Raw genomic sequence first — 55,954 nt, forward strand, 5'->3', positions numbered from 1 at the left:
CGGCCACCACACCTAGGTCTGTCCCCGGGCTCTAATCGAGGACTGTCGCGAAACCCGCGTCAGAACCTTACGGGGACGGTCCGCACCCCGCAACCTCCGAAGTGTCAAAATCTGTTTACAGCTCTGATCCCTCCCCCGAACGCCCCGACGGCGGAAGCTGGCCGCCCCCGGGCCGTCACTCCACCGCCCGCTTCGCGTGGCACCTCGGCCGGTCCGAAAAAACCGTCCGCGACCTGCTCGAAGCGGCCGGGATTCAGTACGTTCCCTTTGGCTCCCTCCGTCTGTACGACTCGGAATCGGCGTGGGCCGCCCTCTGCGAACGCGGGGGAATCTCCACCGCAAAGGAATGATCGGGCATGGCCGGCAACCGGAGGCGACGCGGGGAAGGCACGCTGCAAACCCGCAAGCGGACCAATCGCAACGGGCGAAAGGTCCCTTGCGCGTGGCGCCCCCGCGTTCCCCTGGGCGGCGGCAAACATCAGTACGGGTCCTGGCACGCGACCGAGGCCGACGCCGAAGCCGAACGCCGGGCGATGCTGGCGGACCGGGATCGCGGCACGCTGGCCGCCCCGTCCGCCGTCACCGTCGGCGACATGCTCGCCGAGCGGCAGGCCGGCAAAGCCCACCTCGCCGTCAACACGCTCCACCAGTACGAACTGGCGATCGCCCACCTCCGGGACCTGCACCCGATCCCGCTGTCCAAGCTCACCACGAGCGCCGTCAAGGCGATGCTCGCCCGGTGGGAGAAGGACGACGTGGGCCAGCGGTTCCGCGAGGTCGGGTTCCGGCTGCTCGCCGAGGCGGTCCGCGTCGGGCAGGCCCGCGGGTTCGTGACCGCCTCCCCGCTGGCGGAGGTCCCCCGGCCGAAGGCGAAGCGCCGGGACGAGGACAAGTACGACCCGTTCACCGCCGACGAGATGCGGGCGATCTGCGAGGCCGCGGTCGGACTGCGGTACGCCGCCCTCTGGCCGGTCCTGTTCGCCACGGGCCTGCGGATCGGCGAAGCCCTCGGCCTGCGGCCGGAGGACGTGGATCTGACCGAACGCACGGCCCGCATCGAACAGGCGTGCAAGATGGAGCGGGGCTCCCCGGTGGTCGGCCGCCTGAAGACGAAGCGGTCCCGTCGCACGGTCCCGCTGACCGAGGCGGCGTGCGCGGCCCTGACGGACCACCTCGCCGAACGGTTGGCCGAAGGCAACGGCGGGGCGGACCTGCTGTTCTGCTCGCCGCGGGGGAGCCTCCCCCAGCACAACAACGTCCGGGCGCGATCGTGGTATCCGGCCTTGGAGCGGGCCGGCGTCCGCCCGCGGAACCCGCACCAGACCCGGCACACCTTCGCCACGCTCGCGCTCAACGCCGGCGCCCCCGTGACCGCGATCGCGGCGTGCATGGGGGACACCGTGGCGACCGTCACGCGGACGTACGCGCACGTCGTCCCCAACACCGCGAAGCTGGCGGTCGCGGCGATGGAGACGGCGATGGGCGAGGGCGGCGAACCTCACGGCAACCGGCGGATAAGTGGCCGATAAGTGGCTGGCGGGGCGGGGCGGTCGCGGGAAACGCTGGAAAAACAGATGGGCGGTACCGGACTCGAACCGGTGACATCCTGCGTGTAAAGCAGACGCTCTAACCAACTGAGCTAACCGCCCGCCGGCAGTTTAGCGACTCCCGCGGCGGCCACACCCGTGCGCCGCGGCGCCGTCCTTTCCGCCGAGGCGCCCGCAGCCGCTCCGCCATCCGACAGGGGCGCCGCGGCGGCGAATCGCAGTCGCAGGGCCAGGGCGCCGCAGCGCTCCTGAAACTGGGCGCCGGTATCGCCGGCGCCGGCTTCGACGACCTCCTGCCAGCGGTCCGGATGCTCCGCGAGGATGCGGCGGGCGAGGTGGAAGCGGCCGTCCTCGTCCAGCGGGGGCAGTTCGACCACGCGGTCGATTCGACCCGGCCGCGTTGCCGTCTGGCGTGGCGAACCGAGGGCCGGGTCGAGGCGTTCGGGATGGTTCGTCGTCACCGCGATCAACAAGCCGTCCGCCCGCTGCACGCCGTCGAGGCAGTTCAGCAGACAGTCGAACGTCAGCCCGCCCTCCTTCACCGCGACGTTCTCCCGACCGTGGAAGACGGCGTCCACGTCCTCCAACAGGGCGAGGCAGGGAGCCTCCGTGAGCATCTCCGCCCAGTTCTCCCGCATCTCGTCGTTCTTGAGGCTGGCCAAGTCGTAGGCGTACACCGGCAGGTCGAGATCTTCGGCGACCGCCCGGATCAGAGCCGTTTTCCCGGTGCCGGGCGGACCGTGGAGCAGCCAGCCGCGGCGCCAGGGCAGGCCGCGGTCGCGATACCAGTGTTCGCTGGCCTTCCAGTCGCGGGCCTCGGCGATCAGACCGCGAGCCTCCGCGTTCAGGGCGAGGGGGGCGTACGGGTTGCCCTCGCCGGCGTCCCCGCCCAGCTCCTCGAAGCCCCGTCCCAGCGGGCGGTGGGCGAGGCAGGGGCGAAGGTCGGTGTGCCCGGCGGCGCCGTGGGTGCGGCGGACCTCCTTCATCACTCCGCCGCGGTCGCCGGCGGTGCCGTGGACGAACCGCACGGTGTGCCGGCGGCCCTCGGCGGCCTGATGGCGAGTCTCGAAGGCGTTGAACCGCTCGGCGGCCCGGGCCATCAGTTCGTCCGGGTCGAGGGCGCCGCGGAGGAACAGCAGGGTGAGCGGCTTTTCCTCCCAGTTGCGGCAGGTCAGGCCGTCGTGCATCTCCTCGTCCTTCGACTCCCCCCGGCAAACCCACACCGCCGTCCGCCGCCAGCCGGAGCCGCGCCACCAAAGGCGGCCGGAGGAGGGAGTGACCTCCATCGGCACGAGCTGCACCCGCCGGACGGGCCGCACGTGCAGCATCCAGCCGAGGTAGCTTCGCGGTCCCCACCGCGAGGTGCGGAAGGAACTGCGGAGCTCCAACAGCACGGCCTCCGCCTGATAGCCCCGCACCGTCACGCTGACGATCGCGACCCGCGTGAGGTGCGTGAGGAACTCCCGCGCCTTGCCGAACGTCGCCGCGACGAGCGTCAGCGCCGCGGCCCCGCCGGCGAACTGCCAGCCGTCAACCGCCGCCAGCGGGGGAGCGGCGAGCGAGGCGACGCAGAAGAGGGAGGGGCCGAGCGACGACATAAACTTGAAGACCCCCGGCGTGCTGTGGAGGTTCGCCCGTTCGCCGTCTGCCCGTTCTCCCGATGAATATAAAAGAGGTCGGGAATGCGCCGTGGGGGCAAGCCCCCCGGCGAGAGTCGGCCTGCGCCCCCGCGGTCGCCGCCGTCTTCCTTTATCTTATGTTCGTCGGCAATGAATGCCGCCGGGGCCATTTATGCAGCCCCGCCGTTTGGATCTTTCTAGGACGACCACATGAACGAATTCACGACGTTCCGCACGCTTGCAACGGGGCTGACCCTCGCCGCGGCCGGCCTGCTCGCGGCGCCCGCCGCCGCCCAGCAGTCGCAGGGCCAAAGCGACTCCGGTTCCTCGGCCAACCAGTCTTCCCAAGCGACCCTGATGTTGCAGGGACCGACTGGCAAGGACGTGCTCTCGCTGACCCGCAATCCGCCCGGCGAGGCCAGGGCGGGTCAGGAGGTCTCGTATACGATCGACGTGAAGAACGTCAGCGACTTTCCGGTTCGCGGCGTGACCGTGACGGAGTCTTTTAAAGGGGGCTTCGAGGTCGTTTCCGCCGAGCAGAAGGGCCAGAAGAAGAATAAATCTCAGAAGAATCAGAAGAAGCAGTCATCGGACAACCAGTCCGGGAAGCAGTCCGGCAATCAAAACTCCGGTCAGCAGTCTTCCCAGAACGGCGACGAGAGCGGGGACGACCGCTTTTCCGTCGACCTCGGCGCCTTGAACGCCGGCCAGACGAAGACGGTCAGCGTCACCGGCTCCGCCCCGAAGGAAGGCACCGTGCGGGCCTGTCTGTCCGCCGACTACCGGCCGACGCTGTGCACCAGCTTCGACGTGGTCGCGCCGAACCTGAAGCTCACCCGGCAGATCCTGATCGACGCCCGTGGCGAACTGTCCGAGATGGGCATGAAGAACGCCGCCTACAACTGCGACTCCGTGGCCGTCCGCTATAGCGTGAAGAACGTCGGTTCCGGCGAGAGCCGCAGCGTGACGTTGAAGGACGACCTGCCGCAGGGGCTCGTGACGAAAGACGGCTCCAAGAACCAGATTTCCGAAGACCTCGGGACGCTGGACGCCAACGAGACCGTGACCCGCGAATATCAGCTGACGCTCGCCGACGATCGCAACAAAGGCGGCGAGTTCACCCTCTCCGCGGCCACCGCGAAGAGCAACACGGACACCGCCCGCAGCGGCGAGGACTCCGCCCCGCTGCGGATCCTCAAGCCGAACCTCACCCTGAACGTCGACGGTCCGCAGGAGCAGTACCTCGACCGTCCGGCCGAGTACACCGTGACCGTAACGAACGACTCCGAGGACCCGGCCGTGGACACGGAGATCAACCTGAATCCGCCGTCCGCCGCCGCGAACTTCAACATTCGGAGCCAGGACGCCGACGGCAACACGGTCGACGTCGGCACGCTGGAGGGCGGCGAGAGCCGTGAGTTCACCGTGACGATGACCGCGACCGATCCGGCGACCGTGAAGCTCGGCGCCGAAGCGACCGCCTACTGCGTGGACGCGGTGAAGAAGACCGCCGAAACGGAGTTCAAGGGCGTCGCCGCGATCCTGATCGAGGTCGTCGATCAGGTCGACCCGGTGCCGGTGGACGAAACCACCACCTACGAAATCTACGTGAAGAACCAGGGCTCCGCCGCGGACTCCGAGGTGCAGCTGAGCGCCACGCTGCCGGACGGCCTGGAATACGTCGAAGGCTCCGGCGACTCCAAGGTGACCGCCGAAGGCAACAAGGTGAAGTTCAAGAAGATTCCGACCGTCGCCCCCGGCGACGTCCTCTCCTGGACGGTGAAGACCAAGGCGACCGACGCCGAGAAGGTGCGGTTCCGCGTGGAACTCACCAGCGAAGCGAACAAGCGGCCCGTGTTCGAACTTGAGCCGACCACGCTCTACTGAACTCCGCTGACGCTCGGTCGAGCAATCGACCGCTGAACGAGAACGGCCCGGACGTCCCCGCGTCCGGGCCGTTTCGCTACGCGCGGCATGTGCGGGAGGCGGTCACTGCACGCCCGGCAGGCCCCAATAGCGGGCGGCCCAGTACGCGTGCAGGAAGTCGATCCCCGCGGCCCACTTGCTCGTCGGCGGACCGGTTTGCACGAACACCTCGTTTGGGTCCGCCTTCCAAACGTAGCAGTCAAACGGCCGCTGCTCGGCAATCCAGACGTCCCCGCGGGTCCCCGCCTTTTCCGCGACGACCGCCCGGCGGGAAACGGGGAACCGCCGCAGGTGTTCGACCCCGGCCTCGATCTCCCGGCGGGCCGCTTCGAACTCCGCGTTCCGCTCCTGCGGATCGGGCAGGATCGCGGCGGCTCGGCGGCCGTCCATCAACAGTCCGCCCCACAGGAAGGCCATCATGGCGTTTCGCTCCCCCCGCACGCCCCGCATGGCGAACAACGGCGTGCGGCCCATCTCGTAGAGGAAGCGACCGTCCGCCGTCGCGTTCGCCCGGCGGGCCAGTTCCCACTCCAACAACAGGGAGGCGTAACCGGCGGTCAGGGAGTGTTGCCGGTCGTTCATCCCCTTCAGCAGGGGGCTGGCGCCGACGCGCTGGGGCCGCACGAGTTGCGCGGGCCCCTCATAATAGACGTGGTGCTTGCTGCGCAGCTCCTCGAAGGCGTCCATCACTCGGTTTACGGCCCCCGGATCGGCGTTCGGGGCGTGCACGCCCAGCCCGGCGCCGCCGGCGACGATCAGGTAGGCGACCTGGGCGTTGAAGGGGATCGACTGCGGTCCGATCCGCGGGGTCAGGTCGCCGTACTCCGTCCGTTTGCCGGTGCGTTCGGTCAGGTGGTAGTCGTGACGGACGAGGTGGTCGGCCATCTCCAGCGACATCCGGGCCGCCCGTCCGCGGTCCTCCGGGCCGAGAGCGTCCCCGCACAGCAGTTGGCAGACGATCAATCCAGCCGCGATGTGGTTGACTGTGCCCTTGGCGGCGTCGGAGCGGGCGAAGATCGTCTTGCCGTTCGGCGGCTCGTACCGCAGCGACAGTTCGCCGCTGGACTTGGCGGATCGCGTGTAGCACCGCGCCGGCAGGCCGGGCTGGCCGGTCACCTTCATGCCGAGTTCCAACCCGCCCAGCAGGGTGCGGACCCACTCCAACGCCTCCGGATCGCGGGTCGCGGCCCAGCGGTAGCTCATCGCGGCCAGCAACGCCCCGTTCCAGGTGAGGGTGTCCGGGCCGGCGAGGAACGCCCCGGACTGCCCCGGCTTGCTCGGCAGCAGCGCGGTCTGATGCACGATCCCCACCGGCGCCCCGGCGGGCGTCGGTTCGAACCGCTCCAGCAGATGACGGCGGATCACGAGTTCGTACACCTCCGCCTTGACGGCGAGGGGCACCTGCCGCGTCCCGCCGTACCGGGCGGTGATGGCGGCTTCGAAGGCGGCCTGAGCCTCCGCGGAGTCGTCCGCCGGGAGCGCCAGACCGTTGAGCGAACGCACGGAGGCCTCCGCGGACAGGGCCGGCGCCGCATGCTCCGGGGAGGGGGCGTCGGCCGGTTGAGCCGGCAACGCGGCGAGCAGCAAACAACTGAGCGAACCGGTCATGCCCCTTTGTAATCCGCCCTCGGCCCCGCGGGGAACCCGCGTCCCGTAGCCGACGTGGGGATCGTCCTTCCGACGGGGAACTCGTCGAACCGCCCCGCAACGCCGCCGATCGGGTGAAGAGACGGCGACCGCCGCCGGTTCATCGGGTAGACTGCGCAGCGCCCGTTTCGCCCCCGCCGCCCGCTTTCGATGCACATTCTTCTCGCCAACCCCCGCGGTTTCTGTGCCGGGGTCAACATGGCGGTGGACGCGCTGGACCTTGCCGTGGAGCGGTTCGGCAACGGCGGTCCCCGCGGCGGGGAGGGGATCTACGTCTATCACGAGATCGTCCACAACAAAGCCGTTGTGGAGCGGTTCACCGCCGTCGGCGTGACTTTTGTGGAGCGGGTTGAGGACGTGCCGGAGGGCAGCGTGCTGATGTACTCCGCCCACGGGGTGAGCCCGGCGATCCGCGAGGCGGCCAAGGCCCGGAAGCTGTTCACCATCGACGCCACCTGTCCACTGGTCACGAAGGTGCACATCGAGGCGATCCGCTTCGCCCGGGCCGGCTACAACATCGTGCTGATCGGCCACGAGGGGCACGACGAAGTCATCGGCACCATGGGCGAGGCCCCGGAGAGCATCACGCTGGTCGATTCGCCGGAGGAGGCGGACCGGCTGGCGTTCCCGCCGCGGGAGGACGGCTCGCCGGCCCCGCTGGCGGTGCTCACCCAGACCACGCTGTCCGTCGACGAGGCCGGCCGGGTGATGAAACGCCTCCGGGAACGGTTCCCGCACCTCGAAACGCCCCGCAAGGAGGACATCTGCTACGCCACCACGAACCGACAGGAAGCGGTCCGCAAACTGGCGGAGCGGAGCGACCTGCTGTTAGTCCTCGGCAGCAAAAACTCCTCGAACAGCCTGCGTCTGGTGGAGATCGGCCAGGAATGCGGCATCCCCGGCCATTTGCTGGACGGGCCGGAGGAGCTGCGGGACGAATGGTTCGTCACGCCGGAGGGGGAGCCGATTGATACGGTGCTCGTCACCGCCGGCGCCAGCGCCCCGGAGCGGGTCGTCAAAGGCGTGGTCGACGCTCTACAGGAGCGTTACGGAGCGACGGCCAGCGAGGAAACGCTGCGGACGGAGCACGTCCGCTTCCCGCTGCCGAAAGAATTGCGGCCCGATACGCCGGGCAAAACGGTCGTCACCCTGCAGGCGTGAGGGCGTCGCGGTCGCCGGGGGGGCGGGTTCGCTTCCGGAACGCCCCCGCGAACTTGCGGCCGCGGCCGGTGTCCGTAGGATGCCGCCCCGGCCGACGTCGCGACAGCGCGTCCGCCGCAGACCGGAGAGTTGCCGGAGTGGTCGATCGGGCAGGATTGCTAATCCTGTGTACCCTTCGGGGTACCGCGGGTTCGAATCCCGCACTCTCCGCTTGAGTTCGACGGGCGGCGTCGGGGGAATCGGCCCCTGACGCCGCCCCGTCATTTGTCGCCCCCGCCCGGCGCCGTGCCGGAGCTTTCTTTCACCGCGGTTTGCATCTTCGAACCGGCCTCCGCTGAAACGCCCCGGCGGGCGACGGGGGCTCCCCCCCGTGCTGCCGCGGCGGCCGCGCTTCTACAACCGTCGGCCCGCCCAGTCCCCCCCACGGGATCGGCCGATGCCCCCGCCCGCCGCCGCGCCGCCGCGTTGTTCCAGCCTTCCGCCCTGCTGCGACGGCGACGGGGCGTTCGTCCCGGAGCCGCCCACCGCCTCGGACGGCGGCGGGGTGAGCCGCCGCACGTTTCTCGGGGCCGGCTCGGCCGGCGTCGCCCTCGCCTCCTCCGGCGGAGCGGCCGCCGGGGGGACCGCGGTCGAAGCCGAAGACGGCGAGCCCGGCGACGCGGTCCCGGTTCGCTTCACCCTCAACGGCGAGCGCCGCTCCGAGACGTTCGATCCGCGGGTGACGCTCGTGGACCTGCTTCGCGAACGCCTGGGTCTGACGGGCACGAAAAAGGGCTGCGATCACGGCTCCTGCGGTTCGTGCACCGTGCACATTCAGCGGCCCGGCGACGCGGCCCCGACGCGGCAGCTCTCCTGCCTCACGTTTGCCGCGACGCTCGACGGGGCGGAGGTGACCACCATCGAAGGGCTGCCGGCCTCCGTGGGGGCCCAGGGCGAAGCGCTGCACCCGCTCCTGGAGGCGTTCCTCCGCTGCGACGCCTACCAGTGCGGCTACTGCACGCCGGGGCAGATCATGAGCGCCGCCGCATTGCTGAAGGAGGACCCGAGCGGCGGCGGGCACGCCGGCAGCCGGGAGCAGGTCCGCGAGTGGATGAGCGGCAACCTCTGCCGTTGCGGGGCCTATCCGAACATCGTCTCCGCCGTCCGCCAAACGGCCGGGGAGGAGCCGGAGGAGGATCCGTCCGCCGCGGTGACGATTCTGCCTCCCGTCGACGCCCAGACGTCCAGGGAGGACTGATCAATGGTGCCCTTCACGCTCTCCGGCGACCCCGTCCCGGCCGACGCCGGATCTTCCGCCGCCTATTTGGCGGGCGGAACTACGATGGCGGACCTGATGAAGTTGAACGTCCTCACCCCGGAGGTGGTGACGTTCGTCCGTCCGGCCCTCTCCGCCGAGGTGACCGAGCAGGCCGACGGCCTGCGGGTCGGCGCCGGCTGCACGATGGCGGCGCTCGCGGATCATCCGGTCGTCCGCGCAAAGCTGCCGGCGGTGCGGCACGCGCTGATCCTCGCGGCCTCCCCGCAAATCCGCAACTTGGCGACCGTCGGCGGGAACCTGCTCCAGCGAACCCGTTGCCCCTACTTCCGGCACACGGAATACCGCTGCAACAAGCGGGAGCCCGGCTCCGGCTGCGACGCGCAGGAGGAGGGGGCGGACCGCTCGCTGATGGCCGTGCTCGGCGTCTCGGACCGCTGCATTGCCAACTACCCGGGCGACTTCGCCGTTGCCTTCGCGGCCCTCGGCGGCTCCGTCGAGACGGAGCATCAGGACGGCCGCCGCACGATCCCGGCAACCGACCTGCATCGGCTCCCGGGCGACGAACCGCACGAGGAAACCGTGCTGCGGCCCGGGGAACTGATCACGCACCTCCGCCTCCCGCTGTCGCCCGCCGCGGCGAACGGGTGGTACTGCAAGGTGCGGGAGCGGAGCAGCTACGCCTTCGCCCTCGCCAGTGCCGCAGTCGGACTGGAACTGGACGGGGATGCGGTCAAGAGCTGCCACGTCGCCCTCGGCGGCGTGGGCGTGAAGCCGTGGCGCTCCCCGGAGGCGGAAGCGGCACTAACCGGCGGGCCGGCGACCGACGAGGCGTTCGCGGTCGCCGCCGAGGCCGCCCTCGCCCCCGCGAGCCCGCCGGAGGGCACGGAATACAAGGTGAAACTGGCGAAGCGGACCCTCGTCTACGCCCTCCAGCGACTCCGCGACGAGGGTCCGCCCGACGACGCCACGCTGTTCGCCCTCCAGCACGGTCGCGAATTCGGCTGAGACCTCCCGCTCTCCTCGCCGCCCGTCCGCGGTTCGCTCCGCCGCCCCTCGCCCGCCCCCCGCCGATGTTCTTCGTCGACAAATCCGACACGGCCTTCGCCCCGCTGCCCCGCCTCGCTGACGAGAAGGGGGCGATCGGCCGTCCGAAGGTCCGCCGCACCGGACGGGCGAAGGTCACCGGCACGGCCGCCTACACCGCGGAGCGCGACGGCCGGCACAGCCCCGATTCGTTTCCCGGCCTGCTGCACGCGGTCGCGGTGCCGGCGACGATCGCCAAGGGGCGCGTGACGGCGATCGACGCGTCGGCCGCCGAGGCGATGGCCGGCGTCCGCCACGTGCTCACCCCCGCGAACAGCCCGAAGATCAAGGTACCGGAGGGCGCGGGCGGGCTGTCGTTCCAAAGCGTCGAACCCGCCGGCCCCGCGGGCGCGGAGTCGCAGGAGATCGTCCACGCCGGCCAGTACGTGGCGGCGGTGATCGCCGACAGCTTCGAGGCGGCCCGCGACGGGGCGATGGCCGTGAAGGTGAGTTACGAGGAGGAGCCGAACCCGCTGATCGCCATCGAGGCCGTCCGCGGCAGCCAGGAACGCCCGGAGAGCCTGATGGGCGACCCTCCGGTAATGGAGGAGGGCGACGCCGAGGCCGCCCTCAGGGAGGCGCCGCTGCGCATCGATCAGCAGTACAAGACGGACACGAATCACCACAACCCGATCGAGCCGCACGCCACGATCGCGGCGTTCCGCCGGGACGACGACGGCTCGGAGACGCTTTCGGTCCGCGACACGACGCAGAACCTTTACGGCACCCGCGGTTCGCTGGCGGAGGCGTTCGGGCTGAAGCCGGAGCAGGTCGAGGTCGTCTGCGACTACGTCGGCGGGGCGTTCGGCTCCAAGGGGGTGATGTGGCCGCAGGCCCTGCTGGCCTGCAAATGCGCGAAGCTGGCCGGGGCGCCGGTCAAGCTGGTCGTCACCCGCCGGCAGCTCTACGGCGGGACGGGCTTTCGCTCCCCCACGCTGCAGCGGGTGGGGCTCGCGGCGAAGGAGGACGGCACGCTCACCGGCATCCTGCACGAGGGGCTCACGATCACCAGCATCCGCGACAATTACAGTGACGCCGTGGTGATGGCGACGAAGGTGATGTACGCCGCCCCCAACCGCCGGCTCGCTCAGCGGCAAGGACGGTTGAACACGCAGTTGCCCACTTTCATGCGGGCTCCGGCAGAGACGCCGGGGATGTTTCCGCTCGAGTGCGCCATGGACGAACTGGCGGAGGCCGCCGGGCTCGATCCGATCGAACTGCGGGTGCGGAACGAACCCGAAAAGGACCCGACGACCGGCAAGCCGTTCTCAGACCGAAGATTCGTGGAGTGCCTGCGGGCCGGGGCGGAGCGCTTCGGCTGGGCCGACCGCCCCCTCAAGCCCCGGCAGCGCCGGGAGGGGCGCTGGCTGATCGGGACCGGCGTCGCCGCGGCGACCTATCCGGCCTTCGGCTTCCCCACGGAGGTCGAACTGACGATCCGGGCGAACGGCAGCGTGCGGGCTGTCTGCGCCACCCACGAACTGGGCACCGGCACCGCGACCGTGCAGGCCCAGACGACGGCGGACCTGCTCGGCGTGCCGGCCGGGCGGGTGACGTTCGACCTCGGCACGACCGCCTACCCTAAGGGCGGCGTCTCCGGCGGCAGCGCCACGACGCTTTCCGTCGGCTCCGCCCTCCGCGACGCCGCCGAAAAGCTGAAGGCCGCGCTGGTCCAACACGCCCCCGCCGAGTCGCCGCTGTCCGGCGCGAAGCCGGACGACGTCTCGTTCGACTCCGGCAAGCTGGTCCTCACGGAATCCGGCGAGGGCGAGGCGCTGGAGGACCTGCTCGAGGAGGCCGATCGGGCGGAACTGTCCGCGAAGGGCCGCTACTCCCCCGGCGAGAGCGATTACTCCAAGCACAGCTTCGGCGCCACGTTCGTCGAGGTGGGCGTCGACGAGGAGTTCGGTTTGGTCCGCGTCCGCCGGATGCTGGGGTGCTACGCCTGCGGCACGATCCTCAACCGCAAGCTCGGCCGCAGCCAGTTTCTCGGGGGGATGGTGATGGGCATCGGCTCCGGCCTGCTGGAGGTCACCCACCACGACACGCGGCTCGCTCGCTGGACAAACGACAACCTCGCCGAGTATCACGTGCCGGTGAACGCGGACGTCCCCGACATCGACGTGATGTGGATCGACGCCCCGGACTTCAACGCCTCCCCCATCGGAGCGAAGGGCATCGGCGAGATCGGCATCACCGGCGTCAACGCGGCGTTCGCCAACGCCGTCTGGCACGCGACGGGCAAGCGTCACCGCAGCTGCCCGATCACCCCCGAGATGGTGATGGCTTGACGAGTCTGCCCATCCTGTCCGGGACGCCCGCTTTCGAAGCGGCGTCCGGCTCGCCGTCGACGACGATCGTCGACCGCCTGACCGATCGATACGCCCGTACCTTCCGCAGCCTGCGGGTGTCGCTGACGCCGGCCTGCAATTTCGCCTGCGTGTACTGCCGGCCGGCGGACCATCGCACCTTCAAGCACGGTTCGGAGCTCCTGAGCCTCGGCGAGATCGCCCGGGTCGTCCAGGTCGCCGCGGGGCTCGGCTTTCGCAAGGTCCGGCTGACCGGCGGCGAGCCGCTGGTCCGGCCGCACGTGCCGGACCTCGTCGCCGATCTGAAGTCGATCCCCGGCGTCCGGCAGGTCGCGCTGACGACGAACGGCTCGCTGCTGCCCCGGCACGCCGCCCGGCTGCGGTCGGCGGGGCTGGACCGGGTGAACGTCTCGCTGGATTCGCTGAACCGGGAAGCGGCCGCCAAACTGGCCGGCCGCGACGTGCTGTCCGATGTGCTGGAGGGCCTCGACGCCGCCGCGGAGGCCGGCCTGCCGGTCAAGCTGAACGTCGTGCCGGTCCGCGGCGTGAACGACCACGAATGCCTCGACCTGGCGCTGTACGGGGCGGAGCGCGGTTGGGAGGTGCGGTTCATCGAATACATGCCGATGGGGCTCGTCGCCCGGTCGCTGCCGGACGCCACCGTGCCCACGGCCGAACTGCGGGAACGGCTGTCGGAACGGTTCGACCTCCGCCCCGACCCCGAGGTGCCCGCCAGCGACCCCGCCCGCGGCTGGGTCTGTCGTCGCACCGGCGCCCGGATCGGGTTCATCTCCAGCCTGACCGAGAACTTCTGCGCCGCCTGCGACCGCATGCGGCTGACCGCTGAGGGACAGCTCCGCCCGTGTCTGCATCAGGACGTCGGCGTCGACCTGCGGGAGCCGTTGCGGGCCAGGGCGACCGACGACGAATTAGCCGCCCTCTTCCAGAGGTCGGCCGACCGGAAGTGGGCGGGCCACGAGATGACCGCCGCCGAACCGCGCTTCTCGGAGCGGGACATGATCTCGCTGGGGGGCTGAGGCGGTGCGGAGCCTGCGGGAGGTGCTGGCGTTCGCGGACCGCCTGGAGCCCGGCGAGACCGCCGCGGTTTGCACCGTCGTCCGCGTGACCGGCAGCGCCTACGGCCGGCCCGGCGCCCGGCTGATCCTCACGCCGGACGGGCGGCGGGCCGGGTACGTCTCCGGCGGGTGCCTGGAGAAGGAACTGGCCCGGCGGGTCTGGGACGCGACGGCTGAGGGGCCCCGAACGCTTGCCTTCGACACCCGCGGCAACCCCCGCGACCCGGGCGGCGCCTACAACGCCGGCTGCGACGGCGTGATCGAGGTGCTCTGCGAACGGCTGGACGGAGTTGAGGCGGGGAACGATCCGGGCGGCCTGCGGGCGGCGCGGCAGGCCGTGGAGACCGGTGAGCCGGTGCATCGCACGGCGGCGGGGTTTGACGAGGTGATCGAACCGCCGCGACCGCTGACGATCTTCGGGGCCGGCGACGACGCCCGTCCGCTGTGCGAACTGGCCGGCGTGATGGGCTGGGCGGTCACGGTCGTCGCCAAGCAGCCGGACCTCGCCGTGCCCGCCCGATTCCCCGACGCGGAGCGGGTACTGTGCGCCGATCCGGCGACGGTTCTCGACCGGCTCGCCCTCCGCCCGCACGCCGCCGCGGTCGGGCTGACGCACGACTACGAGGGCGACGTTCGCCTGCTCCCCGGGCTGCTGAACAGCGAGATCGGCTACGTCGGCCTGCTCGGCCCGAAGCGGCGGGCCGGCCGTCTGATGACCGACCTGCACGCCGCCGGCCGCCTGCCGCCGCCGGACCGGCTAGGGAAACTTCGCACGCCGGTCGGGTTGGACCTGGGGGCGAGAAATCCGGAAGAGATCGCCGCGGCGGTCGTCGCCGAGATCGTCGCCCATTTCCGCGGCCGCGGCGGCGGGTTCCTCTCCGACCGGGACGCTCCAATCCACGACCCCGGCTGACTGGGAGCCGTCCCGCGGCCGCACTTCTCGCCCCGTCGCCGCTGGGCAAACGCCGCGGCAGCCCCACAATGGCCCCGATGCCCCGTCCCGGACTGCCGCAGAAGCTCGCCCCGGTCGACGACTGCGCCGCAATCGTGCTGGCCGCGGGGGCGTCGAGTCGGTTCGGCTCGCCCAAGCCGCTGGCGCCGTGGGGCGAGGGGACGCTGCTCGAGCAGGCCGTCCACGCCGCCGAGGCCGCCGGCTGCTGGCCGATCGTCGTGGTGGTCGGCTGCGACGCCGCCCGGGTGGCGCGGGCCGTTCCGGCCGCGGCGGCCGTGGCGATCAACCCCCGCTGGGCTGAGGGGCAGGGGACGAGTCTCGCCGCCGGCTTCGAGGCCCTCGCCGGCGGTCAGGAGCCGACCCGCACGCTGATCCTGCCCGTCGATCTGCCCCGCGTCGGTCCGGACGAACTGAAACAGGTGATCACGGCGAGCAAAACCGAGGGCGTCGCCGCCGCCGCGGCGAGCTTTCCCGACGGCGCCGGCGGGGAGGCGTTCGGCCCGCCCGTCTGCGTGACGCCGTCGCTCTACCAGGCGTTGCGGGACTGCACGCCGGAGGGCGGGGCGAAGCCGATCCTCGCTGGGCTGGGCGACGGGCTCGCCCGGGCGCCGCTGCCGGCCGCCGCGGAGGACGTGGACACCCCCGCCGACCTCGCCGCCGCGCAAGCCGCCTCCTGATGAGTTCTCCCCCCGATTCGCCCCTCTCCGCCCCGGCGAGGACCGGCCGCACCGTTGAGGTCCGACTGTTCGGCCCGCAGGCCCGCTTGGCGGGGGCGGACCGGGTGGCGGTGCCGGCGCCGCAAACGGCAACGGTCGCCGACCTGAGAGCCGCGCTCTCCGCTGCCTGCGAGCCGCTGCGGCCCTCGTTGAAGAACAGCCGCTTCGCCGTCGATCATGAGTACGTTGCGGACGACGCCCTGATCCCGTCGGGGGCGGAGGTGGCGCTGATCGGCCTGGTGAGCGGCGGATGAGCGTCCCGGTTCCCCCCGTCCGCCTGCACGACGGCCCGCTGCCGACGGACGGCCCCGACGCGTCCCCCGGCTGCGGGGCCGTGCTCACCTTTGAAGGCATCGTGCGGCCGATGGAGCCGGACGGCGCCGAGACCCGGCCGCTGGCTGCGCTCCGATACGAGGCCTACGAGCCGATGACGAGCCGGGAGCTGGACCGCCTGCGGGCAGCCTGCGCCGAGGAGTTCGGGGCGACGCTGGCGGTGGAGCACAGCGTTGGCGAGGTGCCGGTGGGGGCGTGCAGCTTCCGACTGCGGGTGGCGACGCCCCACCGGGCGGCGGCGCTGGCCTGTTGCGGAGCGTTCGTCGACCGGATGAAACGGGACGTGCCGCTCTGGAAGGTCCCGGTGTGGGCGTGACGGCGCCCGATGCGGCGACGGTCGAAGCGGAAGACGGGCGACGACTGCGGTTCGGCCCGGCGGAGTGGTCCGGCGGGCTGGGGGACCTCGGCACGTTCCTACCGGTGACGGTGTCGCTCTGTCTGGTGTGCGAACTGAACCTCGCCGCCGTGATGATTTGGGCGGGCCTGTTGAACGCGGTGACCGGCCTGCTGTTCCGGCAACCGATCCCCGTGCAGCCGATGAAAGCGATCGCGGCCCTGGCGATCGCCGGCGGCCTGACCGCCGGCGCGGTGCGGACCGCGGGGGTGGGGACGGGGCTCGTCGTCCTGTTACTAGGCGTGCTCGGCGTCGCGGACCGGCTGGGCCGCTGGATTCCCGCGGCCGTGGTGCGGGGCCTGCAGTTTGGCGTCGGGGCGGCGCTGGCGATCCGCGGCGGCCGATGGCTGCTGGAGGACGCCGCCTCGTTCTGGCTCGCCGCCCCCGTCTCCGCGGCCGTGCTGCTGGCGCCGCGCTGGCCGCGGGTTCCGCTACTGGTCATCGTCGTGGCCGCCGGGCTGACGGCCGGGGCCCTGGTGGACGGGACCGCGGCGCCGACGCCGCCGTTCATGGCGCTCCCGACGGAGGCGGAATGGCGGACCGGGATGCTCGAACTGGCGCCGGCCCAGCTTCCGCTGACGCTGCTCAACAGCGTGGTGGCCGTCTGCCTGCTGTCGGCCGACTACTTTCCGGGCCGCGGCGTCTCGCCGGGGAAGATGGCAAGCTCCGTGGGGGCGATGAACCTGCTCGCCGTCCCGCTGGGCGGGATGCCCGTCTGCCACGGCGCCGGCGGGCTGGCGGCCCAGTACCACTTCGGCGCCCGCACCGGGGGGGCGGTGGTTCTTCTCGGCGGAATGAAGATCGCCGCGGGGCTCGCCCTGCTGCTCGTCCCGGCGGGGGCGATCACGGCCTTTCCGCGGCCGATCCTCGCCGTGCTGCTGCTCGCCGCCGGCTGGCGACTGGCGAGCGCCGCCGGAGCGATGCGGGGCGGCACGGGCGTCGCCGTAACGGTCGCCACCGGGGCCGGCGTCGCGTTCGCCGGCACGCTCTGGGGCGTGGGCGGGGGACTGCTGCTCTGGCTCGCCCTGCGGACGACGCGACGGTTCGTTAGCCGCCCTCCTGCAGAGAGCGGCTAACGGGGGAGGCTCACCAGCTGGCTTTGGTCATGCCGGGGATCAGGCCGTCGAGGGCCATGTCCCGCAGCATGATCCGGGAGATCTGGAACTTGCGGTAGGTGCCCCGCATCCGCCCGGTCAGCTTGCAGTAGCGGCGGTAACGGGTCGGGCTGCTGTTCCGGGGCAGGGCGGCCAGACCGTCGTAGTCGCCGGCTTCCTTCAGCTTGGCGCGTTTGGCGGCGTAACGCTCGATCAGCCGAGCGTTCCGCTTCATTTTTTCAATCTTGCCCTTGGAAGCCATCGAGCGGGGTCCCGCGGCGCGGGAGTTCTAAACGGGGAAAATGTACGGGGGGACAGCGGACGGACCGGCCGCGGGTCGGGCATCATAGGGACGCCGGGCCGTCTCGCAACCGCGGTCGCCTCATTGCACCTTGCGTTTGCCGGCGCGTCGGCACGCCTCGGAGCAGTAGCGGACGTTTTCCCAGTCGCGTTCCCACTTCTTCCGCCACCGGAAGGGCCGCCCGCAGACCGGGCAGATCTTCGTCGGCAGGTCGCGCGGGGCGGGGGAGCGGGGCACGATATCAACGCGGGCGCGGGCGGCGGGCGTGATTGACCGGACGGGGGCGGGATCTTACCGTCCTCGGTTCGCCCCGGCGGCCGGATCGCCGCCCCAGTCTTTGCATAAAGCGACGGATGAAGTCCGAAGAGCGGCAGGCCCTCCAGCAGAACGAACTGGAGCAGGAATACGTCGGCCACCTGAAGCCGTTCCTGGAAAAGTACGGCCGGCTGGTCGCGCTGGTCGCGGTCGCGGTCGTGCTGCTGTTCGTAGCCTTCAGCGTCTGGCGCGGGGCGAATCGCGCCAACCGCGAAGCCGGCTGGCCGGCGCTGTTCGAGGCGCAGAGCGTCGCCGAACTGGAAGCCGTCGCCGACGAGGAACTCAGCGGCACGACGAACGCCACCGCCTGGGCCCACCTGCGGGCCGGCAACACGTTCCTCGCCACGGCCTCCGGCGCCGCGTTCACCGACCGCAAGGGCGCCGAGGACGATCTCGCCTCGGCGAAGAAGCACTTCGAGGCGGCGCTCGCCTTCGAGGGCGCCCCTTCCGCCGTCCGGGCCCAGGCCCTCTACGGCTTGGCCAGCGTGGAAGAAGCCACCTCCGCCGGCGACGTGAAGGCGGCGACCGACCTCTACAACCGGCTGATCGCCGACTACCCCAGCTCCCCGCTGGTCCCGGCCGCCGAACTGCGGCTGGAAACGCTGAAGCGCTCCTCCACCGGCCCGTTCCTCGCCTGGTTCGACAAGCAGAACCCGCAGCAGGAAGACCTCGCCCGCCCGCTGGATAACGTGCCGGCCGAGGACGGGGACGACGCCCTGCTCCCCGGCGTCGAGGGCGCCGCCCCGGACGCTCCCGCCGCCCCGGAGACGGAGCCAGAGACCGCAGACGCCCCGATGGCGCCGACGGACGCGTCGCCCGAGCCCGTGGCCAGCGAGACGTCGGAGTCGACGCCGGCCCCGGAATCCGACGGCGAGCCGACGCCGGAGACCCCCGAGAGCGGCGACGGCGAGAGCGGCGAAGGCGACGAGACCCCGGCTCCCGGCGGTGAGTGACGCGGAACGCAGGACCCTCTCCGTCGGGGAGGCCGAAGCGGGGGAGCGGGTGGACGTCGCTCTGGCCGGGATGTTCCCGGAGCACAGCCGCTCCGCATTGCAGAAGGCGGTGAAGGCCGGGGCGGTGACGCTCAATGGCGGCCCCGTGAAAAGCGGCTACCGGCTGCGGGAGGGCGACGTGCTCTGCGGCGCCGCCCCGGAGGCGACCGCCCCCACCGTCCCGCCGGAGGACCTGCCGCTGGACGTGCTGTTCGAGGACGAACGGCTGATCGTCGTCAACAAGGCGGCCGGGATGATCGTGCACCCCGGCCGGGGGAATCCGACCGGCACCCTCGCCGCGGCGTTGCAGCACCGGTTCGACACGCTGTCGGACGCCGGCGGGGAGCACCGCCCCGGCATCGTGCACCGACTCGACCGCGACACCAGCGGCGTGCTGGTGGTCGCCAAAGACAACCCGGCCCACGCGGCCCTCAGCGATCAGTTCGCGAAACGGACGGTCAAGAAGGAGTACGCCGCGATCGCTCGGGGCGTGCCGGGGTTCGATTCGGACTGGATCGAAACTCATGTCCGCACCGACCCGCGGGTGCGGGAGCGGATGCAGGTCTGCGATCCCGGCGGCAACGCCCGGTCTGCTCGGACCTTCTACGAGGTCGCCGAACGCTTCCCGCCGAAGGACGGTCGGGGGACCGGCTACACGCTGTTCCGCCTGTTCCCGCACACCGGCCGTACGCATCAGCTACGGGTGCACCTCCGGCACCTCGGGCACCCGATCGTCGCGGACGCCATGTACGGCGGCGGGAAATCCTTCACGGAGGCGGAGGCCCGCGGGGAGACGAAGCCCGGCGGCCGGACGTTCCTCCGTCGGCAGGCGCTGCACGCCCGTCGGCTGGAGTTCGATCACCCGGCGAGCGGCGAGCGTCTCGTCTTCGAGGCGCCACTGCCCGCGGACATGACGGCGGCGCTCGACGCTCTGCGCGACGCCCGCTAGCCTGCCGGGCATGCACCTCGCCCGCTTCTCCCTCGCCGCCGCCGCCGCACCGCTCGTTGGGTTGCTGGAGGAAGAGGGGCGGATCGTGGCCCTCGGCGACGCCGGCGACGGCCTGACGCTGTCGGCGCTGCTGCATGCGGACGACCCCGCCGACCGCGTGCGCCGCTGCGCCCGGGGCGAATCGTTTCGGCTGGACGACGTCCGCCTGCTTCCGCCGGTCGAGCGGCAGGAAGTGTGGGCGGCGGGGGTGACCTACAAGCGGTCGCAAGTTGCCCGGATGAGCGAATCCGAGGCCGCCGCGGACCATTACGACCGCGTCTACACCGCCGACCGGCCGGAGCTGTTCTTCAAATCGACGCCGGAGCGCGTCGTGGCGGACGGCGAACCGATTCGCGTGCGGTCGGACAGCCGCTGGACCGTGCCGGAACCGGAACTGACGCTGCTCGTGGCCCCCGACGGCCGCATCGTCGGCTACGCCGTGGGCGACGACGTCTCCGCCCGGGACATCGAGGGCGAGAACCCGCTCTACCTGCCGCAGGCGAAGACCTACGACGGCTCCTGCGCCCTCGGTTCGAGCGTGCTGCTGGCCGACGGGCCGCTCGATCTGGCCGCAACCACGATCACGCTCACAATCGAACGGGACGGCGCCACGGCCTACGAGGACAGCACCGACCTGTCCCAGATGAAGCGGTCGCTGGAGGAGCTCGTCGGCTGGCTGACGAAGGAGTATTCGATCCCCGACGGCGCCGCCCTGATGACCGGCACCGGACTGGTGCCGCCGGACCAGTTCACCCTGGAGGAGGGGGACGCGGTCACCATCGCGATCGCCGGCGTCGGCACGCTGCGGAACCCGGTCGTGCAGGGGTAGTGTCCGCTGTGCGGACCCCCGGCCCAGTCAGCGATCGCCAAGAATACGGTCCGCGGAGCGGACCCTACGGCCTCACTGCTGGCTCTGCGCGGCTTGGTAGGAGGCCTTGTGGCCCTCGGTCATCACCACGTCGAGGTCGAAGTCGATCGTCGTCTCGGCCTGCCCGGAGAAGCCGCCGGAGATCGGCATGCAGAACTGCGGGTCCGCCGAGGCGGTCACAGTCACGTGCCGATCGGCGACGGCGAGGCCGCGGGTCGGATCGAAGGCCCGCCAGCCGCCGCCGGGCAGGAAGACCTCCGCCCAGGCGTGCAGTTCCGGCTCGCCGCCGCTCTCCGGCGGGCTGGTGTACCCGCTGACGAACCGGCAGGCGAGGTCCTGCGTCCGGCAGGCGTCGATGAACAGCACGGCGAGATCCCGGCAGGCCCCGCCTCCTTCCAGCACCTCGGAGGGCGTGAACGGTTCGCCCGTCTCCCGATAGCGGACCGGGCAGCGGCGGTGGATCTCGCTGTTGAGGGCCGTCAGGAAGTTGATCGGGTTCGGGTTCTCCTCCGCCAGCCGGGCCGCCATCTTGGCGACCGGATCGCCGGCCGGGATCTTGCCGGGCACCCGGGCCATCGAGGGGATCAGCAGCGGGCCGAAGTCGCCGTAGTCGACCGGCAGCTCGGTCGCCTCGATGAGGAAGTCGAAGGGGTTGTCCCGAATGATCTCCACCGTCAGCAGGGCGGTAATCGTCAGTCGGTCCGTCTCGCCGTTGAACCAGACGACCTCCGTGGCGTTGCCCTCGGCGTCGAGGTCTTCGGTCCGGCCGACGGGCTGGGGGGCGATGGAGAGGGTGTGGGCGATGCAGCGCTGGCCGGCCCCGTCGCGGGGCCGGAACCGCAGCGTCTGCGGGCCGAGGGTGACCGGGGCGCTGTAGCGGTACCGGGTCGTGTGACGGACGTTGAAGCGCACCGAGAGCTTTCAAGACGGTGGCGGCCGGGACGGGCGTTTCCCTCGGCCGGAGGTGGGACGGCATTCTATCCGGCGGCCCGAAAGCGGACCGGGAGGAACCCGCGTGCCGCGGTCAGGTGCCGTACTGGTCCGGACGGTGGGCCTCGAACACGTCGCCCCACTCAGAAGGGACCATCTCCCGCAGGGGTTCCAGCCAATTGCTGGGAATCTGGCGGATGCTGTTCCGCAGCCGGTCCTGCCACCAGTCGGTAATTTCGGTGAGTTCCGCCTGGGTGAACCGGCGTTCGATCGTGCGGAAGCCGCCTTTTTTGTAGAGCACGATGTCGATCGGCGGCCCCACGTCGGCGGCGCTGATGCGGGTCGAGTCGAACGCTAAACAGCCCACCTTCAGGGCGAACCGCATCGGGTCCTCGTACTTGAGGGTCCGATCCAGCACCGGCTTGCCGTACCCGCCGGCGCCGATGATCTGGTAGGGCGTGTCCCGCTCCACGCCGACCCAATTCCCCTCGGGGTAGACGAGAAACAGCCGGTGCTGATCGTCGCCGTGCATCTGCCCGCCGATCAGGGCGTGGATATTCAGGTCCAGCCCCGACGCGCGGAGGGCCTCGCCGTCCTCCTTCGCCACTTTGCGGATCTGCGAGGCGAGCAGGTTGGCCACCTCGAACAGCCGGTTCTCCACGGTGCGGCCGGGACGGGCGATCTCGTCCTCGAAGTAGGTGAGGGCCTTGTCGCGGGCGCTGCGCAGACCGCTGGTCATCACGAAGCAGGAACCCGCCGGGCGGTCGCCGCCATGCGTGCGATAGCCGGGCGCGTCCTCGGCGAGCGGCGGAAAATCGTAGACGGAGACCTTTTTGGCGGCGATCACCTCGCTGCCGGTCGTCACGCGGGTGTCGGAGAGGCCGACGATGCCGTCCTCCACCTTCATCGCGAGACAAAACGTCATGGGCGAACCTTCAACGGGCGACGGCGAACCGTCGGAGCGGGGGGCGTCGGCAATACAGCGTCCGGGGACGGCGGGCAGTGTACCGCGGCCTCAGCTGATTTGCGGAGCGAAGAACGTCTCGAACACCGCGTCCCCCGTCTGATTGAGTTGCCGCTGCGTGGAGTCGAGGAACTCGTGCATGCCGCCGGCGACGATCTCGTCGGCCCGGGTGAACGCCAGCCCGGCGTGCAACTTGCCCAGCCGCTGCTCCGCGGCGCTGGCGAAGGTGCCGGACGGCGTGCCGGTGATCGCGTGCAGGGCGCCGTCCGCCTGGGCCAGACAGGAGAGCACGCTGCGGGGGAACTGGAGGTCGAGCACCAGGAAGTCGACCACGTCCCGCGGGGTGATCCGACCGTGCTTCTGCCGGTACATCTGCAGGGCCCCGGCGCTGCGGAGCAGGGCGGCCCACTGGAGCGAATCGAACGGCGTGCCCACGTCCTCCGGTTCGGGAAGGAGCAGGTAATACTTCACGTCGAGGATCCGGGTCGTCTTGTCCGCCCGCTCGATGCTGCGGCCCAGGCGGCAGAACTGCCAGGCCTCGCCGTGGGTCATGGTCGCGTCGGTGACGCCGAGGAATTGCTGGCCGGCCTGCCGGACCTTCTCGAAGAACTCCTGCGGTTCGTGGACGGGCCCCTCGCCGTTGCGGGATTCGCAGGCCTCGGCGACCATCAGGTGGAACTGGTTGAGGTGCTCCCACATCTCCTCGGAGATGCACTCCCGCACGGTGCGGGCGTTCTCCCGGGCGGTCGCCAAACAACTGCGGACGCTGTTGGGATTTTCCGCGTCGAGGGCGAGGAAGCGGATGACGTTCCGCCGCGTCGGCACGCCGAAGCGCTGGGAGAACGCATCGTCGTCGCCGCTGGTGACGACCAGCGGGTGCCACTGCTCCCCCTCGCCGGACGAGCCCGGCAGGTCGAGGGAGAGGTTCAGGTTCACGCCGATGAAGCGGGCGACGTTCTCCGCCCGCTCCACGAGGCGGCTCATCCAATAGACCGATTCGGCGACTCGAGACAGCATGACGGGCGGGGGGCGAAGGCTGGCGGGCGGGACGGGGGCAAGAGCGGAACGGGCCTCATCCGCCCCCGCTGCTCTCGGACAGGACCCAGGTGTCCTTGCTGCCGCCGCCCTTGCTGCTGTTCACAACCAGCGAGCCGGGGGTGAGGGCCACCCGCGTCAGACCGCCGGGGAGCACGTAGGTTTCCGGCCCGCGGATGATGAACGGCCGCAGATCGACGTGCCGGCCGGCGAGGTTCAGTCCGCCGTCGGGCTTCGGATCGCAGAGCACCGGCACCCGGGAGAGGGCCAGCGTCGGCTGGGCGATGTAGTCCCGCGGGTCGTCCTTGATGCGGGCGGCGAACTCCTCGCGCTCCGCAGCGCTGCTGGCCGGGCCGATCAGCATGCCGGACCCGCCGCTCTCGTTGGCAGGCTTGACGACCATCTTTTCGAGGTTCGCCAGCACGTGCTTCAACCCGTCCGGGTCGCCGCAGCGGTAGGTCGGCACGTTCGGCAGGATCGGATCCTCGTTCAGGTAGTACCGGATCATGTCCGGAACGTAGGTGTAGATCACCTTGTCGTCCGCCACGCCGGTGCCGGGGGCGTTGGCGAGGGCGACCCGGCCGCTTCGGTAGGCCTCCATCAGGCCGGGGACGCCCAGCAGGCTGTCCTTGCGGAAGGCGGCGGGGTCGAGGAACTCGTCGTCGATCCGGCGGTACAGCACGTCGACGCGCTGCAGCCCGCGGGTGGTCCGCATCTGGACGAAGCCGTCCCGCACCACCAGGTCGCGGCCCTCCACCAGCGGGATGCCCATCTGCTGGGCGAGGAAGCTGTGCTCGAAGTAGGCGCTGTTGTAGATGCCCGGGGTGAGCACCGCGGCGATCGGGTTCTCCACCCGCCCGCCGCAGAGCCAGTGCAGGCACTCCAGCAGGCGCCAGGGGTAGTCGTCCACCGGGCGGATGTCGTTGTCGGTGAACAGCCCGGGGAAGGTCTGCTTCGTCAGGCGCCGGTTCTGGAGGACGTAGGAGACTCCGCTGGGCACCCGGAGGTTGTCCTCCAGCACGTACAGCGTCCCGTCGCTGTCGCGGACGAGGTCGGTGCCGGTCACGTGGCACCAGACGCCCCGCGGCGGCTTCAGGCCGATGCACGGCTTTTTCAGCCCCTCGCCGCTCTCCACGGCCGACCGCGGGACGACGCCGTCGTTGAGGATTTTCTGATCGCCGTAGACGTCGCCGATGAATCGGTCGAGGGCGACGATCCGCTGCTTCAGGCCGCGCTCGACGGTTCGCCATTCTTCGGCGGTGATGACCCGGGGAAGGATATCGAACGGAATGATCCGTTCCTTGCCGCGGGCGTCGCCGTAGACGCTGAACGTGATGCCCAGCCGCCGCATCGCCGTCTCCGCGGCGGCCTGGCGGCGGGCGAGATCGCCGGGAGCGAGTTCCGCGACGCGTCGGCAGAGGCGTTCGCTGGCCGGTCGGGGGGTGCGGTCCTCGGCGACGGTTTCGTCGAAGAATCCGCCGAGGTCGTAGTCGGTGAAGAGCTCAGCCGGATCAGGCGGGGCCGCGCCCGCGGACTGAGTTTGCGCTTGAAACATCGGGAGCATGGCGATTCCCTCGCGGGGTGAGCGGCCCCGGCGAGTCGGCCGAACGGAACCTCAGCATAGCGAGCGACGTCGCCTTACCTCAAACTGCGGCGCGTCTCGCCCCCGCGCCGTCCCGCCATGCAACCCGCCGCCCCCGTCGCCTTCGACGCCTTCGACGCCACCCCGGACGTTTCCGGCGAGGTCCGCGACCTGCGGTTCCGTCCCGCCGACCCGCACGCGGCGACCGTGTTGAGCCCCGAGCAGGTCGCGCAGTTCAACGATCGCGGCTTCGTCGCCCCGCTGCCGGCGTTCGATCCGGCGGAGGCGGACCGCATCCGCGCCTACTTCGACGGGCTGCTCGCCGACGCGTTGGCCGCCGGGAAGGACAGCTACTCGCTCTCCACCGCCCATCTGGCCCACGGCGGCGTCTACGACCTGCTGACCCACCCGACGCTGGTCGCCTACGCCGCGGACCTGCTGGGCGAGAACGTGGTCGGCTGGGGCTCGCACTTCTTCTGCAAGATGCCGGGCGACGGCACGGCGGTCGGCTGGCACCAGGACGCCAGCTTCTGGCCGCTCTCCCCCAGTCACGCGGTCACGATCTGGCTGGCGATCGACGACGCCGACGAGGGCAACGGCTGCATGCGGTTCCTCGCCGGCTCGCACCACAGCGGGCACCTCACCTACCGGGAGAGCACGCCGGAGGATCACTCCGCCCTCAATCAGGTCGTGCCGAACGCGGAGCAATACGGCGAGGAAGTCCTCGACGAGTTGAAGGCCGGCACGTGCAGCGTGCACAGCGATCTGCTGCTGCACGGCAGCGAGGCGAACCCCGGCCCCCGCCGCCGTTGCGGCCTGACGCTGCGGTACTGCTCCGCCGACGTCCGGGCGGGGCAGGGGTGGAACGCCAAGGGGGTGCTCGTCCGCGGCGAAGACCCCGGCGGCCACTGGGCCAACCCGCCCCGGCCCGCAGGTCCGGCCTGGTAGGCGGCCGCTCAGCCGATCAGGCGGACGTCGGCGATGCGGAAGCGACTGGCCGGCTCGGCGGGAATGCGGGAGAGGTCGACCGACAGATCCTGCGGCGGGACCTCGTACCGCACGGCGTCAACCAGCAGCCCGAGGAAGGAGCGGAGCAGGGCCAGCGTCGCGTCCTCCCCGGGGCAGCGGTGGCCCTCCCGCAGCGGTCCGCCCCCCTGCGGCACCAGGGCGTGCGGGCAGGCCCCGCCGTGGGCGAAGCGTTCGGGACGGAACCTCTCCGGTTCGTCCCAGGCATCAGCGTCGTGATTCGTGCCGTACAGGTCGAGCAACACCCATTCGTCCCGTTCGAATCGCCGGCCGCGCCACTCGAAGGGTTCCCGGACCTTGCCGCCCACCGCCGGGAAGAACGGGTAGTACCGCCGCACCTCCTGCGCGAAGGCCTGCCTGGCCCCGTCGACCGCGTGGCTCTCCTCCGCGGCGCCGTCCGTCAGCGCCGCGCGGCGGTCCGGGCGCTCGTGCAGCGCCAGGGCGGCGAAGACCATGAAGCGGGCCACGGCGACGACGGGCCGGGTCAGGTTGAGCAGCTCCACGGCCGCCACCGCCTCGTCGAGCCGCTCCCCGGAGGCGTCCTCGTAGGCCGCGAGGCGGCCGAGGGGCGTGTCGGCGGCGACCGCCGCGCCGGACCGGGCCGCCCGGACGCGGTCCGCCGCCCATTGCTCAGTCCGTCGCCGCAGCCGCTGGCCGCGCCAGTTGCGCGGCCCGATCGCCCCCGCCCCGTCGATCATCGCGGCGAACTCCCGCGTGCGGTCCTCCGCCTCCTCGCCCGTCACCGGGGCGCCGATCCAGTCGCAGGCGGCCCGCGTCAGAATCGCTTCCAACTCGCCGAGCAGTTCCACCGGGCCCTCTTCGTCCTGCCAACCGTCGGCGGCGGCTCGGAATTCTCGTTCGAAACGCCCAACGAGGTTTCCCACCGATTCCGCCGACAGGCACTCCAGAAAGAGCTCCTTCCGGTGATGATGGGCCGCCCCGTCGAGCGTCTGCACGCTGCGGCGGTCTTGCAACAAGGTGAGGGCCGTCGCCGGCACCGCCCCCTGCCGGGTGAACCGGCCCGGCGTGTAGAACATCTCCGCCGCCTCCCGGCCCCGCACGCAGATCGCCGGGGCGAGCATCAGCCGACAGCGGAATGCATCCGTCCCCAGTCGCCGGCAACGATTCGAAATAAACTCGTAGCCTTCGCTCAGCAAGCCGAGCGAACTGTCGGGGGCGGACACACGGGGGAAGGCGGACATCAATCGAGCCGGCGGAGGGACGAGCGGCGAACCGACAGGTTACGGACCGCTCCGCCGAGCCTCCCCCGGTCCTTCCCCCGCGGTCTCCGGTGGCTGCCCCGGGGCGGAAGCGGCTCCCCCACGGGCGGCGCCGCCGCCCGGCGCCTAAGATGCTCGATTCGTCCCCCGCCCCCCGCGGTCCGTCCGTGCATCGCTCCGTCTACGTCCACGTCCCGTTCTGCCGGCACCGCTGCGGGTATTGCGATTTCACGCTCGTCGCCGGCCGGGACGATCTCGCCGACCGCTATCTCGCCGCGCTGGATCGGGAACTCGACCGCGTCGCCCCGCCGACGCCCGGGGGTCGTGTGGAACTGGACACCCTGTTCCTCGGCGGCGGCACGCCGACCCGGCTGACCAGCCCGCAACTGGACCGGCTGTTCGCCGCCGTTTTCCGCCGGTACCGGCTGGCGGAGGGGGCGGAGGTCTCCGTCGAGGCGAACCCGTCGGACGTCACCCCGGAGTTGGTGGATTGTTTGGCGGACGCCGGCGTGAACCGCGTCAGCCTCGGGGTGCAGTCGTTCGACGCCGACGCTCTGAAAGTCCTCGAACGGGATCACGCCCCCGCCGACGTGCCCCGCGTGCTGGAGACCGTGCGGCGGCGGATCGAGAACATCTCGCTCGATCTGATCTACGCCGTCCCGGGGCACGACCTCGCGGGGTGGGAGGCGACGCTGGACGCCGCCCTCGCCCTGGAGCCGACGCACCTGTCCACCTACGGGCTGACGTTCGAGAAGGGCACCGCCTTCTGGTCCCGGCGGCGAAAGGGCGAGCTGATTTCGCCGCCGGAGGAGTCGGAGCGGGCGATGTACGCCGCCGCGATGGATCGCCCCGCCGCGGCCGGATTCCGCCAATACGAACTGAGCAGTCACGCCCGCCCCGGCTCCGAGTGTCGCCACAACCGGGCCTACTGGTGCGGGGACGATTTCGAGGCGTTCGGCCCCGGGGCGGCGAATCTGCTGGGCGGGGTGCGGCGAATGAACCACCGCGGGGTGCTCGGCTGGCTGCGGCGGGTCGAGGCGGGCGAGCCGCCGTGGATCGAGGAGGAAACTCTCGACCCGGAGGAGCGGGCCCGGGAGCTCGTCATGCTGAACCTGCGGCGGGTCGAGGGGGTCGTCAGCGACGACTTCGCCCGCCGCACCGGCTCCGCCGTTGACGACCTGCTCGGGGACGATTTGGTGGAACAGCGCCGGCGGGGGCTGGTCGAGTCGGACGAGGCCGGCGTGCGGCTGACCCGCGACGGCCGCTTCGTCGCCGACGGCGTGATGGCCGCGTTTCTCTGACCGGCGCGGGCCGCCCGGCGGATCTGCGCGGCTCACGCGGTTTCCGCGGGTCGGGAAACCGCGCGGGGGAGGAGGCGCCCGAATCGTTCGTTCGGGGCCGCCGTCCGCAGACCCGGGTTGGGGCGAAGGGCGTGGCGAGCAATAATCGCAATTCCCCGCCGTCGGCCCCGCCCGACGGCCGCTTCCCGCCCGCAATCCCACGGACGTCCCTTGCCGGCCTCCCCCCCGAACGCGGACCGCGACGATCGGTCGGGCCGCCGGTCTCCGGCGGTCCCCCGCGCCTCCTGGGCCCTCGCGGCGTTCTGCCTCGTCCTGCCGGTCGTCGGCTGGGGGCTGTCGCAGATTCACCTCGAGAACGACGTCGAAAGCTGGTTGCCCGAGGGCGACCCGGACGCCGCCCGGCTGGCCTGGTTCAAAGAGCACTTTCCCAACGAGGACACGCTGGTCCTCAGTTGGCCGGGCGTGCAGGCGGGCGACCCGAAGCTGGAGGAATACGCCGCCGCAATCCGCGGCCGACGGGACGAAGAGGGCATCCCCCGCGGCGGCAGTCGCCTGATCGCCCACGTCGTGACGCCCACGGGGCTCGCCGGCCGCATGGTCGAAACCGGCGTCGATCCGGACGACGCCGTGGACCGCGTCACCGGCCTGCTGGTCGGCGGCGGCCCCCTGCGGGTGGTGCTCACCGAGGCGGGCAAAGCCGATCCCGCAACCGCCGCGGAACGCCTCGCCGCGGCGGTTCGCGTCGCGGCGAACGTCGAACCGGAGGTCGCCCCGGCGGTCGACGTCTCCCCCTACGGCGACCTCTCCACGGCGGCTGCCGATCCGACGACGGGCGACGCGGACGGGGAACCGGACTTCACCTTTCCCGTCGCCGGTCCGCACGACCTGACCGTCCGCTGGCCGCGGATGGACGCCTCCGAGGAGACGCTGGCGGCGGCCCGGACCGCCGCTGAGGGCGTCCGCGACGCGGAGGGGCGGCCGTACGTGGAGGAGGTCTTCCGCGTGCCCGGTCAGCCCGCTGCGGTCTCCGTGACCCTCTCCGAGGCCGGCGCCGCCGACCCGAAGGCGACCGTCGCGGCCCTGCAAGACGCCGCGGAAGCGATTGGCGTGCCGAAGGAGGACCTGCGGATCGGCGGCCGCACCGTCACGGCGGTTGCTCTGAACGAAGCGCTCAAGCGCACCGCCCTGAACCGGGAGGCGCCCGTGTGGAAGCTGTGGGAACGCAGCCCGGTGTTGCTGTCGTTCCTCGTCTCCTCCGGGCTCGCCTTCTGGCTGCTGGGCGGATTGCGGGTCTCGTTGTGCGTGCTCGGGGCGACGTTGTTCACGGTGCTGACGGCGCTCAGCATCGTCCCGCTGACCGGCGGGGGCATGAACATGGTGCTGGTCGTGATGCCCTCCCTGCTGACGGTGCTCACGCTCAGCGCCGGGGTGCACCTGGTGAACTACTACCGACACGCCGCCGAGGACGGCCGCGGGAACGCCGTGGCCCGGGCGTTGTCCGTCGCCCGCACGCCGACGTCGCTCGCCGCCGCCACGACTGCGGTGGGGCTCGTGTCGCTGGGCGTCAGCCCCTTGGTGCCGGTGCGGGAGTTCGGCATCTATTCGTCGATCGGCTGCGGGATCATGCTGGCGGTCGTGCTGTTCGGTCTGCCGGCGCTATTGGAACACCTCGCCCCGCCGCCGTCGGGCCGGGGCGCCGCCGGCTCTCTTTGGGAGAAGTACGCCGCCGGCCTGACCCGCTGGCGGCTGCCGGTCATCGGCGGCTGCCTGTTGGCCGCCGCGGTCTGCTCCGCCGGGCTGACGCGGTTCCGCACTGAGACGAAGGTCATCAAGTACTTCCCGCCCACCGCCCCGGTGGTGCAGGACTACGGCTACTTTGAAGACCGCATCACCGGCGTGGTCCCGGTCGACGTCGTCGTGCGATTCGACCAGGCTTCTCTGGAAGACCCGCAACAGTCCTTCACGAACCGCATGGAGCTGGTCCGGGCCGTCGCCGAACGCATCGAGGCGCACCCGGAGATCAGCGGGGCGATCTCCTTGGCGAGCTTCCGGCCGCCCTCGGAGCCGCTGGCCCCGGACGCCGGACGGTTCGCCCGCATCGGCTATTTCCGCCGGGCCCGCGAGACGCAGTTGCGGGTTCAGGAAGACCCGTCGTCGGCGACGTTTCTCACCACCGCCCACACGGCGAGCCCGTCGGTGGACGGCGACGAGCCGATGGCGGCGCCGGGGGACGAGCTGTGGCGGATCAGCGCCCAGGCGAACATCCTCACCGACGTCGACTACGCCGACCTGACCGCCGACCTGCACGCCGCCGCGGCGGACGTGCTGAAGGACCAACCCGGCGCCGGCTACGCCGTGACCGGCCTCGTGCCGCTGTTCCTCCGGACGCAGGAGGCGGTGTTGGAAGGGCTGATCGACAGCTTCGGCCTCGCCTTCGCCGTCATCGCCGTCGTGATGAGCATCGTGCTGGGCTCCGTCCGGGCCGGACTGACCGCGATGCTGCCGAACATCCTGCCGGTCACGGCGGTATTCGGTCTGGTGAGCTGGTTCTGGGTGCCGGTGGACATCGGCACGATGATCTCCGCCAGCGTGGCGCTGGGCATCGCGGTGGACGGGACGCTGCACCTGGTCGCCGCGTTCCGACACGCCCCGGCCGGGCTGTCCCGGGAGGATGCGGCCGCTCACGCCCTGCACGAATGCGGTCCGGCGTTGTGGCAGACAAGCCTGATCGTCGGCATCGGCCTGCTGATGCTCGCCCCGGCGGAGTTGCTGCTGGTCAGCCGGTTCGGCTGGCTGATGTCGGCCCTGATCGCCGCGGCCCTGATCGCGGACGTGGTGCTCCTGCCGGCGTTGCTGGCCGGACCGATGGGCTCCCTGATTCGCCGGTGCCCGGCGTCGGAGCAGGGGGACGACGAGGACGCGTCCGCGGACGATCCCCCGGCCTCCGCGGAGGCCGCCGCCGATCGGGAGGAGCCGAGACGCGTCACGGAGCCGGAGCCGCGTCCGCAGCTCGCGGCGTTCACCCGCCCCGCCTGACGGGCCCCCGCGGCGTCGGCCGGCGGGAACGAACGGCGGTTGATCGTTCGCCGTCGCCGGATCTCGCCGTAGGATAAAGGTCCCGTATCCCTTCGCTCCCCCGGCCGATGCCGAACGAGTACGTCGAACCCGTCGGAAACCGCATCCTCGTCCGGAAGGACGAGAGCCGCGGACAAACCCGCGGCGGGATCGTGCTGCCGAGCGACGCCGAGATTCCGACCATCACCGGCCGGGTCGTGGAGATCAGCGCGATGGTCGAACGGGACGCGGACTTTCCCGTCCGGAAATACGACAAGGTGCTGTATCACCCCAAGCGGGCGATCCCGGTCGACCTGGAGGCGGACAATCGGCTGTTCGTCGTGCCGATCGCCGACGTCTGCGCAGTGTTCCGCCGCAGTACGGAACCGGTCAGCAGCGGCGAACTGGAGATCGCCGAGGGGGCCGACGGCGACGGGGACGCGACCGGCGCCGCCTGAGCGGGGGCAAAAAGAAAGCGTCCCGGACCCTCGGTGGGTCCGGGACGTTGCACGTTCACGGTTGAGTCCGGCGTTACTCGGACTTCTCTTCAAGGCCCGGCACGTCCAGGGCGGTCACCTGCACGGTGGTGTACTTCTGGCGGTGACCGGTGTGCCGGCGGGAGTTCTTCCGGCGGCGAATCTTCTGAATCTCCAGCTTCTGGCCCTTGTCCAGCGGGCGGAGCACCTCAGCGGTGACGGTGGCGCCTTCGATCAGCGGGGCGCCGATCGCGCTGGCGCCGCCGCCGTTGGCCAGCAGCACGCGGTCGAAGGTGATCGTGCCGCCTTCTTCGGCGTCGCGGCGGTAGTCGATGGACAGCTTCTCGCCGGGGGCGACGCGGTACTGGCGGCTGCCGTCTTCGATGATCGCGAACATGGCTCTTTCGTCCGGCGGGGCGCCGGGGCTCGGTTCCGGCCGGGATGAATCCGGGCGCGGCGTCGGAGGGGGATGTGAAAAACGCCGAGGCCCGGCCGGGCCTCGGCGTTGGAGCGACACTCTACGCGATTACTTCCCGCCCCGCGAGGGAAGGGGGGGCAGGTTCTTCACCGCCCGGCCGTTGTCGTCGACGGCGGAGAGGGCGAGGAACTCCGGGTGGGTGTCCGCCTTGGCGCTGATCGCGATCCGGATGTCGCGATCCTCCTCCAGGTGCATGATCTCCCGCCGCTTGCGGTTGTTCAGATCGTCCGCGACGGCCTCGTGCACGGTGACGGTCAGCTCGGCGACGTTCTTCACGCCCGCGGCGGCCAGTAGCACGCGCATCACTTCGATCGACATGCTCTCCGGCGTCTTGACCTGTCCGGTGCCGTTGCAGCACGGGCAGTCGTTGTACAGCGCCCGGCCGAGGGAGGGGCGGATGCGTTGGCGGGTCATCTCCACCAGGCCGAAGGCGCTGGGTCGGGAGACCTTGGTGCGGGCGCGGTCGCGTTCGAGGTGCTGCTCGAAGGCCCGCAGCAGGCCGCGGCGGTGCCGTTCGGCCCGCATGTCGATGAAGTCGTTGACGATCACCCCGCCCAGATCGCGGAGCCGCAGCTGGCGGGCAATCTCCGCCGCGGCGGCGAGGTTCACCTTGTAGGCGCTCTCCTCGGCGTCCTTGGCGCCGCGGGCGGAGCCGCTGTTCACGTCGATCGCCACCAGCGCTTCGGTCTGGTCGATCACGATCGAGCCGCCGCCCTTCAGCGGGACCTGGCGCTGCTGGATATTGGCGATCTCGTCCTCGATGCCGTGCTTCTGGAACAACGGCGCGTTGTCCTCGTGCAGATGCAGTCGGGACGCCATTTTCGGCATCATCGACTCCATGAAGTCCTTCGCCCGGTTGTAGGCGTCCTCGGCGTCGATGTGGACCGCGTCGATGCTGTCGTCGAAGGTGTCGCGGATGGTGCGGATCATGATGTCCGTCTCCTCGTGCACCGTGCAGACGCCGCTCGAGTTCTCCACCTTCTCCGCGATCGACTGCCACAGCCGGGTGAGGTAGGTCAGGTCGGCTTTCAGGTCGCTCTGCGAGCGGCCCAGGGCGGCGGTGCGGACGATGTAGCCCACGCCTTTGGGCGGGTTCATGTCCCGCAGCATTCGGCGGAGTTCGCGCCGCTCGTCCTCGTCCTCGATCTTCCGCGACACGCCCACCCGCCCGAGGCTGGGCATCAGCACGAGGTACCGGCCCGGCACGCTGATCTTGGTGGAGAGCGTCGGTCCCTTGTTGCCGAGGCCCTCCTTGATGACCTGAACCAGCACCTCGCTGCCGCGACGGAGGATCTCCTGAATCTGCGGCTTGCTTTGCGATTTGCGGTCCCCGCCGCGGCCGTTCCGGCGGTTGTCGAAATCGTCGTCCGGGTCGCCGTCCGGCCGGAGGTGCTTGAAGTACTGGTACTCCACGTCGGAGACGTGCAGGAAGCCGTTGCGGCCCTCGCCGAAGTCCACGAAGCACGCCTGAATCGACGGCTCGACGTTGACCACTTTGCCCTTGTAGATGTTCCCGACGAGGTTATCCCCGCTGGAGCGCTCCAGGTAGAGCTCCTCCAGCCGGCCGTCCTCGACGATGGCGATGCGGGTCTCCTCCGGCTGGAGGACGTTGACGAGCATCTCTTTTTTCACGGGGCACGCACCTTTCAGTAGAAATGGAAAGATGACGGCCGATCCCCGTCGTCCGTTCCGTCCCCCCGAGCGCTCCCGACGACGGGCCGCGAGCGGCGGCGTCGGCGGGGTACCGGGGGACGGGCGAACGCCCCCGACGCGCGGCGATCGGCCGGCGGCGGGGCGTAAAGCGGGGTCGAACCGTCGGAAAGACGGGCGCGGCGGCGGGGATCGCGGACGATCCCGGCGCCGCCGCGGGAAGCGACGTGTGCAGTTGTGCGAGACGAGCCCGGCGAACCGGCGCGGACCGGTGCGAGCTGACGGGGCGGGGGCGGCGGCCGTTCACCGGGCGGCCCCCGCCCAGTGATCGCGGCGGCCGGGCTGCTGAGGACGCACCAGCGCCACGCGGTCGTCCGGCTCGGCCCGGCCGGCCCGGGTGCGTTCCACCTCGTCCCGGAGGAAGTTTTCGACGTCGCGGGCCAGCTCCAGCCCCTCGGCGTGGGCGGCGACGCCCTCGCACCCGGGCAGGTCCAGCCGGCCGGCGAGATCTTTCAGTTCGGGGATGACGTGCGGCGTGACGCTGATCTGCCGGATGCCGAGGCCCAACAGCAGCGGGAGGAATTTCGGATCGCTGCTCATCTGCCCGCACACCGTCACCGGCACGTCGTGCCGGGCCGCGGCCTCGACGATCAGGCGGATCAGCCGGAGCACCGACGGGTCCGCGGCGGAATAGAGCGTCGCCAGGTCCGGGTCGGCCCGGTCCGCGGCGAGGGTGTACTGGATCAGGTCGTTCGTCCCGACGCTGAAGAAGTCGACCTCCCGGGCGAAGTCGTCCGCCCGCAACGCGGCGCTGGGCACTTCGACCATCATTCCCACCGGCAGATCGCGGCGGAACGGGACGCCCTCCTCTTCGAGGTCCTCCATCACGTCGGCCAGCACCATCTTCGCCTGCCGGAGCTCCAGCAGCGTGCTGACCAGCGGGAACATCACACGCACGTCCCCGCAGACGCTGGCCCGCAGGATGGCCCGCAGTTGGGTTTTGAAGGACGGCAGGTTCTGCAAACTCAGGCGGATGCTGCGCAGGCCCAGGGCGCTGTCGAGGTGCCCGGCGACGCCCCGCCGCATGCTGTCGGTCAGCTTGTCGGCGCCGAGGTCCATCGTGCGGATGACGACCGGCCGCCCCTGCATCGCGGTGACGACTTTGCAGTAGGCCTCGTAGTGCTGCTCCTCGGTCGGCTCCGCGTCGCCCTGCAGGTAGAGGAACTCCGTTCGGTACAGGCCCACGCCGTCGCTGCCGCGGTCGGTGCAGTGGCCGACCTCCTCGGGGAACTCGATGTTCCCCATGATGTAGACCCGCTCCCCTTCGCGGGTGCGGGGCTGCACGTCCCGGTAGGTCTGCAGCCGGATCGACTCCGTCCGGCGGGCCTCCGCCCGGCGGCGATAGTCGGCGAGGGTCTCCTCGTCCGGGTCGATCAGCAGTTCGCCCCGCTGCCCGTCGACGATGACGGTCTCGCCGCCGGCCACGTCCGACAGGAACCGCCCCACGCCGACGACCGCCGGCAGCTCCAGGGCCCCGGCGAGGATCGCCGTGTGGCTCGTCCGGCCGCCGCCTTCGGTGACGAAGGCGAGAATCTTGGAACGGTCGAGCGACGCCGTCTCGCTGGGCGTCAGGTTCTTCGCCAGCAGGACGACCGGGTGGGTGAGGTTCTTCAGCTCGTCCCGGCCCTGGCCGAGCAGCTCCCGGAGGACCCGTTTTTCCAGGTCGAACAGGTCGGCGGCCCGCTCCGCCATTTGCGGGTTGCCCATCTCCTGCAGGGCTTTTGTGTACTTGCGGATCACCCGGCTGGCGGCGAATTCCGGGGAGTAGCTCTTCTTGCGGATGTAGGTCCGCACCTCTTCCCGGAAGCTGGCGTCCCGCGCGAGCTGTCCGTGGGCGGCGAAGATGGCGCCGTACTGCGCCCCGAGCCGGTCGACGGCGATCTGTTCGTTCTGGCCGATCTCCTCCGCGACCCGCTCCAGCGCCCGATCCAGTCGATCCAGTTCGGATTCGACCGCGTCGACCCGCACGTATTGGCTGGGGATCCGGAACGTCTCCACGCCCAGCACAACAGCAGGGCCCACGGCCACTCCCGGGGAGACGGCGATCCCTCGCTTGAGCAGCATTTGCGGGTGGAAGGGCAGGGGGACGGGGCCGGAGCCGGTGGGACCCCGAAAGCAGGAGTGTACAGCCGGCGAGACGGGGGCGGCAGTCCGCAGCCGGCCGGGCCGCCGACCGAGTCCTCAAAAGCGGCGACCGCCCCGAAAGTCGACCGCCGGCCACTTCGGAACCGCCCGCTTCCCGGGTCTCGCGGAGGCGCCCCCTCCCTCGGGCGTGCCGCGGAACGCCGTCCGCCGGGGCCGGGGCCGGCGGAGACGCGGCGTCGGATCTACTCCGGGTTCGTCGCCGCGATGAGGTCGGCGATTTCGTCGACGGCCCGCCGGGCCTCCGGGCCCTTGGCGGTCACGGTCACCTCGTCGCCGCAGGCGGCGGCGAGCGTCAGCAATTGGATCATCGCCTTGGCGTCCGCGGAGGCGTCCCCCTTCGTCACCGTGACGGCGCACGGGTAGCCGGCCGCTTTCTGCGTCACGAGGGTGATCGGACGCAGGTGCAGCCCGTCCGGACTGCCGACTTGGACGGTCCGGGTCGCTACGTCGTCCGCCTGTTCGGCGGGGTTCCTCTCGTCGGCCATCGTCTCGGGGGTGAAGGCGAACCGCGTGCGCTGGGGGCCGCCGGTCTCGGTGAAGGTCGTCGCGGCCGAACGCCGCCGCGGGCGACCGATCCTGCTCGGAGGGGGCGGTGGAACGGGCGGGGAGGGCCTAGCTGATGCGGCCTTCATCCGCCTCGCGGAGCAGCTCCACGACTTCCTCGGCGGTCTGGGCCTGCTTGAGGAAGTTGCAGAAGGTGTCGTTCTTGAGATGACGGGACACCGTCTCCAACGCCCGCAGGTGATCGCGGGTGTTCTCCGGCGGGCTGACCAGCAGGATCATGATGTAGACCGGCTCGCCGTCGAGACTGGCGAAGTCGATCCCCTCGTGCACCAGACCGACGGTGGCCGTCAGCCGGTCCACCGCAGGATGCTTGGTGTGCGGGACGGCGACGCCGTTGCCGATCCCCGTGGACCCCAGTTCCTCCCGCTTCAGCACGGCGGCGACGATCGCCGGCTCCTCGTCACCCGGCAGTTTGCCGGAGTTCTTGAGCGAGGCGACCAACTGGGCAATGGCGTCTTCCTTCCCGGCCGGCTTGAGATCGGGAACGATGGCGTCGGTACAGACGAAGTCGAGCAAGTTCATGGCGACGGGTGCGGTTCGGGGCCGCGGGGGAGACGCCGGGAGGGCGGGGGAGTACGGAAGGATAAAGGAGGAGGCTCGGGACGGAACGAGGCTCAAACCGAAATCGGCCTCGAAACCGAAAGCGGACTCAGGACTCGGAGGGCGGTTGGGCGACGCCGCCCGGCGGGGCGGAGAGCTCAGCCTCGCTGGCGGCCGGGGGCAGGCCCACGTCGTCGTCCTCGTCGCCCTCGTCGTCCTCCTCGTCGAATGGGTTGCCGGCGACCTGACGGGCGGACGGGTCGCCGTGGTGCTCCTGAATCCGCTTCTTGTAGCGGCGGAGCTGCCGCTCCATCTTATGCAGGCAGGACTCGAACGTCGGCGTGACCTCGGTCCCCTCGCAGTGGGCGGTGAAGTCGTGCTTGTGCTCCGCGTCGACCAGCATTTCAACGCGAACCCGGTCGCCGGCGTGCTCGAACTCCACGGTGACGAGGATCTCCGTCACCCGCTCAAACAGGTGCACCAGCTTGTCGCACTTGCCCGTGATAAAGTCACGGGTGGCGTCGTTGAGCTGGCCGTGACGGACGGCGATCTTGGTTTGCACCGGGGCGTTCTTTCCTCGGCCGGGCGAGCCGGTCCGCCGTCCGCGGCGGCCGGGCCGAAACGGCCGCCGCGAACGCAGTGGGATCCGCAGTCGGGATCCCGCGGGGCCGGCGACGCGGCCGGCGGCCGCCGGACGGTCCGGGAGGGGTTTCGGAGTCTATCGACGCCGCATGAATCCGCAACGCCGCCCGCCGGTCCCGCCGCACGCCGCGCCGAGCGGGCTCTCAGAAGGAGTCCACGGAACCGGAACGCGTCCGCGTCGCCCAATGCTCGTCGGCGGCGGCCGGCAGCGGGGCGGCCTCGGGCGCGAGCACCGGCAGGTCGTCCCAGTGGCCGACGAACTGCACGTCGGTCTCAGCGCCCCCCGCAGGGGCCGCGGGGAGAACCGACGCCGGCGGCGGAGCGTCGACCACGGCGCTCCCGCCGGCGGACCGGCACCCCACGCAGGCCCCGCTGAGCGTCACGCCCGCCAACGTCGCCGCCACGGCCGCGAGGCTCAACGGGCGGCGGCGGCGAGCGGGGAACGACATGCGGGCGGCGAACGGGAGCGGACAGACCGGGAAGTGTCGTTATCGACCACGCCGGGAGCGTCGCCCAACCCCCGCGGTCGCTTCGCTCCCGAACGGACCGTCCGCCGCGGCCCAACCGCTACATCCGCACGCGTCGTCATCGCCCCGCCGGCCCGGGCGGGTTCGGGCGCAATCCGGGACGGAAAAGAAGAAGCCGGGGCGGACCTGTAAGCCGGGTCCTGTTCCCTCCGCGGCCGGCGAACCGGTCGACGGGGGGCGACGGTCATTTCTCTGGGAGCCGCGTTGCCGCGGCCCTCAAGCGGCCCACCCGGACGTCGAACGGCTCGGACCGAGCCTCCGCCCTGTTCGGCCTTGCTCCGGGAGGGGTTGACCGTGCGACCGACGTCGCCGCCGGCCCGGTGCGCTCTTACCGCACCCTTTCACCCTTACCACGCGCCCGCCTTCCCGAGGGAAGAACGGGCCGTTCGGCGGTTTGCTTTCTGTGGCACTGGCCCGGGGCTTCCGCGGCTCCGAAGGGGCCGCGTCGCCCGGTGGGCGTTACCCACCACCCTGTCCTGTGGAGCCCGGACTTTCCTCGACGGGTGCGACGCTCCCGAAGAAGCGCCGCCCCGCCGCGACCGTCCGGTCCGCTCCGGCACAGGCAGTCTAACCGATCGCCGGGGGTGAACCATCCTCACGCCGCTGGGGTCCGCCCCCGTGGCGTCAGCGGACGAGGCGCGTATTCTGCCCTCCCCCCGCCCGTTTCGCCCGCCGTGCCCGACGCCCGATGCCTGCCGACCTGCTGGGAGAACTCACCCCCACCGGCGGCGGCGACCCGATCCCGCTGCGCCGCTCGCCGCTGGTCGTCGGCCGCAGTTCGCGGTGCGACGTCGTGCTGCCGTTCAACAACGTCTCCGGCAAGCACTGCGAATTGACGCTCAAGGACGGCTACTGGCACGTCGCGGACCTCGGCAGCCGCAACGGCATCCGCGTCGACGGCAACCGCTGCATGGAAAGCGCCCTGCCGCCGGGCACGCTGCTGCGGATCGCCAAGCACGAGTATGAGATCGCCTACACCCCCGCCGGCGACGGGCCGGTTCCGGAGGTGATGGGCGGCAACCAGTTCGGCGGCAGCCTAATGCAGCTCGCCGGTCTGGAGAAGCCGGAACGCCCCCCGGCCGATCGGGATCGGACCCGCTCCAAACCGAAGACGTACGCCCCCTACGCCCCCCCGGCCGACGACGACGAGGAGGAGGACGAGGCCCTCCGCATGCTGCTGGGGAACGACGATGACTGACGCCCGCCCGCACCTCCCTCGCTGATGGCTCACAAACGCTCCGGGAAAGGTTCGGGCAAGAAGGTCCGGCTCGAGTTCCGCAAGAACCGCGGCAACCGCACCCGCGTCAACGATCTCACCCGAGACGCCGCCCCCGCCGCCGTGGTCGGCGGGGAAGAGACCGAACCGGAGGAACTGGACGCCCTCACCGGCACGGAGCGGCTCTCCGGCAAGGGGGATCTCTCCCGCCGCCGCACCGTCGTCGCCGAGGAGCGCGACGGCCAACTGATCCGCGACGTGGACGTCGCCGGCTGCCTCGCCGGGCGCGTCGTCTCCGCAATCGGCCTGCACTGTCTGGTCGAGACGGAGGACGCGGAGGGGCAACAGGGCGGCGAACGCTACGAGTGCACTGTTCGCCGGGTGCTGCGGACCCTCGCCCGGGACGGCCGCAACGCCGTCGTCACCGGCGACCGGGTGCTGATCCGCCCGCAGGAGGCCGCCGGCGTCCGCGAGACGGAAGGGGGGGAGGAAAAAAAGATGGCCGTCGTGGAGCGAGTCGAACCGCGACACGGCGTGATCTCCCGGGAGCACAAGAACCGGGAGCACGTGCTGGTCGCCAACGTCGATCAGGTGGTCATTGTCGCCAGCGCCGCCGACCCGCCGCTCAAACCGGCCCTGATCGACCGCATGCTCGTCAGCGCGGAAAAAGGCGAAGTGGGGGCGGCGATCGCAATCAACAAGTGCGACCTGCCGGACGCGGACCGGTCGCGGCTGGAAGACCTGGCGGCTCTGTACGAATCCCTCGGCTATCCCACCGTCCTCGCCAGCGCCCGCACCGGCGAGGGGGTGGACCGCATTCGCACGCTGCTGGCCGGTTCGCAGAGCGTCGTCGCCGGGCAGAGCGGCGTCGGCAAAAGCTCCCTGCTGAACGTCGTGGAGCCCGGTTGGAGTTTGCGGGTGGGCGAAGTCAGCGGCTGGACCGGCAAAGGCCGCCACACCACCCGCCGGGCGATCCTCCTTCGCCTCACCGCCGGCGGGGCCGGCGACCGCGAGTCTGGGGACGACGGGGCCAGGAACGACGGGGCCGGCTGGGTCGCAGACACCCCCGGCGTCCGTCAGTTCGCCCTTTGGGACGTCGCGGACTTCGAGGTGGAAGCGTACTTCCGCGAATTCCAGCCTCACATCCCGCACTGCAAGTACCCCGACTGCACCCACACCCACGAGGACGGCTGCGCGGTGAAGGCCGCCGTACTGGACGGGGCGATCAGCCGGCAGCGCTACGACAGCTACGTGCGGATCATCAGCGGGACGGAGTGACGGCCGTCCGGCGGCGCCGCAGGCAATTTCAGTCCGCGGCGATGCAATAGAGGCGGTCCTGCCGGTCCGCCCCCCGGCCGCTGGCGGAGCGGATCAGCAGCGCGTCCCCGACGACCGCCGGGCTGGCGTAGCACTCCTCGCCGAGTTGATTCTCCGCCAGCTTCTCGAATCCCTCCGACGTCGCCCGGTAGACGGTGGTGACGCCCGCGACGCTGGTTTGCAGCACCCGGACGTCCTCCCCGGTTCCCACCGCCACCGGCGAGGCTCGGAACAGCGGCTTGGAGATGCGGGTCTTCCACAGGGTCTCGCCGGTCCCGGCGTCGTAACACCAGGTGCGGCCGTCGTCGCCGGTCATGTAGACGTACCCGTCGAAGATCAGCGGGCTCGGCACGTAGGCTTTGTCGCGGTTCCGCCAGGCGACGGTCGGCTCGGTCTCGCCGGCCCGCGGCGGGAAGACGGCCAGCGTCTCCGAGCCGGGATACCCGCCGGAGGCGAGGACCACCGGCCGCGGCGCCCCGTCGACCAGCGCCAGTCCGCAGGTCGGCGAGCCGGCCACGGTTTCGGTCACGCCGGCCACCGACCACAGCGGCGATCCGTCGGCCGGGTCGTAGGCGTCGAGGGCGTCGTTCCCCGCCATGACGAGCGTGTCCTGCCCGTTCAGCGAGGCGATCAGCGGGGTGCCGTAGGTGTCCTGCGGCTCCCGCGGCGTCCGCCAGCGGACTTGGCCCGTCTCCCGGTCCAGCGCCACCAGATAGCCGGGGCCGAGGTTGTCCCCGGCGACGATCACGGCGGAGCCGTACAGTACCGGGCTCGCGCCGTAACCGTGCTTCATCTCGAAATTGCCGACCCGCTCCTCGCCCCACAGCTTCTCCCCGTCGACCGTCCACGCCGACGCCCACAGCGCCCCGTCGTGCAGGTGCGAGACGTACACGACCCCGTCGGCGACCGCCGGCGTGGTGGAGGCGTGCGTCCCCTCATTGTGCATCTGCCGGAGCGGGAGCGACCCGGACGCGACCTCCCGCCGCCAAAGTTGTTCCCCGCTGGCGAGGTCGTAGGCGAGCAGGAGTTGCGTCTGCGTCTCCTCGTCCGCGGCGGTCAGAAACACACGACCGCCGTCGACGACCGGGGACGAGTTGCCGCGACCGGGCACGTCGACGGCCCAGCGGACGTTTTTCTCCTCGCCCCACTCGGTCGGTGGGTTCGTGCCGACGCCGACGCCGGTGCGGTTCGGCCCGCGAAACTGCGGCCAACCGATCTCCGGCGTCGGCACGGCCGGCGCCGCGGGGTCGAACGCCGCGACGGCCGGTCCCGCGGCTGCGTCGCTCACGGCTTCGATCCGCCCGCCGGTCTCGTCGACGGTCACAGGCTCGACCGGCTCCCCGCCCGGCCCGCAGCCGGCACAGGCCGCAAGCCCCGTCAGCAGGGCGGGGAACAGGGGGAGACGACGGAGGGGAATCGACACGCGGCACCGGGGGCGGAGAAGGCGACGACTCCTGATCCTAGAGAACCCCGCCGGCCGGGCGAGCCCGCAGCGATCGGCGGCGCGGGCGAGGGATGAGGAGGGTTGTGGACCGCGAAGGCCCCGCTCCGCTTGCCGCGGCCGGCTCCAACGGTCACCGTCCCGCTCCTCACCCCCGACGGAGCAGCCCCATGGACGCTGAAGACGACTCCCCCCCGCTGAAGACCCTCACCCGCCCCCAGCGGAGGGTGGTCGGTACGCTGATCGAAAAGGGCCTCACCACGCCCGGCTCCTACCCGCTGACGCTCAAGGCGGTCGTCACCGGGTGCAACCAGAGTTCCAACCGCGACCCGGTGACGAACTACACCGAGGGGGCGGCGCTGGAAACGCTGGACGACCTCGCCGAGCTGGGCCTCGTCGCCGAGGTCCACACCGCCGGCGGTCGGGCGGCGAAGTACCGGCACCTAGTTCGCAAGAAGTTGACGATCACCGAGCCGCAGATCGCCGTGCTGGCCGAGCTGATGCTCCGCGGCCGGCAGACCTTGGGCGAATTACGGGCCCGGGCGTCGCGGATGGTGCCGATCCCCTCGCTGGACGAACTGCGGGAGGCGGTGGACGGCTTGATGGAGATGGGCTTCGTCTCCGCCGACGGCCCGCTCGAGCGGCGGGGGGCGACGGTCGACCACGCCCTCTACCCGCCGGACGAAGCGCCGCCCGCCGCCCCCGCCGCGGGCGAACCGGCCGCGGCCTCCCGCCAAACGGGCGCTCCGGCCGTCGACGCCGAGGAACTCGCGTCGCTTCGGGAGGCGAACGAGGAGCTGCGGAGCGATCTGGCGGAACTGACCGACCGCGTCGCCCGGCTGTCGGAGGCGTTGGACGACCTGCGGCGGGATCTCGGCGTCGCCTGAGCCGCTGCGGAGGCGGCGCCGGACCGACTGATTCGCCCCCCGCGCCCGCGAAAATGTCGCCGACGCCGTAAGATGGGGCGAACGACGCCTCATTCTCGGTCCCGCATGCTCCGTTTCCCGCTCCGCCCCGCCCGCCCGGCGCTACTCGCCGCCCTCCTTTCCGCGGGGTTGCTCGCCGGGTGCGGCGGCGGGGAGGAGGAACCGCAACCCGCCGCGACGCCGGAGGAAACGGTTGCGGAAGCGAGCGACGGGGACGCCGCCGCGGACGCCCCCGCGGGGCCGCAGGCCCCGGAGAAGCCGATCTCGCCCTACGGCACCTTCCGTTTGCTCACGCCGCGGGGGGAGCAGGTCTCGAACCTCGGCTCCCTCACGATCGCCGGGGGCGACGGCGAGCCCGAGCTCAAAGCGTTCGTTCCCACGGAGCGGTTTCAGAGCCTCAAGCCCCAGGTGACGCTCCGCCAGGCCGACGCCGAGGCCGTCTCCTTCACCATCGCCGGTCAGGAGGACGACCAGGGGCTGCTGACCTTCGAGGGAAAACCGACGCCGGGCGCCGTCGTCGGCACCCTGCACGACGCCACCGGCAGCGCGATCACCCCCGCGGCGCTGGCCCCCCTGCCGCCCGGCGAGCCGAATCCCGGCCCCGAGACGCTGAGCGACCAGAGCTACGCCCAAATCGTGCAGGCCCTCGGCGGCCTGGCGCAGATGGGGGACAAGATCTCCGAAGCCGCGGAGCAGGGGCCGTACGTGCCCGCCTTCTACACGCTGTTCCCGACGGCCCTCGCCGCCGAAGCCCAACGGGGCCGGCCGGCGGAGACGCTGAAGGAACTCGCCGACGACTACGCCGGCTGGGCTGCCGGCTGGGGCGCTTGGGCCGAGGCCGACGCCCGCCGCACCGCCGGGGCGATCCTGCTGAACAAACCGGAGTACCGCGAACTGGCCGACGCGCAGTTCGCCGCCGCCGTCGAGGCCCTGCCGGAGTCCGCGCCGGAGGACACCGCCGACAGCTGGCGGGAGCAGTTCGACGCCTTCCGGGCGAACGTCGATCGCATCGCGGATCAGCAGGCGCTCTCGAAGCGGGTGGAAGAGGCGATGACGCTCGCCGCCACGGACGCGGAGGCCGGGCTGGCGAACCTGCGCACCCTCCGCGAGGAGCGGCCGGAGGTGCCGGCGACGCTCTACCGGCTGGCCGAGGGGCTCTACCGCTTCGGCGGCGACGCCGGTCGGGAGGAGCTACGGGAACTTCGTGAGGCGAATCCGCTCGACCCGGTGGTCGTGCACCTGCTCGGCGAGGCCGAGCGGCGGGCCGGCAACGCGAAGGAAGCCCGCGCCCTGTTCGCCGAGGCCGCGTCCATCCCGAACGGGGCGTTCCTCATCCAACCGCTGCTCCAACGGGAGGCGCTGGCGGAGGAGATCAAGCAGCCCCGGCAACGGCTGAACGACGAGCTGGAGGACCCGGACGCCGTCTCCGAGTTGCTCGCCGAGACCTACCGCCGGCTGGCGAAGGATCTGGCGACGGAGGCCCGCCCGGCGGACGAGGCGAACCGCACGGTGCTGACCGAGTTGTTCACCGGCTCCCAGTGCCCGCCCTGCGTCGCGGCCGACATGGCGACGGCCGCCCTGGCGGACACGTTCCCCCGGGAGGATCTGCTGGTCATCCAGTATCACCTGCACATCCCCGGCCCGGACCCGCTGACGAACGCCGACGCCGTGGCCCGCGGCGCCGCCGTCGAGGTGCGGGGGACGCCGACGCTCCTGATCGACGGCCAACAGCCGGAGTTCGCCGTCGGCGGCCCCGTCGCCGCGGCACCGGACGCTTACGAGGCCCTGGTGGAAGCGGTCGGGAATCGTCGTTCCGAACCGGCCGGGGCGACGGTGAACGTCATGACCTCGAGCGAGGGCGAACGGTTCGCCGCGGAGATCTCCGCCGAGCGTGAGGAGCCGTTCACGCCGGACCACCGCCTGCACGTCGCCGTCGTGGAGGACGAGGCGCTCTACGCCGCCCCCAACGGCGTACGGACCCATGAAATGCTGGTGCGTTCGCTGCCGACCGGCGCCACCGGCGTGCGGCCGGACGGCGACGGCGCCCTGAGCTTCCGCCTAGACTCGTCCGTGTCCGACCTGCGGGACGAACTGCGGGCCTACATCTCCGCTTACGAGCAGGAGCAGGGCGAGGGCCGCCGGTTCCCGGAGACGCCGTTACAGCTCACGAAGCTCAGCGTGGTCGCCTGGGTGGAGGACACGACGGACGGGCGAGTGCTGCAGTCGGCGTACGCTTCCCTGGGCGAGTTCCCCCCGCCGGCCGAGGACGAGGCCGAAGGGGAAGGGGACGCCGCCGCTGAGGAGCCCGCCGAGAACGCGGAGGCGATGGCCCCGGCGGAAGCTCCCGCGGCGGGCGGCGCCGAGGAGACGGCGCCGGAACCCGCCCCCGCCGAGGGGGACGCGGAGCCAGTCGCCGGGGCGTCGACGGACGAAAACGGCGCTGAAATGACGGAGGAGGCCGCCGGCGAGGCGCCCGCGGAGGAGGCGGACGCGGAGGAGACGCCGAAACCGGCCGAAGGTGAGCCGGCGCCCGAGCCGGACGCGTCCGACGCCGAGACCTCCGACTGAGCGCCGTCGATCCGCGTCAGCGGTTGGGGCGGGGACCGCGTCGATCCGGCGGGCCTTCGCCCCGTGGTTCCGGCGGCCCTTCGCGGTCCGGCGGTCCGGGGGGACCGTCCGGGCGACGCTCGTCGGGACGTCGATCCGGCGGGCGTCGATCGCCGTTCCCGCGACGGCCGAAGCGGCGGATGCCGAAGCTCAGATCGCGGAGACGATCGGCCAGTTGGAACGCGCGCACGGCGGCCTGCCGTTCCTCCTCGGAGAGGCCGGCGACGCCGCCGTTCTCTTCGGCGGGGCCGGATTCGACCATCCGTTCAGCGATCTCCGCCTGGGCGGCGCCGCCGGCGTCCCGCAGGACGTTCCACACGGCGTCCCGGTCCGGGCGGGCGGCGAGATACGGCAGCAACCGCTCTCCGTCTTCGCCGCCGACGCGCACGGTCCACGCCTCCCGCAGCGCGCGGGAGAGGAGGCCGACCAACTGGCTGCGGGCGAACCGGACGGCGAACTCCCGCCCCTCGCCGTCGCCGTCCAACCATCGGTTCAGGCCCGGCAGCCCGCGGGCGGTCAGCCGCGCGTCGAGTTCCCTCAGCAGCGGGTCCGGCAGCCAGTCCTCCGCCGTGCGGGGCCGCAGACTGCCGCGGGTCGTGGCGGCCGCTTCGAGCACCCGGAACAGCCGTTCCGGCCGCGGCGCCGCCAGCGGATCGTCGCCGGTCAGCCGCGACAAACTCGACCGCTCCGCCAGCAGGGCGATGAGTTCTTCCTCGATCAGTTCCTCCCGCGGCCAGTCGGTCGGGGAGCGTTCACCCGGTTCCCGGTCGAAGAGGTCGCTGAACCGTTCGGGCGGCGCCGGAATCGAGCGGTAGCCGTCGATGACGCGGCGGAGCAGGACGACGCGTTGGGCCGGCGTCTCCGCGGACTCGATCGCCGCCCGTTCCGCCGGGGTAAGCCGCGCGAGCACGGCCCGCAGACGATTGAGCGTCTGGTTCAACTCGCCGGCGGGCCCCTCCGCCTCCAGCCGGGCGTGCAGGGAGCGCAGGCGCTCCCGCTCGGCCTCCGGCAGGGCGAGGAACGCCTCGTGCCGGTCGCGGAGGGCGGCCCGCTCCTCGGCGGTGAGGTTCTCGATCCGGGCGCGGCTGGCGGCTTCGGCGTCCTGCCCCACGGCCGGGGCGACGGCGACGACGCACCACAGTGCCGCCGAGATCGCGTGCGGCAGGGGGGAGCGGGGGAGGAGGGGGCGAATCATTCCGTCGGCGACGCGGGGGCGTCCGGGTTGAGGTCCGGCGGGAGGTCGACCAGCACGCCGGAGCGGCTGAGTTCCTTCAGGAACGCTTCGCTCTGGGCGTCGCGGAGCCGGGGCAGATCGCGGAGAACCGGTTCGTCCCGCACGAGGGCGTCGTTGGGGCCGGGCGCCCACTCCGCGGCGGCCAGGTAACCGACGGCCCCCGCCGCCGCGAGCCCCACGACCCAGACGGCCACGAGTACGGCCCCCCGGGCGACGTGCACCGCCGGCCGCTCGGACAGCGGCACGCTTTCGTCCAGCGAGCGGGCCGCGGCGAGCGTGCGTTCCGTAAAGTTGCGGTCCGGGTTCGCCGCGGGGAGTAGGTCGAGCAAGTCCCAGGTGCGGGTCAGCATCTCCACCTCGTTCCGGGCGACGGGGCTGCTGGCCAGGGCCTTGCTGATGCGGTCGTTCGCCTCGCCCTCCAATTCGCCGTCGAGGTACGCGACAAGGTCGTCGCGGTCTTCGGCGGAAAGGCGGGCGATCTGCGACATGGTAGGGGGCGGGCGGTTCGGCGTTTCCTTCAGGAGAGCGGCCGGCGGAACGGATTCGGGGGGCGGCGGGGGGCTGAAACGGTCACTTTACGTACGGTTCGAGCTTGGATCGCAGGTTCTCCCTGGCCCGGGCGAGCAGACTCTTCACGGCGGCGGGGGAGAGCTCCATCGTCTCGGCGATGTCGGCATAGGGCATCCCCTCGAAACGGTGCAGCAACACGGCGAGTTTCTGCCGATCGGACAGCGTGTCCAGCGCCTCCCGGACCTTCTCGCGCAGTTCGTCCTTGGCGAACAGGCGGCTGGGCATCAGGCCGCTCTTCTCGACGGCCATCTGCTCATGGGTGCCGGTGGCCGAGCCCTCCTTTGGGTCGACGCGGACCTCTTTCTTCCGGCCCAGGCCGCGGCGGGCGTTGCTCGCGAGGTTGTGGGCGATGCGGTACAGCCAGGTGCTGAACTTGGCCGTGGGCACGTATCCGGTGCGGGCCCGGTAGACGCGGAGGAAGGTCTCCTGAGACAGGTCTTCCGCGAGGCTGCGATCGCCGACGAGGTGCGTGAACACCGTCACCAGCCGACCCTGGAACTTCTCCACCAGTTCCGCGAAGGCGGCTTCGTCTCCGTCGCGGACCTGCAACATCAGTTGCACGTTGGGATCGCGAAGGGCCGTCGGGCTGGCCGCCTCGTTGGACGCCGGCTCCGTTGCCGTGCGGCCGGGGGCGGCCCCGAGGGCGGAGCGACGAGCGGCGGTCGTGGCGACGTCCGGCACGCGGCGGGCAACGGGCGTGGAGCGGGGAGGGGAAAACGCGGATCTCGGCCGGGCGGTGGACCCCGCCGGCGCGGTCCGGCAGTGTACCGGCCCGCCGGCGGGAACCGATACCATCGGCGCCCCGCCGCTCGTTTCCGTCGTTTCGTTCCGCCCCGCACGCCCGCCCCTCCTTCGTGACGTTGCCCTCGCTGCCGACCTGTTATTGCACGAACGTGCACCCCGGCCGCAGCGTCGCCGAGGTTCTGGACGGGTTGGAGCAGTTCACGGTCCCCGTGCGGGATCGCTTGGCCGCGGCCGGGGCCGGACCGCTGGCGGCGGGGCTGTGGTTCGCGGCGCCCGTCGCCGAAGCCCTGTCGGCGGAGGAGGGAGGGCCGGCAAGGATCGCGCAGTTTCTCGCCGCGCACGACCTGACCTGCTACACGCTCAACGCCTTCCCCTACGGGGACTTTCACCGGGACGCGGTCAAGGCGGACGTGTACCGGCCGGACTGGACGGAGGAGGTTCGCCGCTCCTACACGCTCCGATGCGCGACGTTGCTCGCGGCCCTGCTGCCGGAGGGGCGGGAGGGGAGCGTTTCCACGCTGCCGCTGGGGAGCGCCCTCAACGGCGAACTGCCGGCGGACTTCGAGGCCCGCTGCGTCGAGAACCTGCTGACCCTCGCACGGGATCTGGACGAACTGCACGACCGCACCGGCCGGGTGATCCGGTTGGCGATCGAGCCGGAGCCGTTCTGCGTGCTTGAAACGACGGCCCAAACGATCGCCTTCTTCGACCGCCTGCGGACCGCCGCCGACGAGGCCGGCTGCGGCCCGGCCGTGCGGACGCATCTGGGCGTGTGCTACGACGTGTGCCACCAGGCGGTGGAGTTCGAATCCGCCGCGGAGGTCGTCGCGGCGCTCGAGACCGCGGACGTGCGGATCAACAAGGTGCAGCTCTCCTGTGCGGTGGAGCTGCCGGACCCGCGGGACGCCGCCGCCCGGGAGGCGCTGGTGCGATACGCGGAGCCGCGGTATCTGCACCAGACGTTCGCCGCCAACCGCTCCGGCGACGGCTGGACCGTCCGGGGCCGGGCGGCGGACATCGAACCGCAGTTCGCCGACGCCGCCCCGCCGGAGTTTCTCGACGCGGAGGTCTGGCGGACGCACTTCCACGTGCCGATCAGCCGCACGGACCTCGGCCCTCTGAACACCACGCGGCCGGAGCTGACGGCCGCCCTCGCCGCGGTCGCCCGGCTGCCGTACGCCCCGCACCTGGAGGTGGAAACCTACACCTGGCCGGTGCTGCCGGGGGCGACGCCGACGCGGGAGGAGCAGATCGTGGGGATCGCCGCGGAACTGCTCGCCGCGGCCGAGATCGCCGCCGCGCTGGACGGTTCGGACGACGGGCCGGCGTGACGACGCCGGCCCCTCCCAAAGCCCCCGCGTCGGCGCCGGTGCGGCGGGCCGGCCCCTCCAAGCCGCTGCCGTGGCGTGCGGCGGCGGTCTGCATCCTGCTGTCGATTCTGTGGGGCGGCACCCCGGCGAGCATCCGGGTGGCGGGGGACAGCGTGCCGCCGATCTTCGGGGCGGCGATCCGCTTCTGGCTGGCGAGCCTGTTCATGCTCGGCTGGTGCGTCGCCCGGGGGGAACGGCTGTGGCCGCGGCGGGGGGAGTGGCGGCCGTGCGGACTGCTGGGGGTCTTCCTGTTCGTCCAGATCGCCCTCTACCACACCGGCGTGGCGGCGACGAACGCCTCGCACGCGGCGCTGTTCATCAACACGTTCGTGTTCTGGACGGCGATCATCGAACACTTCGTCACCCGCGACGACCGCCTCACCGGCGTGCGGTGGGCCGGCCTGGCCGTCGCGGCGACGGGCGTCTGCACCGTGCTGCTCACCGCCGGGCAGGTCGCCAGCGGCAACGGCACCCCCGCGACGCTGCGGGGGGACCTCATCACCGCGTTCTCCGGTTTCCTGCTGGGGGCGAAGATCGTCGCCACGAAGCGGACCACCAAACGGGTGCCCCCCGGCACGCTGATCCTCTGGCACGACATCCTCGGGGCGGCGATGCTGTTGGCGCTGGCCGTCGGGATCGAATCCTTCGACCCGTCCCGCCTCACGACCGAGGCCGTGCTGGCGCTGCTCTATCAGGGGCTGCTCGTCGGCGGGTTCTGCTTTGGGGCGCAGACGGCGCTGTTGGAACGCTACTCCGCCAGCCGGGTGACGGCCTTCAACGCGGCGACGCCGGTCTGGGGCGTGGCGATCGCCGTGCTGATGCTGGGCGACCCGCTGTCCCCCTGGCTGTTCGTCGCCGCGGGGGCGGTGGCGGTGGGCATCGTGCTGATCAACAAGCGCCCGGGTGCGACGGTTGGCCGCCCTCTGCAAGAGGGCGGCTAACGCTGCGGCCAGTTCGGGCGTACACTCCGCACGACCCTCACGGACGGACCCGGCGGAGCGACGGCGTGCAGATCCATTGGCAGCCCGAACCGTTCGCCGCCTTCGGCCCCAACCCCTTCGCCGCCCCCGGGCCGCCGGCCCCGCTGCACGTGGTCGAGGCGAGGCGGAAAAAAGATCTCAAGGAGCGGATGCGGGCCGCCTGCCCCCGTCGGCCCGGCGTCTACGGGATGGTCGACACCGCCGGCCGGCTGATCTACGTCGGCAAGTCGAAGTCCCTCCGCACCCGCCTGCTGAGCTACTTCGGCAAGAGCGCCGAGGGCGAGAAGGCCGCGAAGATCATCCGCGAGACCCGCACCCTGGTGTGGGAGGAGACCGGCACGGACTTCGCCAGTCTGCTGCGGGAACTCCAACTGATCCGCACCTGGCGGCCCCGCTGGAACGTGAAGGACCAGCCCCGCAGCCGGCGGCCGCGGTACCTGTGCGTCGGCCGCGGCCCGGCCCGGTGCGTGTTCGTCACCACTACCCCGCCGAAGGACGCGGTCGCCTTCGGCCCGTTCCGCGGTCGCCGGACGCTCACCACGGCCGCAGAGGCGCTGAACCATCACTTCGGGCTGCGGGATTGCACCGGCAAGGTCACGCTGCACTGGGCCGATCAGGCGGAGCTGTTCCCGACGGACAAACGCCCCGGCTGCCTGCGGATCGACCTGGGCACCTGTCTGGGCCCCTGCGCCGGCGCCTGCACGCGGAAGGCGTACGCGGAGCGGGAGGAGGCCTGCCTGCGGTGGCTGCGCGGCCTGAGCGTCGAGAGCGACGGCCCGGACCCCGCCGGTCTGCTGGCCGAGCGGATGGCCCGGGCCGCCCGGGAGATGCGGTTCGAAACGGCCGCCAAGCTGCGGGACGCCGCCGCCGCGGTGGAGTGGCTCGCCGCCAAGCTGCACGACCTGCGGACCGTGCGGGAGACTTTTCATTTCGTCTACCCGACCGTCGCCGGGCGGGGCCGTGAGAAGAACCGGGACGCCGGCGGCCCGGAGGACGGACGGCGGCTGTGGTACCTCATCGAGCGCGGCCACGTCGCCGCGGTGGTGCACGACCCGGTCGCCGACCGCCGCCGCCGCAGGCCGGCGGAACGGCTGCTCGCCGCCTGGGTGGACGACGGCCGCCTGCTCCCCCGGCACCACATCCCGCCGCACCCGACAGTCAACTTGACCGGGCACTGGTTCCGCACCAAGCCGGCGGAACTGGAGGGCGTGATGACGCCCGCGGAAGCCCTGGAGGCCTGCCGCAGCGGTTTCCTGCCGGAACGGAAAACGGCCCCCGTCGCGGCGTAGTCGGTTGCGGGCGGGCGGAGCGGCGGGGCAGAGTGTCCGGTCCACTCGCCCGCTCTGGAAATCGCCGATGCTCTCCGCCCTGCTGTTCGCCGCACTCGCCGCGGACCCCACGCCCCGGGACGCCGCTGACGCTCCGCCGCTGGAGCGGGACGCCGCGCCGCCGGAGACGCTGCTGGGCCACGAGCGGGTGTTCTTCACGAACTTCGAGGGCGAGAACCCGGCCGAGGCGTTCGCGCCGACGGACGAAAAGGCGTGGGAGGTGGCGGAGCAGAACGGCAACCACGTCTTTGCCCTGAAGGTCCGCCGCAGCGACTACAACCCGCCGGTTCGCAGCCCGCACAACATCGCGCTGGTCAAGGATGTGACGCTGACCGACACGATCGTCGACGTGGACGTCCAAAGCACGATCACGGACTACAACCACCGCGACCTCTGCCTGTTCTTCAATTACCAAGACCCGTCGCACTTCTACTACGTACACCTCGGCAAAGAGGCGGATCCGCACGCGAATCAGATCTTCGTGGTGAACGGCAAGCCGCGGACGGCCATCTCGAAAACCACCACCGACGGCACCCCCTGGACCGACGAGTGGCACCACGCCCGGGTGGTGCGGAACGCGAAGACCGGCGAGATCGCCGTCTACTTTGACGACATGAAGACTCCGGCGATGACCGCCGTCGATAAAACCTTCACGCACGGGCAGGTCGGGGTCGGTTCGTTCGACGATTCCGGCGCGTTCGACAATCTGGCCGTCTACGGCACGAAGGCCGACGGGCTGGACGCCGAGTGAGGGACGCGGACCTCCCCGCGTTCCGGGCCGCGCTGCTGGACTGGTACGCCGCCCACGGCCGCGATCTGCCGTGGCGGCGAACCGCCGACCCGTATCCGATCTGGGTCAGCGAGGTGATGCTCCAGCAGACGACCGTCGCAGCGGTCGTCCCCTACTGGGAGCGGTTCCTCACGGCGTTCCCCACCGTCGAGGCGTTGGCCGCGGCCGAACAGGCCGCAGTCCTGCGGCTCTGGGAGGGCCTGGGCTACTACAGCCGGGCTCGCAACCTGCACGCCGCGGCGAAGGCGGTGGTGGAGCAGGGCGGCTGGCCGCGTTCGGTGGAGGGCCTGCGGGGCCTGCCCGGCGTCGGCCGCTACACGGCGGGGGCGGTCGCCAGCTTCGCCTTCGACCTGCCGGCCCCGATCGTCGAGGCGAATACGCTCCGCCTGTACGCCCGGCTGATCGGCCTGACGGCCGACCCTCGTTCCGCCGCCGGGCAGGCGGCGCTGTGGAAGTTCGCGGAGCGGCTCGTCGCGGTCTCGGCGGACGCGGACGAGGACGCGGACGAGGAGGTCCGTCCCTCGCGGCTCAATCAGGCGGTGATGGAGTTGGGCGGCGCCGTCTGCACGCCAAAGCAGCCGCGCTGCGACGCCTGCCCGGTCAGCCGGTGGTGCACCGCGTTCGCCAAAGGGTTGCAGGCGTCGATCCCGGCGCCGAAGGCGCGGCCGAAGATCACGAACGTGACCGAGGCGACCGTCGCCGTGCGGCGGGCCGACGGGGCCGTGCTGATCCGGCAGCGGGAGGAGAGCGAGCGCTGGGCCGGTCTGTGGGACTTCCCCCGCTTCGAGCCGCCCGCCGAGCGGACGGCCGACGTCCCGCCGCTGTCCGCACGGCAACGGTCGCTGCCGCTGGGCGGAGACCTCGGCCCGCTGCGGGAGTGGCTGGCCGAAGCGGTCCGGGAGCAGACCGGCGTCCGCTGTGCCGTAGGGGAGGGGGCGCTGGAGATCCGGCACGGCGTCACCCGCTTTCGCATCCGGTTGCTCTGTTTCTTAGGCGAGCGGACCGGCGGGCGACTGAAGGCCGGGGTGCCGCTGCGGTGGGTTCGGCCGGCGGAGATGTCGGACGTGCCGCTGTCGAAGACGGGACGACAGTTTGCGAAGCGGTTGGTCGATCTGTCGGCGGAGAGCGCGGCGCCGTAGAATGCTCGCCGCCGTCCGCCCGCCCGCAGGGGTTCCCATGTCCGAAGTCCCGCCGATTCGCGCCGACGAATCGCCTGTGGAGACTCCGCGGAGCTGGTGGACGACGCTGCTGGCGATCCTGGGTCTGGGCACCGCGGAGGGTGCCGGCGGGCTGGGCGTCTCCCTGGCGGTGCACGGCGTCGTGCTGTTGGCGATGGCCCTGTGGGCGATTGACGTACAGGGGTTGGGCAGCGGACTGACGCTCTCGGTCACGCCCGGGGTGGACGAAGCGGCCGAAATCGAGCTGATCGAGACCGCGCGGGACCTGTCCGGCGGCAGCCCGATGGAGATTGCCGCCCCGCCGCTGGAGCTGCTCGCCGAGGACGCCCCGGGAATGGAGGTCGAGGTGCTGACGGCCGCCGCCGGCGGCGTCTCCGAGGGGGCGGGCGTCGGCACGGGAGAGGGGGACGGCGCCGGCGACGGGGCGAATCCGGAGACGGTCGAACTGCCCGGCGGGGGCACGGCGATCCGCAAGGGGAGCTTCACCGTCTGGACGATCCCCCCCGACCCGCGGCCGATGCAGGACTACGCGATCGTGATTCAGGTCGACCTGCCGGAGAAGCTCCGGCTGCGTCGTTATCCCAAGCACGATCTCTACGGGATGGTCAAGGGCACGGACAACTTCACGATGCGGCTGCCGGGGAACAACCTCGCGGACCGCAAGGGCTTCCTGCCGATCCGCAACGGGAAAGTGCAGTTCGTGGTCGGCATCCCCGGGGCCGAGAGCCTCGTGAAGGACCGCATCAAGGTCGGCAGCAAGCTGCTGAACGAATCCCAGACGCTGGAACTCGTGTTCTAACCCCCGCCCCCGCCGGAGCCGGTCATGCTGAAGATCGAAGACGACGCCGAACGGTTCGACCTCCGCGACGAGCCGGAGGAGGAGTCCCGCCCCGACGTCGAGGAGACGTTGGAGCGCCTCCGCGAGACGCTCACGCACGACATGGTCGTCCGGGCCTACACCTCCGCCCACGGCGAGCCGCCGACGGCCGACGAGGCGGAGGAGTACCGCGAGGTTCTCGTCGGCGAGGCCTACAACGCCGGCATCTCCGACTGGTCCGAACCCGGCGTCGACGACTTCCTCGACTGGGACTGAGCCCGTCAACGCCGCCTCCGGCCCGACGCTCCTCGTCGCCAACTTCGACTTCGACGACCGGCTCGCCAAGCCGGCGCTGACGACGTTGCCGAAGCCCCTGCGGGCGATCAACGCCCGCCTCGCCCCGCTGCTGCAAGGCCTCTGCGGCCCGGACGACACCGTCGCCGTCCCCGGCGATTGGGTGGCGGACGCCGGCCGGTTCGAGCGGGTCGAACCGTGGGGCGTGGAGCCGCACGTCCTCGGCTGGCTGAGGCTGATCAGCGTGCGGGACGAGGCGCTACGAGCCCTGCCGGGTCCGGCGGGCGTTAGGTTCGTGAACGGGCGACGGTGGCAGTTTGAAGAAGAAAAGCGACTCGATGTTGCATCCAAAGATCAACGTCTCATTGA

The 55,954-nt window shown here is 71.4% G+C and carries 51 protein-coding genes, 2 tRNA genes and 1 other RNA gene (1 of these 54 cut by a window edge); 32 read left to right on the plus strand and 22 right to left on the minus strand.

Going from position 1 to position 55,954, the window contains the following annotated elements:
• Positions 1–356: 356 nt before the first annotated feature.
• Complete coding sequence (gene xerC, locus ACG2DA_RS00005) at positions 357–1,529, plus strand: tyrosine recombinase XerC (RefSeq protein WP_395253397.1); 1,173 nt, start codon at positions 357–359, stop codon at positions 1,527–1,529.
• Between the two features lie 46 nt (positions 1,530–1,575).
• On the opposite strand, the gene ACG2DA_RS00010 is transcribed toward xerC, so the two are convergent.
• Positions 1,576–1,649: transfer RNA gene (locus ACG2DA_RS00010), tRNA-Val, on the minus strand.
• The gene (locus ACG2DA_RS00015; protein ID WP_395253399.1) at positions 1,640–3,145 is read right to left on the minus strand and encodes an ATP-binding protein; all 1,506 of its coding nucleotides are present in this window, start codon (positions 3,143–3,145) and stop codon (positions 1,640–1,642) included. Before ACG2DA_RS00015 ends, ACG2DA_RS00010 begins: the two co-directional genes overlap by 10 nt.
• A gap of 231 nt (positions 3,146–3,376) precedes the next feature.
• Here ACG2DA_RS00015 and ACG2DA_RS00020 point away from each other — a divergent pair, with 231 nt between their 5' ends.
• Positions 3,377–5,053 (plus strand): hypothetical protein, encoded by a 1,677-nt coding sequence (locus tag ACG2DA_RS00020; RefSeq protein WP_395253400.1) that lies wholly within the window; start codon positions 3,377–3,379, stop codon positions 5,051–5,053.
• 102 nt (positions 5,054–5,155) lie between these two features.
• Here ACG2DA_RS00020 and ACG2DA_RS00025 read toward each other — a convergent pair whose 3' ends face one another.
• Positions 5,156–6,700: a hypothetical protein gene (locus ACG2DA_RS00025; protein ID WP_395253401.1), complete on the minus strand. Its 1,545-nt coding sequence runs from the start codon at positions 6,698–6,700 to the stop codon at positions 5,156–5,158.
• Between the two features lie 189 nt (positions 6,701–6,889).
• Between ACG2DA_RS00025 and ispH the strand changes: the two genes are divergently transcribed.
• From ispH to ACG2DA_RS00080, 11 genes are all read left to right on the plus strand, one after another.
• Positions 6,890–7,900, plus strand: coding sequence for a 4-hydroxy-3-methylbut-2-enyl diphosphate reductase (ispH, locus tag ACG2DA_RS00030; RefSeq protein ID WP_395253402.1), 1,011 nt, complete (start codon positions 6,890–6,892; stop codon positions 7,898–7,900).
• Between the two features lie 123 nt (positions 7,901–8,023).
• Positions 8,024–8,110, plus strand: a tRNA-Ser gene (locus ACG2DA_RS00035).
• Between the two features lie 226 nt (positions 8,111–8,336).
• The gene (locus ACG2DA_RS00040) at positions 8,337–9,137 is read left to right on the plus strand and encodes a (2Fe-2S)-binding protein (RefSeq protein ID WP_395253403.1); all 801 of its coding nucleotides are present in this window, start codon (positions 8,337–8,339) and stop codon (positions 9,135–9,137) included.
• A gap of 3 nt (positions 9,138–9,140) precedes the next feature.
• Positions 9,141–10,163 (plus strand): FAD binding domain-containing protein, encoded by a 1,023-nt coding sequence (locus ACG2DA_RS00045; RefSeq protein WP_395253404.1) that lies wholly within the window; start codon positions 9,141–9,143, stop codon positions 10,161–10,163.
• Positions 10,164–10,228: 65 nt separating this feature from the next.
• Complete coding sequence (locus tag ACG2DA_RS00050) at positions 10,229–12,532, plus strand: xanthine dehydrogenase family protein molybdopterin-binding subunit (RefSeq protein WP_395253405.1); 2,304 nt, start codon at positions 10,229–10,231, stop codon at positions 12,530–12,532.
• Positions 12,529–13,587, plus strand: coding sequence for a GTP 3',8-cyclase MoaA (moaA, locus tag ACG2DA_RS00055; RefSeq protein WP_395253406.1), 1,059 nt, complete (start codon positions 12,529–12,531; stop codon positions 13,585–13,587). Before ACG2DA_RS00050 ends, moaA begins: the two co-directional genes overlap by 4 nt.
• 4 nt (positions 13,588–13,591) lie before the next feature.
• Positions 13,592–14,539 (plus strand): XdhC family protein, encoded by a 948-nt coding sequence (locus ACG2DA_RS00060; RefSeq protein WP_395253407.1) that lies wholly within the window; start codon positions 13,592–13,594, stop codon positions 14,537–14,539.
• Positions 14,540–14,616: 77 nt separating this feature from the next.
• Positions 14,617–15,255, plus strand: a complete 639-nt coding sequence (locus ACG2DA_RS00065) for an NTP transferase domain-containing protein (protein WP_395253408.1) — start codon at positions 14,617–14,619, stop codon at positions 15,253–15,255.
• Complete coding sequence (locus ACG2DA_RS00070) at positions 15,255–15,548, plus strand: MoaD/ThiS family protein (protein WP_395253409.1); 294 nt, start codon at positions 15,255–15,257, stop codon at positions 15,546–15,548. The genes ACG2DA_RS00065 and ACG2DA_RS00070 overlap by 1 nt, the downstream gene beginning before the upstream one ends.
• Positions 15,545–15,943 carry a molybdenum cofactor biosynthesis protein MoaE gene (locus ACG2DA_RS00075; RefSeq protein WP_395253410.1) on the plus strand — a complete coding sequence of 133 codons (399 nt, stop codon included), beginning with the start codon at positions 15,545–15,547 and terminating at the stop codon, positions 15,941–15,943. The genes ACG2DA_RS00070 and ACG2DA_RS00075 overlap by 4 nt, the downstream gene beginning before the upstream one ends.
• Positions 15,940–17,097 (plus strand): putative sulfate/molybdate transporter, encoded by a 1,158-nt coding sequence (locus ACG2DA_RS00080; protein ID WP_395253411.1) that lies wholly within the window; start codon positions 15,940–15,942, stop codon positions 17,095–17,097. Before ACG2DA_RS00075 ends, ACG2DA_RS00080 begins: the two co-directional genes overlap by 4 nt.
• 10 nt (positions 17,098–17,107) lie before the next feature.
• On the opposite strand, the gene rpsN is transcribed toward ACG2DA_RS00080, so the two are convergent.
• Positions 17,108–17,377 (minus strand): 30S ribosomal protein S14, encoded by a 270-nt coding sequence (gene rpsN / locus ACG2DA_RS00085; protein WP_395253412.1) that lies wholly within the window; start codon positions 17,375–17,377, stop codon positions 17,108–17,110.
• Between the two features lie 120 nt (positions 17,378–17,497).
• The gene (locus tag ACG2DA_RS00090) at positions 17,498–17,653 is read right to left on the minus strand and encodes a DUF2256 domain-containing protein (protein WP_395253413.1); all 156 of its coding nucleotides are present in this window, start codon (positions 17,651–17,653) and stop codon (positions 17,498–17,500) included.
• A gap of 116 nt (positions 17,654–17,769) precedes the next feature.
• Between ACG2DA_RS00090 and ACG2DA_RS00095 the strand changes: the two genes are divergently transcribed.
• From ACG2DA_RS00095 to ACG2DA_RS00105, 3 genes are read left to right on the plus strand one after another with little or no spacing between them, the layout of a single operon-like run.
• Complete coding sequence (locus ACG2DA_RS00095) at positions 17,770–18,684, plus strand: tol-pal system YbgF family protein (protein WP_395253414.1); 915 nt, start codon at positions 17,770–17,772, stop codon at positions 18,682–18,684.
• Positions 18,677–19,672, plus strand: coding sequence for an RluA family pseudouridine synthase (locus ACG2DA_RS00100; protein ID WP_395253415.1), 996 nt, complete (start codon positions 18,677–18,679; stop codon positions 19,670–19,672). Before ACG2DA_RS00095 ends, ACG2DA_RS00100 begins: the two co-directional genes overlap by 8 nt.
• Positions 19,673–19,682: 10 nt before the next feature.
• Positions 19,683–20,540 (plus strand): fumarylacetoacetate hydrolase family protein, encoded by an 858-nt coding sequence (locus ACG2DA_RS00105; RefSeq protein ID WP_395253416.1) that lies wholly within the window; start codon positions 19,683–19,685, stop codon positions 20,538–20,540.
• Between the two features lie 72 nt (positions 20,541–20,612).
• Here ACG2DA_RS00105 and ACG2DA_RS00110 read toward each other — a convergent pair whose 3' ends face one another.
• From ACG2DA_RS00110 to ACG2DA_RS00125, 4 genes are all read right to left on the minus strand, one after another.
• Positions 20,613–21,491 carry a transglutaminase N-terminal domain-containing protein gene (locus ACG2DA_RS00110; protein ID WP_395253417.1) on the minus strand — a complete coding sequence of 293 codons (879 nt, stop codon included), beginning with the start codon at positions 21,489–21,491 and terminating at the stop codon, positions 20,613–20,615.
• 112 nt (positions 21,492–21,603) lie between these two features.
• Positions 21,604–22,434 carry a peptidase gene (locus ACG2DA_RS00115; protein ID WP_395253418.1) on the minus strand — a complete coding sequence of 277 codons (831 nt, stop codon included), beginning with the start codon at positions 22,432–22,434 and terminating at the stop codon, positions 21,604–21,606.
• A gap of 90 nt (positions 22,435–22,524) precedes the next feature.
• Positions 22,525–23,490: an alpha-E domain-containing protein gene (locus ACG2DA_RS00120; protein WP_395253419.1), complete on the minus strand. Its 966-nt coding sequence runs from the start codon at positions 23,488–23,490 to the stop codon at positions 22,525–22,527.
• A gap of 55 nt (positions 23,491–23,545) precedes the next feature.
• Positions 23,546–25,063: a circularly permuted type 2 ATP-grasp protein gene (locus ACG2DA_RS00125; RefSeq protein WP_395253420.1), complete on the minus strand. Its 1,518-nt coding sequence runs from the start codon at positions 25,061–25,063 to the stop codon at positions 23,546–23,548.
• Positions 25,064–25,189: 126 nt separating this feature from the next.
• Between ACG2DA_RS00125 and ACG2DA_RS00130 the strand changes: the two genes are divergently transcribed.
• On the plus strand, positions 25,190–26,038 hold the full coding sequence (locus tag ACG2DA_RS00130) for a phytanoyl-CoA dioxygenase family protein (RefSeq protein ID WP_395253421.1): 849 nt from the start codon (positions 25,190–25,192) through the stop codon (positions 26,036–26,038).
• 8 nt (positions 26,039–26,046) lie between these two features.
• Here the strand turns inward: ACG2DA_RS00130 and ACG2DA_RS00135 are convergent, their stop codons facing one another.
• A complete protein-coding gene (locus tag ACG2DA_RS00135) occupies positions 26,047–27,318 on the minus strand; it encodes a cytochrome P450 (protein ID WP_395253422.1) in 1,272 nt (423 codons plus the stop codon).
• A gap of 149 nt (positions 27,319–27,467) precedes the next feature.
• Here ACG2DA_RS00135 and hemW point away from each other — a divergent pair, with 149 nt between their 5' ends.
• From hemW to ACG2DA_RS00150, 3 genes are all read left to right on the plus strand, one after another.
• The gene (gene hemW, locus ACG2DA_RS00140; protein ID WP_395253423.1) at positions 27,468–28,637 is read left to right on the plus strand and encodes a radical SAM family heme chaperone HemW; all 1,170 of its coding nucleotides are present in this window, start codon (positions 27,468–27,470) and stop codon (positions 28,635–28,637) included.
• A gap of 210 nt (positions 28,638–28,847) precedes the next feature.
• Positions 28,848–31,673: an RND family transporter gene (locus tag ACG2DA_RS00145; RefSeq protein WP_395253424.1), complete on the plus strand. Its 2,826-nt coding sequence runs from the start codon at positions 28,848–28,850 to the stop codon at positions 31,671–31,673.
• 107 nt (positions 31,674–31,780) lie between these two features.
• A complete protein-coding gene (locus ACG2DA_RS00150; protein WP_395253425.1) occupies positions 31,781–32,149 on the plus strand; it encodes a co-chaperone GroES in 369 nt (122 codons plus the stop codon).
• 73 nt (positions 32,150–32,222) lie between these two features.
• Here the strand turns inward: ACG2DA_RS00150 and rplU are convergent, their stop codons facing one another.
• The 8 genes from rplU to rnpB all read right to left on the minus strand — a co-directional run bounded on the left by rplU (position 32,223) and on the right by rnpB (position 39,328).
• Positions 32,223–32,564 carry a 50S ribosomal protein L21 gene (gene rplU / locus ACG2DA_RS00155; protein ID WP_395253426.1) on the minus strand — a complete coding sequence of 114 codons (342 nt, stop codon included), beginning with the start codon at positions 32,562–32,564 and terminating at the stop codon, positions 32,223–32,225.
• A gap of 129 nt (positions 32,565–32,693) precedes the next feature.
• The gene (locus ACG2DA_RS00160) at positions 32,694–34,265 is read right to left on the minus strand and encodes a ribonuclease E/G (protein ID WP_395253427.1); all 1,572 of its coding nucleotides are present in this window, start codon (positions 34,263–34,265) and stop codon (positions 32,694–32,696) included.
• A gap of 333 nt (positions 34,266–34,598) precedes the next feature.
• Positions 34,599–36,419, minus strand: coding sequence for a phosphoenolpyruvate--protein phosphotransferase (ptsP, locus tag ACG2DA_RS00165; protein WP_395253428.1), 1,821 nt, complete (start codon positions 36,417–36,419; stop codon positions 34,599–34,601).
• A gap of 263 nt (positions 36,420–36,682) precedes the next feature.
• The gene (locus ACG2DA_RS00170; protein WP_395253429.1) at positions 36,683–36,985 is read right to left on the minus strand and encodes an HPr family phosphocarrier protein; all 303 of its coding nucleotides are present in this window, start codon (positions 36,983–36,985) and stop codon (positions 36,683–36,685) included.
• A gap of 127 nt (positions 36,986–37,112) precedes the next feature.
• Entirely contained in the window at positions 37,113–37,586 is a 474-nt protein-coding gene (locus ACG2DA_RS00175) for a PTS sugar transporter subunit IIA (RefSeq protein ID WP_395253430.1), read from the minus strand.
• Positions 37,587–37,713: 127 nt separating this feature from the next.
• Entirely contained in the window at positions 37,714–38,166 is a 453-nt protein-coding gene (gene hpf / locus ACG2DA_RS00180; RefSeq protein ID WP_395253431.1) for a ribosome hibernation-promoting factor, HPF/YfiA family, read from the minus strand.
• Positions 38,167–38,389: 223 nt separating this feature from the next.
• On the minus strand, positions 38,390–38,695 hold the full coding sequence (locus tag ACG2DA_RS00185) for a hypothetical protein (RefSeq protein WP_395253432.1): 306 nt from the start codon (positions 38,693–38,695) through the stop codon (positions 38,390–38,392).
• Between the two features lie 191 nt (positions 38,696–38,886).
• Positions 38,887–39,328: RNase P RNA component class A (gene rnpB, locus ACG2DA_RS00190), an RNA gene on the minus strand.
• Between the two features lie 133 nt (positions 39,329–39,461).
• On the opposite strand from rnpB, the gene ACG2DA_RS00195 reads away from it, so the two are divergent.
• Positions 39,462–39,971 (plus strand): FHA domain-containing protein, encoded by a 510-nt coding sequence (locus ACG2DA_RS00195; protein ID WP_395253433.1) that lies wholly within the window; start codon positions 39,462–39,464, stop codon positions 39,969–39,971.
• A 24-nt stretch (positions 39,972–39,995) separates the two neighbouring features.
• Entirely contained in the window at positions 39,996–41,267 is a 1,272-nt protein-coding gene (gene rsgA, locus ACG2DA_RS00200) for a ribosome small subunit-dependent GTPase A (protein ID WP_395253434.1), read from the plus strand.
• A gap of 28 nt (positions 41,268–41,295) precedes the next feature.
• Here the strand turns inward: rsgA and ACG2DA_RS00205 are convergent, their stop codons facing one another.
• Positions 41,296–42,729 carry a PQQ-binding-like beta-propeller repeat protein gene (locus tag ACG2DA_RS00205; protein WP_395253435.1) on the minus strand — a complete coding sequence of 478 codons (1,434 nt, stop codon included), beginning with the start codon at positions 42,727–42,729 and terminating at the stop codon, positions 41,296–41,298.
• Between the two features lie 188 nt (positions 42,730–42,917).
• Here ACG2DA_RS00205 and ACG2DA_RS00210 point away from each other — a divergent pair, with 188 nt between their 5' ends.
• A complete protein-coding gene (locus ACG2DA_RS00210) occupies positions 42,918–43,634 on the plus strand; it encodes a DUF480 domain-containing protein (RefSeq protein WP_395253436.1) in 717 nt (238 codons plus the stop codon).
• A 105-nt stretch (positions 43,635–43,739) separates the two neighbouring features.
• Positions 43,740–46,241, plus strand: coding sequence for a hypothetical protein (locus ACG2DA_RS00215; protein WP_395253437.1), 2,502 nt, complete (start codon positions 43,740–43,742; stop codon positions 46,239–46,241).
• A 16-nt stretch (positions 46,242–46,257) separates the two neighbouring features.
• On the opposite strand, the gene ACG2DA_RS00220 is transcribed toward ACG2DA_RS00215, so the two are convergent.
• The 3 genes from ACG2DA_RS00220 to ACG2DA_RS00230 form a co-directional block, all read right to left on the minus strand.
• Positions 46,258–47,475: a hypothetical protein gene (locus tag ACG2DA_RS00220; protein ID WP_395253438.1), complete on the minus strand. Its 1,218-nt coding sequence runs from the start codon at positions 47,473–47,475 to the stop codon at positions 46,258–46,260.
• Complete coding sequence (locus ACG2DA_RS00225) at positions 47,472–48,002, minus strand: hypothetical protein (RefSeq protein WP_395253439.1); 531 nt, start codon at positions 48,000–48,002, stop codon at positions 47,472–47,474. The genes ACG2DA_RS00220 and ACG2DA_RS00225 overlap by 4 nt, the downstream gene beginning before the upstream one ends.
• A gap of 82 nt (positions 48,003–48,084) precedes the next feature.
• Positions 48,085–48,765 (minus strand): RNA polymerase sigma factor, encoded by a 681-nt coding sequence (locus tag ACG2DA_RS00230; protein ID WP_395253440.1) that lies wholly within the window; start codon positions 48,763–48,765, stop codon positions 48,085–48,087.
• A gap of 173 nt (positions 48,766–48,938) precedes the next feature.
• Here ACG2DA_RS00230 and eboE point away from each other — a divergent pair, with 173 nt between their 5' ends.
• The 8 genes from eboE to ACG2DA_RS00270 form a co-directional block, all read left to right on the plus strand.
• Positions 48,939–50,159, plus strand: a complete 1,221-nt coding sequence (eboE, locus tag ACG2DA_RS00235; RefSeq protein ID WP_395253441.1) for a metabolite traffic protein EboE — start codon at positions 48,939–48,941, stop codon at positions 50,157–50,159.
• Positions 50,156–51,139: a DMT family transporter gene (locus ACG2DA_RS00240; RefSeq protein ID WP_395253442.1), complete on the plus strand. Its 984-nt coding sequence runs from the start codon at positions 50,156–50,158 to the stop codon at positions 51,137–51,139. Before eboE ends, ACG2DA_RS00240 begins: the two co-directional genes overlap by 4 nt.
• A gap of 65 nt (positions 51,140–51,204) precedes the next feature.
• On the plus strand, positions 51,205–52,467 hold the full coding sequence (locus ACG2DA_RS00245; RefSeq protein WP_395253443.1) for a GIY-YIG nuclease family protein: 1,263 nt from the start codon (positions 51,205–51,207) through the stop codon (positions 52,465–52,467).
• 67 nt (positions 52,468–52,534) lie between these two features.
• Positions 52,535–53,257 carry a hypothetical protein gene (locus ACG2DA_RS00250; RefSeq protein WP_395253444.1) on the plus strand — a complete coding sequence of 241 codons (723 nt, stop codon included), beginning with the start codon at positions 52,535–52,537 and terminating at the stop codon, positions 53,255–53,257.
• Positions 53,254–54,435, plus strand: a complete 1,182-nt coding sequence (mutY, locus tag ACG2DA_RS00255; protein WP_395253445.1) for an A/G-specific adenine glycosylase — start codon at positions 53,254–53,256, stop codon at positions 54,433–54,435. Before ACG2DA_RS00250 ends, mutY begins: the two co-directional genes overlap by 4 nt.
• A 37-nt stretch (positions 54,436–54,472) precedes the next feature.
• Positions 54,473–55,273 (plus strand): hypothetical protein, encoded by an 801-nt coding sequence (locus ACG2DA_RS00260; RefSeq protein ID WP_395253446.1) that lies wholly within the window; start codon positions 54,473–54,475, stop codon positions 55,271–55,273.
• Positions 55,274–55,297: 24 nt separating this feature from the next.
• Positions 55,298–55,567, plus strand: coding sequence for a hypothetical protein (locus ACG2DA_RS00265; protein ID WP_395253447.1), 270 nt, complete (start codon positions 55,298–55,300; stop codon positions 55,565–55,567).
• A gap of 85 nt (positions 55,568–55,652) precedes the next feature.
• A protein-coding gene (locus tag ACG2DA_RS00270) for a hypothetical protein (RefSeq protein ID WP_395253448.1) crosses the window boundary here: on the plus strand, positions 55,653–55,954 show its start. The gene runs 553 nt beyond the window's last position; the window shows 302 of its 855 coding nt (coding positions 1–302); it begins with the start codon at positions 55,653–55,655; its stop codon lies beyond the right edge, outside the window.

It is taken from the genome of Alienimonas sp. DA493, assembly GCF_043951915.1.
Classification (GTDB): Bacteria; Planctomycetota; Planctomycetia; order Planctomycetales; family Planctomycetaceae; genus Alienimonas.

What these genes read in the sequence shown, in the direction of transcription:
- xerC (WP_395253397.1), top strand. Translation starts at nt 357, where the DNA reads ATGGCCGGCAACCGGAGGCGACGCGGGGAAGGCACGCTGCAAACCCGC.
- ACG2DA_RS00015 (WP_395253399.1), bottom strand. Translation starts at nt 3,145, where the DNA reads ATGTCGTCGCTCGGCCCCTCCCTCTTCTGCGTCGCCTCGCTCGCCGCT.
- ACG2DA_RS00020 (WP_395253400.1), top strand. Translation starts at nt 3,377, where the DNA reads ATGAACGAATTCACGACGTTCCGCACGCTTGCAACGGGGCTGACCCTC.
- ACG2DA_RS00025 (WP_395253401.1), bottom strand. Translation starts at nt 6,700, where the DNA reads ATGACCGGTTCGCTCAGTTGTTTGCTGCTCGCCGCGTTGCCGGCTCAA.
- ispH (WP_395253402.1), top strand. Translation starts at nt 6,890, where the DNA reads ATGCACATTCTTCTCGCCAACCCCCGCGGTTTCTGTGCCGGGGTCAAC.
- ACG2DA_RS00040 (WP_395253403.1), top strand. Translation starts at nt 8,337, where the DNA reads ATGCCCCCGCCCGCCGCCGCGCCGCCGCGTTGTTCCAGCCTTCCGCCC.
- ACG2DA_RS00045 (WP_395253404.1), top strand. Translation starts at nt 9,141, where the DNA reads ATGGTGCCCTTCACGCTCTCCGGCGACCCCGTCCCGGCCGACGCCGGA.
- ACG2DA_RS00050 (WP_395253405.1), top strand. Translation starts at nt 10,229, where the DNA reads ATGTTCTTCGTCGACAAATCCGACACGGCCTTCGCCCCGCTGCCCCGC.
- ACG2DA_RS00065 (WP_395253408.1), top strand. Translation starts at nt 14,617, where the DNA reads ATGCCCCGTCCCGGACTGCCGCAGAAGCTCGCCCCGGTCGACGACTGC.
- ACG2DA_RS00070 (WP_395253409.1), top strand. Translation starts at nt 15,255, where the DNA reads ATGAGTTCTCCCCCCGATTCGCCCCTCTCCGCCCCGGCGAGGACCGGC.
- ACG2DA_RS00075 (WP_395253410.1), top strand. Translation starts at nt 15,545, where the DNA reads ATGAGCGTCCCGGTTCCCCCCGTCCGCCTGCACGACGGCCCGCTGCCG.
- rpsN (WP_395253412.1), bottom strand. Translation starts at nt 17,377, where the DNA reads ATGGCTTCCAAGGGCAAGATTGAAAAAATGAAGCGGAACGCTCGGCTG.
- ACG2DA_RS00095 (WP_395253414.1), top strand. Translation starts at nt 17,770, where the DNA reads ATGAAGTCCGAAGAGCGGCAGGCCCTCCAGCAGAACGAACTGGAGCAG.
- ACG2DA_RS00105 (WP_395253416.1), top strand. Translation starts at nt 19,683, where the DNA reads ATGCACCTCGCCCGCTTCTCCCTCGCCGCCGCCGCCGCACCGCTCGTT.
- ACG2DA_RS00115 (WP_395253418.1), bottom strand. Translation starts at nt 22,434, where the DNA reads ATGACGTTTTGTCTCGCGATGAAGGTGGAGGACGGCATCGTCGGCCTC.
- ACG2DA_RS00120 (WP_395253419.1), bottom strand. Translation starts at nt 23,490, where the DNA reads ATGCTGTCTCGAGTCGCCGAATCGGTCTATTGGATGAGCCGCCTCGTG.
- ACG2DA_RS00125 (WP_395253420.1), bottom strand. Translation starts at nt 25,063, where the DNA reads ATGTTTCAAGCGCAAACTCAGTCCGCGGGCGCGGCCCCGCCTGATCCG.
- ACG2DA_RS00130 (WP_395253421.1), top strand. Translation starts at nt 25,190, where the DNA reads ATGCAACCCGCCGCCCCCGTCGCCTTCGACGCCTTCGACGCCACCCCG.
- ACG2DA_RS00135 (WP_395253422.1), bottom strand. Translation starts at nt 27,318, where the DNA reads ATGTCCGCCTTCCCCCGTGTGTCCGCCCCCGACAGTTCGCTCGGCTTG.
- hemW (WP_395253423.1), top strand. Translation starts at nt 27,468, where the DNA reads ATGCTCGATTCGTCCCCCGCCCCCCGCGGTCCGTCCGTGCATCGCTCC.
- ACG2DA_RS00150 (WP_395253425.1), top strand. Translation starts at nt 31,781, where the DNA reads ATGCCGAACGAGTACGTCGAACCCGTCGGAAACCGCATCCTCGTCCGG.
- rplU (WP_395253426.1), bottom strand. Translation starts at nt 32,564, where the DNA reads ATGTTCGCGATCATCGAAGACGGCAGCCGCCAGTACCGCGTCGCCCCC.
- ACG2DA_RS00160 (WP_395253427.1), bottom strand. Translation starts at nt 34,265, where the DNA reads ATGCTCGTCAACGTCCTCCAGCCGGAGGAGACCCGCATCGCCATCGTC.
- ptsP (WP_395253428.1), bottom strand. Translation starts at nt 36,419, where the DNA reads ATGCTGCTCAAGCGAGGGATCGCCGTCTCCCCGGGAGTGGCCGTGGGC.
- ACG2DA_RS00170 (WP_395253429.1), bottom strand. Translation starts at nt 36,985, where the DNA reads ATGGCCGACGAGAGGAACCCCGCCGAACAGGCGGACGACGTAGCGACC.
- ACG2DA_RS00175 (WP_395253430.1), bottom strand. Translation starts at nt 37,586, where the DNA reads ATGAACTTGCTCGACTTCGTCTGTACCGACGCCATCGTTCCCGATCTC.
- ACG2DA_RS00185 (WP_395253432.1), bottom strand. Translation starts at nt 38,695, where the DNA reads ATGTCGTTCCCCGCTCGCCGCCGCCGCCCGTTGAGCCTCGCGGCCGTG.
- ACG2DA_RS00195 (WP_395253433.1), top strand. Translation starts at nt 39,462, where the DNA reads ATGCCTGCCGACCTGCTGGGAGAACTCACCCCCACCGGCGGCGGCGAC.
- rsgA (WP_395253434.1), top strand. Translation starts at nt 39,996, where the DNA reads ATGGCTCACAAACGCTCCGGGAAAGGTTCGGGCAAGAAGGTCCGGCTC.
- ACG2DA_RS00210 (WP_395253436.1), top strand. Translation starts at nt 42,918, where the DNA reads ATGGACGCTGAAGACGACTCCCCCCCGCTGAAGACCCTCACCCGCCCC.
- ACG2DA_RS00215 (WP_395253437.1), top strand. Translation starts at nt 43,740, where the DNA reads ATGCTCCGTTTCCCGCTCCGCCCCGCCCGCCCGGCGCTACTCGCCGCC.
- ACG2DA_RS00220 (WP_395253438.1), bottom strand. Translation starts at nt 47,475, where the DNA reads ATGATTCGCCCCCTCCTCCCCCGCTCCCCCCTGCCGCACGCGATCTCG.
- ACG2DA_RS00225 (WP_395253439.1), bottom strand. Translation starts at nt 48,002, where the DNA reads ATGTCGCAGATCGCCCGCCTTTCCGCCGAAGACCGCGACGACCTTGTC.
- ACG2DA_RS00250 (WP_395253444.1), top strand. Translation starts at nt 52,535, where the DNA reads ATGCTCTCCGCCCTGCTGTTCGCCGCACTCGCCGCGGACCCCACGCCC.
- ACG2DA_RS00260 (WP_395253446.1), top strand. Translation starts at nt 54,473, where the DNA reads ATGTCCGAAGTCCCGCCGATTCGCGCCGACGAATCGCCTGTGGAGACT.
- ACG2DA_RS00265 (WP_395253447.1), top strand. Translation starts at nt 55,298, where the DNA reads ATGCTGAAGATCGAAGACGACGCCGAACGGTTCGACCTCCGCGACGAG.